The 49612-nt window shown below is 44.3% G+C and carries 45 protein-coding genes; 28 read left to right on the top strand and 17 right to left on the bottom strand.

The window, feature by feature from the left end:
- Positions 1-150: 150 nt before the first annotated feature.
- Complete coding sequence (locus tag B2866_RS07135; RefSeq protein ID WP_296192119.1) at positions 151-1632, bottom strand: phosphomannomutase CpsG; 1482 nt, start codon at positions 1630-1632, stop codon at positions 151-153.
- A 177-nt stretch (positions 1633-1809) separates the two neighbouring features.
- Here B2866_RS07135 and mazG point away from each other — a divergent pair, with 177 nt between their 5' ends.
- From mazG to yjgA, 8 genes are all read left to right on the top strand, one after another.
- Complete coding sequence (gene mazG, locus B2866_RS07130; RefSeq protein WP_296192116.1) at positions 1810-2700, top strand: nucleoside triphosphate pyrophosphohydrolase; 891 nt, start codon at positions 1810-1812, stop codon at positions 2698-2700.
- Positions 2687-3118 (top strand): ComEA family DNA-binding protein, encoded by a 432-nt coding sequence (locus tag B2866_RS07125; protein WP_296192113.1) that lies wholly within the window; start codon positions 2687-2689, stop codon positions 3116-3118. The genes mazG and B2866_RS07125 overlap by 14 nt, the downstream gene beginning before the upstream one ends.
- Positions 3119-3282: 164 nt before the next feature.
- Complete coding sequence (gene pcnB, locus B2866_RS07120; RefSeq protein ID WP_296192110.1) at positions 3283-5634, top strand: polynucleotide adenylyltransferase PcnB; 2352 nt, start codon at positions 3283-3285, stop codon at positions 5632-5634.
- 104 nt (positions 5635-5738) lie between these two features.
- Positions 5739-6239, top strand: coding sequence for a 2-amino-4-hydroxy-6-hydroxymethyldihydropteridine diphosphokinase (gene folK, locus B2866_RS07115; RefSeq protein WP_409520872.1), 501 nt, complete (start codon positions 5739-5741; stop codon positions 6237-6239).
- Positions 6240-6350: 111 nt separating this feature from the next.
- Entirely contained in the window at positions 6351-7151 is an 801-nt protein-coding gene (panB, locus tag B2866_RS07110) for a 3-methyl-2-oxobutanoate hydroxymethyltransferase (RefSeq protein ID WP_296192106.1), read from the top strand.
- An 80-nt stretch (positions 7152-7231) separates the two neighbouring features.
- Positions 7232-8134, top strand: coding sequence for a pantoate--beta-alanine ligase (panC, locus tag B2866_RS07105; RefSeq protein WP_296192101.1), 903 nt, complete (start codon positions 7232-7234; stop codon positions 8132-8134).
- A 40-nt stretch (positions 8135-8174) separates the two neighbouring features.
- The gene (gene rapZ, locus B2866_RS07100; RefSeq protein ID WP_296192098.1) at positions 8175-9134 is read left to right on the top strand and encodes an RNase adapter RapZ; all 960 of its coding nucleotides are present in this window, start codon (positions 8175-8177) and stop codon (positions 9132-9134) included.
- Positions 9135-9252: 118 nt separating this feature from the next.
- Positions 9253-9765 (top strand): ribosome biogenesis factor YjgA, encoded by a 513-nt coding sequence (gene yjgA, locus B2866_RS07095; protein ID WP_296192095.1) that lies wholly within the window; start codon positions 9253-9255, stop codon positions 9763-9765.
- 120 nt (positions 9766-9885) lie between these two features.
- Here yjgA and B2866_RS07090 read toward each other — a convergent pair whose 3' ends face one another.
- Positions 9886-10506: a thiol:disulfide interchange protein DsbA/DsbL gene (locus tag B2866_RS07090; protein WP_296192093.1), complete on the bottom strand. Its 621-nt coding sequence runs from the start codon at positions 10504-10506 to the stop codon at positions 9886-9888.
- Positions 10507-11053: 547 nt separating this feature from the next.
- Between B2866_RS07090 and ubiG the strand changes: the two genes are divergently transcribed.
- The 4 genes from ubiG (at position 11054) to B2866_RS07070 (ending at position 13981) form a co-directional block, all read left to right on the top strand.
- On the top strand, positions 11054-11836 hold the full coding sequence (gene ubiG, locus B2866_RS07085) for a bifunctional 2-polyprenyl-6-hydroxyphenol methylase/3-demethylubiquinol 3-O-methyltransferase UbiG (protein WP_409520871.1): 783 nt from the start codon (positions 11054-11056) through the stop codon (positions 11834-11836).
- Positions 11837-11910: 74 nt separating this feature from the next.
- Complete coding sequence (locus B2866_RS07080) at positions 11911-12621, top strand: HAD family hydrolase (protein ID WP_296192088.1); 711 nt, start codon at positions 11911-11913, stop codon at positions 12619-12621.
- A gap of 94 nt (positions 12622-12715) precedes the next feature.
- Positions 12716-13552: a YciK family oxidoreductase gene (locus tag B2866_RS07075; RefSeq protein ID WP_296192086.1), complete on the top strand. Its 837-nt coding sequence runs from the start codon at positions 12716-12718 to the stop codon at positions 13550-13552.
- Between the two features lie 162 nt (positions 13553-13714).
- Positions 13715-13981, top strand: a complete 267-nt coding sequence (locus B2866_RS07070) for a DksA/TraR family C4-type zinc finger protein (protein ID WP_102077773.1) — start codon at positions 13715-13717, stop codon at positions 13979-13981.
- 115 nt (positions 13982-14096) lie between these two features.
- Here B2866_RS07070 and ompR read toward each other — a convergent pair whose 3' ends face one another.
- Positions 14097-14855: a two-component system response regulator OmpR gene (gene ompR, locus B2866_RS07065; protein WP_068407795.1), complete on the bottom strand. Its 759-nt coding sequence runs from the start codon at positions 14853-14855 to the stop codon at positions 14097-14099.
- A 425-nt stretch (positions 14856-15280) separates the two neighbouring features.
- Between ompR and B2866_RS07060 the strand changes: the two genes are divergently transcribed.
- Complete coding sequence (locus tag B2866_RS07060) at positions 15281-17830, top strand: Tex family protein (protein WP_296192077.1); 2550 nt, start codon at positions 15281-15283, stop codon at positions 17828-17830.
- A 103-nt stretch (positions 17831-17933) separates the two neighbouring features.
- Here B2866_RS07060 and B2866_RS07055 read toward each other — a convergent pair whose 3' ends face one another.
- From B2866_RS07055 to B2866_RS07045, 3 genes are all read right to left on the bottom strand, one after another.
- The gene (locus B2866_RS07055) at positions 17934-18380 is read right to left on the bottom strand and encodes a hypothetical protein (RefSeq protein ID WP_296192075.1); all 447 of its coding nucleotides are present in this window, start codon (positions 18378-18380) and stop codon (positions 17934-17936) included.
- Between the two features lie 442 nt (positions 18381-18822).
- Positions 18823-19668 carry a hypothetical protein gene (locus tag B2866_RS07050; RefSeq protein ID WP_296192073.1) on the bottom strand — a complete coding sequence of 282 codons (846 nt, stop codon included), beginning with the start codon at positions 19666-19668 and terminating at the stop codon, positions 18823-18825.
- A gap of 353 nt (positions 19669-20021) precedes the next feature.
- Positions 20022-21344, bottom strand: coding sequence for a saccharopine dehydrogenase family protein (locus B2866_RS07045; protein ID WP_409520870.1), 1323 nt, complete (start codon positions 21342-21344; stop codon positions 20022-20024).
- A 488-nt stretch (positions 21345-21832) separates the two neighbouring features.
- Between B2866_RS07045 and B2866_RS07040 the strand changes: the two genes are divergently transcribed.
- Complete coding sequence (locus B2866_RS07040; RefSeq protein WP_068407724.1) at positions 21833-21988, top strand: DUF1328 domain-containing protein; 156 nt, start codon at positions 21833-21835, stop codon at positions 21986-21988.
- Positions 21989-22135: 147 nt separating this feature from the next.
- On the opposite strand, the gene B2866_RS07035 is transcribed toward B2866_RS07040, so the two are convergent.
- Together B2866_RS07035 and B2866_RS07030 are read right to left on the bottom strand one after the other, a co-directional pair.
- Entirely contained in the window at positions 22136-22429 is a 294-nt protein-coding gene (locus tag B2866_RS07035) for a 4a-hydroxytetrahydrobiopterin dehydratase (protein WP_296192066.1), read from the bottom strand.
- A 313-nt stretch (positions 22430-22742) separates the two neighbouring features.
- Entirely contained in the window at positions 22743-23033 is a 291-nt protein-coding gene (locus tag B2866_RS07030; RefSeq protein ID WP_296192064.1) for a GNAT family N-acetyltransferase, read from the bottom strand.
- A gap of 500 nt (positions 23034-23533) precedes the next feature.
- Here B2866_RS07030 and ettA point away from each other — a divergent pair, with 500 nt between their 5' ends.
- Positions 23534-25195 (top strand): energy-dependent translational throttle protein EttA, encoded by a 1662-nt coding sequence (ettA, locus tag B2866_RS07025; RefSeq protein WP_296192061.1) that lies wholly within the window; start codon positions 23534-23536, stop codon positions 25193-25195.
- A gap of 103 nt (positions 25196-25298) precedes the next feature.
- Here ettA and plsB read toward each other — a convergent pair whose 3' ends face one another.
- Positions 25299-28115, bottom strand: a complete 2817-nt coding sequence (plsB, locus tag B2866_RS07020; RefSeq protein WP_296192058.1) for a glycerol-3-phosphate 1-O-acyltransferase PlsB — start codon at positions 28113-28115, stop codon at positions 25299-25301.
- A 293-nt stretch (positions 28116-28408) separates the two neighbouring features.
- Here plsB and ybaK point away from each other — a divergent pair, with 293 nt between their 5' ends.
- Positions 28409-28897, top strand: a complete 489-nt coding sequence (gene ybaK, locus B2866_RS07015) for a Cys-tRNA(Pro) deacylase (RefSeq protein WP_296192056.1) — start codon at positions 28409-28411, stop codon at positions 28895-28897.
- Between the two features lie 111 nt (positions 28898-29008).
- The gene (locus tag B2866_RS07010) at positions 29009-29380 is read left to right on the top strand and encodes a 5-carboxymethyl-2-hydroxymuconate Delta-isomerase (RefSeq protein ID WP_296192053.1); all 372 of its coding nucleotides are present in this window, start codon (positions 29009-29011) and stop codon (positions 29378-29380) included.
- Between the two features lie 85 nt (positions 29381-29465).
- On the opposite strand, the gene B2866_RS07005 is transcribed toward B2866_RS07010, so the two are convergent.
- Positions 29466-29942 (bottom strand): hypothetical protein, encoded by a 477-nt coding sequence (locus B2866_RS07005; RefSeq protein ID WP_296192050.1) that lies wholly within the window; start codon positions 29940-29942, stop codon positions 29466-29468.
- 150 nt (positions 29943-30092) lie between these two features.
- Complete coding sequence (locus B2866_RS07000; protein WP_296192045.1) at positions 30093-31913, bottom strand: acyl-CoA dehydrogenase C-terminal domain-containing protein; 1821 nt, start codon at positions 31911-31913, stop codon at positions 30093-30095.
- 444 nt (positions 31914-32357) lie between these two features.
- Here B2866_RS07000 and B2866_RS06995 point away from each other — a divergent pair, with 444 nt between their 5' ends.
- A complete protein-coding gene (locus B2866_RS06995) occupies positions 32358-33509 on the top strand; it encodes an FUSC family protein (RefSeq protein ID WP_296192042.1) in 1152 nt (383 codons plus the stop codon).
- A gap of 70 nt (positions 33510-33579) precedes the next feature.
- Here the strand turns inward: B2866_RS06995 and aroE are convergent, their stop codons facing one another.
- Complete coding sequence (gene aroE / locus B2866_RS06990) at positions 33580-34431, bottom strand: shikimate dehydrogenase (protein WP_296192040.1); 852 nt, start codon at positions 34429-34431, stop codon at positions 33580-33582.
- Positions 34432-34978: 547 nt separating this feature from the next.
- Between aroE and B2866_RS06985 the strand changes: the two genes are divergently transcribed.
- On the top strand, positions 34979-35668 hold the full coding sequence (locus B2866_RS06985; protein ID WP_349678873.1) for a hypothetical protein: 690 nt from the start codon (positions 34979-34981) through the stop codon (positions 35666-35668).
- Positions 35669-35683: 15 nt separating this feature from the next.
- Positions 35684-36655, top strand: a complete 972-nt coding sequence (locus tag B2866_RS06980) for an aminotransferase class IV (RefSeq protein ID WP_296192037.1) — start codon at positions 35684-35686, stop codon at positions 36653-36655.
- 6 nt (positions 36656-36661) lie between these two features.
- On the opposite strand, the gene B2866_RS06975 is transcribed toward B2866_RS06980, so the two are convergent.
- On the bottom strand, positions 36662-36853 hold the full coding sequence (locus B2866_RS06975; protein WP_296192035.1) for a DpnD/PcfM family protein: 192 nt from the start codon (positions 36851-36853) through the stop codon (positions 36662-36664).
- A 116-nt stretch (positions 36854-36969) separates the two neighbouring features.
- Positions 36970-37734: a DpnI domain-containing protein gene (locus tag B2866_RS06970; protein WP_296192031.1), complete on the bottom strand. Its 765-nt coding sequence runs from the start codon at positions 37732-37734 to the stop codon at positions 36970-36972.
- 172 nt (positions 37735-37906) lie between these two features.
- On the opposite strand from B2866_RS06970, the gene mltG reads away from it, so the two are divergent.
- Together mltG and tmk are read left to right on the top strand one after the other, a co-directional pair.
- Complete coding sequence (mltG, locus tag B2866_RS06965) at positions 37907-39193, top strand: endolytic transglycosylase MltG (RefSeq protein ID WP_296192027.1); 1287 nt, start codon at positions 37907-37909, stop codon at positions 39191-39193.
- Between the two features lie 104 nt (positions 39194-39297).
- Positions 39298-40029: a dTMP kinase gene (gene tmk, locus B2866_RS06960; RefSeq protein WP_296192025.1), complete on the top strand. Its 732-nt coding sequence runs from the start codon at positions 39298-39300 to the stop codon at positions 40027-40029.
- Between the two features lie 103 nt (positions 40030-40132).
- Here the strand turns inward: tmk and B2866_RS06955 are convergent, their stop codons facing one another.
- On the bottom strand, positions 40133-42436 hold the full coding sequence (locus B2866_RS06955) for a cation:proton antiporter (protein WP_296192023.1): 2304 nt from the start codon (positions 42434-42436) through the stop codon (positions 40133-40135).
- Between the two features lie 708 nt (positions 42437-43144).
- On the opposite strand from B2866_RS06955, the gene B2866_RS06950 reads away from it, so the two are divergent.
- From B2866_RS06950 to purC, 4 genes are all read left to right on the top strand, one after another.
- Complete coding sequence (locus B2866_RS06950; RefSeq protein WP_296192123.1) at positions 43145-44509, top strand: Do family serine endopeptidase; 1365 nt, start codon at positions 43145-43147, stop codon at positions 44507-44509.
- 489 nt (positions 44510-44998) lie between these two features.
- On the top strand, positions 44999-45904 hold the full coding sequence (dapA, locus tag B2866_RS06945) for a 4-hydroxy-tetrahydrodipicolinate synthase (protein ID WP_296192018.1): 906 nt from the start codon (positions 44999-45001) through the stop codon (positions 45902-45904).
- Between the two features lie 119 nt (positions 45905-46023).
- Positions 46024-46365 carry a hypothetical protein gene (locus B2866_RS06940; protein ID WP_409520869.1) on the top strand — a complete coding sequence of 114 codons (342 nt, stop codon included), beginning with the start codon at positions 46024-46026 and terminating at the stop codon, positions 46363-46365.
- 135 nt (positions 46366-46500) lie between these two features.
- The gene (gene purC / locus B2866_RS06935; protein ID WP_296192013.1) at positions 46501-47214 is read left to right on the top strand and encodes a phosphoribosylaminoimidazolesuccinocarboxamide synthase; all 714 of its coding nucleotides are present in this window, start codon (positions 46501-46503) and stop codon (positions 47212-47214) included.
- A gap of 95 nt (positions 47215-47309) precedes the next feature.
- Here purC and B2866_RS06930 read toward each other — a convergent pair whose 3' ends face one another.
- Positions 47310-47915 (bottom strand): hypothetical protein, encoded by a 606-nt coding sequence (locus B2866_RS06930; RefSeq protein ID WP_296192010.1) that lies wholly within the window; start codon positions 47913-47915, stop codon positions 47310-47312.
- A gap of 245 nt (positions 47916-48160) precedes the next feature.
- Between B2866_RS06930 and B2866_RS06925 the strand changes: the two genes are divergently transcribed.
- Both B2866_RS06925 and B2866_RS06920 read left to right on the top strand, forming a co-directional pair.
- Complete coding sequence (locus tag B2866_RS06925; RefSeq protein ID WP_296192007.1) at positions 48161-48808, top strand: DNA-3-methyladenine glycosylase; 648 nt, start codon at positions 48161-48163, stop codon at positions 48806-48808.
- A gap of 51 nt (positions 48809-48859) precedes the next feature.
- Entirely contained in the window at positions 48860-49171 is a 312-nt protein-coding gene (locus B2866_RS06920) for an NGG1p interacting factor NIF3 (protein ID WP_296192005.1), read from the top strand.
- A gap of 26 nt (positions 49172-49197) precedes the next feature.
- Here B2866_RS06920 and B2866_RS06915 read toward each other — a convergent pair whose 3' ends face one another.
- A complete protein-coding gene (locus B2866_RS06915) occupies positions 49198-49569 on the bottom strand; it encodes a hypothetical protein (protein ID WP_296192002.1) in 372 nt (123 codons plus the stop codon).
- Positions 49570-49612 lie beyond the last annotated feature (43 nt).

Here is a 49612-nt window from a genome sequence, read left to right as displayed (position 1 = left end):
TTTAATTATTGGGATTGGTATAAGCGTGGCAGATAAACAGTTATTAGACTAAAACCAAATAAAAAGCGCCGATTAATATAAAAATCAATCGGCGCTTTTATTGTTTTTATGAATTCATAATATCTTTATTCAGCATGGCAGTTATTCGAGTTAAGCAGCTACCGCTCCTTTACTAGCAAGCCATTGCTGAATCTCTTGGGTTTTGGTTTGTAATAAGTTCTCATCACCGCGACTTTCAATATTTAAGCGAATTAATGGTTCAGTATTTGAGGCGCGTAAGTTAAAACGCCATTCGCCAAAGTTTAAACTCAAACCATCGAGCATCGATTTGGTTGGATTTTCGGCGCTGAACTTCTCTTCGATGGCGCTAATAATGGCTGGCGCATCATGAGTGGTCAGGTGAAAATTTAGCTCGCCTGAGCTTGGATAGGCTGCAATATAACCGCTGACCAATTCTGACAAGGTTTTACCGGTAATTGATAATAACTCAATGGTTAAGAGCCAAGGAATCATGCCGCTATCGCAGTAGAAAAAGTCGCGAAAATAGTGATGCGCTGACATCTCACCGCCATACACTGCACCAGAATCCCGCATCACTTGTTTGATAAATGAGTGCCCAGACTTACTAATAACTGCCTTACCGTTATGCTCATCAATGACGGCTTCGGTGTTATAAATCACTCGCGGATCATAGACAATTGACTCGCCCGCATACTTGTTTAAAAACGCTTGCGCAAGCATGCCAACGACATAGCTGCCATCGATAAATTCGCCGTATTCATCGAATAAAAAGCAGCGGTCAAAATCACCATCAAAGGCAATGCCAAGGTCGGCTTTATTTTTTAGCACTGCTTGCTGAGTGGCGGTTCGATTGGCCTCAATCATTGGATTGGGAATGCCATTTGGAAAGCTACCATCAGGCGTATGGTGCAACTTAAGCACTTCAATTGGCGCGCCAGCTTGTGCTAACTTGTCAATTAATAAATCAACGACAGGACCTGCGCTACCGTTACCGGAGTTGATAACCAGTTTTAGCGGTTTTAATTTATCAACATCAATAAACGTCATGACATGATTGATATAAGCGCTTTTATCCGTTAGTAATTGTAATGTACCTTGTTGATTATCCGTACTAAATTGCCCAGATTCTGCTAATGCTTGAATCTCTGCCAAGCCATCATCGGCGCTAATCGGTTTTGAGTGTTCTTTGACCAATTTTAGGCCATTATAATTAATTGGATTGTGGCTAGCCGTTACTTCGATACCGCCCAACGCCTGATAATAACTGGTCGCAAAGTAAACCTCTTCTGTGCCTGTCATACCCAAATCAATCACATCGACACCCGCATCGAGCATACCTTTGATGGTTGCTTGTTTTAACTGCTCACTGGAGTGGCGGATATCGTTACCGATGACGATAGCTGGCTTTAATTTTTTCAGTTCATCTGCGACATCTGCAGCGCTATAATGCTCGAATAAAATTTGCCCAAAGGCGCGGCCGATACGGTAGGCGATGTCTTCGTCAAGGTTGACGCCAAGCTCGCCGCGGATATCATACGCCTTAAATGACTGAATGCTGATAGGGTGAAATTCTGTTGCTGGCTGATAGCCAGTAGTCGCAGAAGTGGACATAATAGTAAGCTTCCTTGTGCGTGCGCGGTAAAAAATGAGGGAGTGATAACAGGATTATAAGTCAATAAGCGTTCAATGATACACTAACTACCAAATGAGTCATAAAGCCGTAGTGGTGCTTTATGTGAGCGTTTTTATACTTATCCGTTTCTATGATAAAACATATAAGAGTATTTTATGAGTGACTTAGACAACCAAACGTTAACTTCTGTTACGCCGCCCAGCCCTGTACAGGGCGTGCCAGTAGCCACTGGCGAGTTAGACGATTTATTGGGATTGATGGCACGGCTGCGCGCAGATTGTCCGTGGGATAAAAAACAAAGCAATCATAGCCTCATTCCGTATGCGATTGAAGAAGCCTATGAGCTTGGCGAAGCGGTTCAAAGCGATGATGACGAAGATATCAAGGGCGAGCTTGGCGATGTGCTTTTGCAAGTGGTTTTTCATTGTCAGATGTACGCTGAACAAGGACGCTTTGATATCAGCGATGTGATTACCACCTTGCAAGAAAAGCTGATTCGCCGCCATCCGCATGTCTTTGAAGCAGAAACGCTAAAAGACGACGCTGCGGTAAAAGCACGCTGGGATGAGATTAAAGCAGAGGAAGACCAAGCTCGCGCCGCACGTGGCAAGCCGAAACGTCGTTTGGATAATACCAAGGCAGGTAGTGCGCTGATGCAAGCGCAGGAAGTGCAAAAACAAGCATCAAAATTGGGGTTTGATTGGGAAGGGGTCAGCGGCGCTTTTGATAAGCTTGATGAAGAAATCGCTGAGTTAAAAAGCGAGCTGACCGATAAATCGAAAACCGCTGCTCAATATACCATAAGCAAAGCCAATATCAGAGACATTGAAAAAGAGCTTGGCGATTGCATGTTTGCGCTGGTCAATGTCGCCCGTAAACTCAATCTCGATGCTGAAACGGCAACGTTGACCTGTGTGCATAAATTTAAGTCGCGCTTTGGTTATATTGAAGAGCAGTTAGCGGCAGCTGGCAAGCGTTTAGAAGATAGCGATATCAATGAGATGGATGCGTTATGGGAAGCGGCGAAACAGCATGAACGCGACTAATAAAAGCTTGCTTATTAAATGGTTAGCCATCAAATACTCATTTATTAAATGGCAGCATGCTAATTTATTTAAAAACTTAGTCATTTTTTTAGTAGGCATATTTTCTATCATGGCGGAGCTGTCTCATCCCGTCTTTGCCGCGCCATGTTTTGATAATGCTAAAAGTGCTTATAAATATCTATTGACGCAAGAAGCAGCCCACAGCCAAGCGCGCACGCAGACTAGAATTAATATCAATCGCGCGACAGAAGCCGAGCTGGTGGCATTAAACGGTATTGGCAGCAGTAAAGCGCAGGCAATTATTTTATATCGCGAGATGTTTGGCGGTTTTAAAACGGTTGATGAATTAACGAAAGTAAAAGGCATCGGGGCAAAAACCGTCGAGAAGAATCGCCAACGTTTAAGCGTACAAGATTAAGCGCTTTATTTTGTATAATTTAACCCCCATATTGACAAAATAGCATGTAAGTAAATGTCATAACACACCCACCATGGTCAAAATTTGTTAAACTAGCGGGTACATCCGCCTGATAGACGCTGTGTTCGTCGGGGTGGTTAAGAATAAAGGCGAGGAGTAGATGCATGGCCGAGCGTGCCGCCAAGCAGTTAGAACTGAATAAATCTGAATTACCCAATTCCATTACCGAAGTGATAGCCACCCTAACCCGAGCTGGGTTTGATGCCTATATCGTCGGTGGCGGCGTGCGCGATACTTTGCTAGGCCTGCGTCCAAAAGACTTTGACGCGGTCACTGATGCCAAACCTCATGAGATTAAAGACGTCTTTGGCAAGCGTTGCCGTATTATCGGTCGCCGCTTTCAATTGGCGCATGTCTACTCTGGGCGCGAACTTATCGAAGTGGCGACGTTTCGTGGTCCACCGCTCAATAATGCCAATACCAATCAAGACGGAATGATTTTGCGCGACAATGTCTGGGGCGATATCAAACAAGACTTTGCCCGTCGTGACTTTTCTATCAATGCTTTATATTATCAACCGCTTAAAGGTGTGGTACATGATTTTTGCGGTGCCCTTGAAGATATTGATAATAAAATTATTCGCCTGTTAGGCAATGCACCGACGCGTATCGAAGAAGATCCGGTCAGGTTGCTGCGTGCCCTGCGTTTTAAGGCAAAATTGGGTTTTGACTTTGATAGCGAACTCGCCGCCCAGTTCCATGATGACAATTGGGCTCTGCTTGAGCAAATCTCTCCGCATCGTCTGTATGATGAAACGCAAAAGATGTTCACCGGTGGCTATTTAGTGCCGTTATTACCGTTATTGTTTGAATCGGGCGCGATTGACAGCTTATTTATTTATCCGCCTGCCGAACCAAGTGCGTTGGTCAAACAAGTGGCTGTCAATACCGATAAACGTATCGCCGCTGGCAAAAGTATCAATCCTGCTTTCTTTTATGCCGCCTTGCTGTGGGAAAACTATCTCCATCAATTAGAAAAAGCAAAAAAACGCAATATGCCTTTTGCTGATGCGCAACTGCATGCAGCTGGCAAAGTCATCGACCGTCAGCGTATCAAGACCGCTATTCCAAAATTTGCCGAACAATTTATCCGTGATATTTGGATATTGCAGCCAAAATTGGCCGCGCCCCGCAGCAAACAAATTATCCAGTTATCTGAGCATCCTCGTTTCCGTGCCGGTTTTGATTTCTTGCTATTGCGTGAGCAGTGCGGTGATGCCGAACATCCGCTTTCAGAATCGACCAATGGCATGGGCGAGTGGTGGCAAAACTATCAAACCCTGACCGAGCAGCAGCAAGATCAAGCGATTGAGGATTTTGATGAAAATATCCGTCGCGGTGCGTATAAACAAGGGCAGCGTGGTCGCGGGCGTAATCGTCAAAAACCGCAAGCTTTGAGCACACCAAACAATGATAAGGTAAATCACATAGAAAACAATCAACCAGATACCATCAACGGCAATGCTCATAGCAAGCAAGCTAATGATGCCTCAAACGTGCCGTCACGCCGCCGCCGCGCTGCCAGTCAGTCGGCTCAGCATGCTAATAACAGTGTCAGTAATAGTAGCAGCAATGTCGGTCGTAATGAGAATGGTCGTAATAATAGCTATGATAAGCAGCAAGCAGCACAAGATAATAATGAGCTGGCGCAATTGCAGCAGTTATCACTGGCGAATACTGGCAACCAATCGGCACATAAGCGTCAAGATATAAAACCAGCGCCGTTGTTTGTCATAGAGCATGAAAAAGTGGTTCCGCCACTACGTAAGCAGTTGCCAGCGGACGATCAGCCAAAATCTAACGCTAAATCAAAGCAAGCCCCTGTGCAGCAAAGCCCAAAAGCTGAAAATACGTCATCTAAGAAAGCGCTGGTTGCAAGCCAATCTGATAACTTTGTTAACGCTGATAAGCAAGCGCAGCAGGATGCAAAAACAAAACCAGTCGATACCAAGCCTGCTGCTAGCAAAGCCGATTTTGAGCAGTCAGCTTTATCTACAACGGCCAATGCTAATATTCATACTAAGCGTACTGTCGCCCAAACGCCAGCGCTCGTCAGCATAAACAACGAGCCGATACCGTATAAACGTCGCCGTCGTCAACCTACTACGATAGCGAATAATAGTAATATTGACGTTAAAAATAACGCTGATAACTTGCATAACGTAGCGGCAAAACCAGTTAGCGATAAAGAGCAAGTAGGAAATACGGCTAAGTATGGGAAAAAAGCCCCCAAAACTGCGGCAGAATTTGCTGAGGATACACCCTCTGTTGCTAAAAAAGCTGTTGCTAAAAAAGCTGCTTCTAACAAACCTGCTACAACCAAACAGAATACTAAGAAACAGACTACTCAAACTCAGTCAGCTGATAATCAAACAGCTGCTAGTAAAATGAATGAGCAAAAAGGGCCGGTACCATCAAAACGCCGCCGTCGTCAGCCAAGCGTTAACAACGGTTAGGCTTACAAGCCGATTTTAAAGCACTAAAGCACTAAAGCACAGTGAAAACTATGAACAGCCACTTTGAAACTAGCAATGCCAATGCCAATAAAAGTAGTGACGGTATGAACTGGGTTATCTGCTATGTCGGGTTAGGCAGTAATTTAGAAAACGAGCTAGGTTCGCCGGTAGAGCATTTACAGCAAGCCATCGTAGCCATGCAAGAAAATAAGCAGATACGAGCAGTTCGTGTGTCTTCTTTCTATGCTTCGGCGCCGATGGGACCGCAAGATCAGCCTGACTTTGTCAATGCGGTTGTAGGTTTTGAGACTACCTTAACTGCGTTTGAGCTGCTTGCATTTTGCCAAGCGCTAGAACAACAAGCCAAACGCACCCGTTTGCGCCGCTGGGGTGAGCGCAGCCTCGATGTCGATATTTTATTGTATGGTGATATCGAAATCTCAGAGCCACAATTAACGATACCGCATGCGGGGTTGCATGAACGCAATTTTGTCTTGCTACCGCTGCGAGAGTTGGCGCCAGCGTTAATCATTTCAAACAAACCCATCACCGCTTATCCGCCGAGTGACGATTGGACGGGGCTAAAGCTATTAAAACTGAATTAGTGCCTCTTTGGTGCCTCTGTCGAATGATGAATAAGTTGGATGCTAGGATAGTGGCTGTGCATTTTATTAAAACGTCAAAGGCTATAAATAGTTAACCGCATTGAGGGTCATATGACAACCTTATCTACCTTAAATAAATTTAAAAAAGACGGTGTTAAATTCACTTGTCTGACCTGCTATGACGCCATGTTTGCGCGTATGATGGACAACGCGCAAATCGATACGATTTTGATCGGTGATAGTTTGGGCATGGTGGTACAAGGGCATGATTCAACCTTGCCTGTCAGCGTTGATGATATGGCTTATCATACGGCCAATATAGCCCGTAGTAATAAGCATGCACTGATTTTAGCGGATTTGCCATTTATGAGTTATGTGACGCTCCCAGATGCGGTGGCCAATAGCCGTAAGCTGATGCAGGCGGGCGCGCATGTGATTAAGATTGAAGGCGGTAGTGAGCTTTGCGATTTGGTCAAAACCTTGGCGCAAGCAGGTACGCCGACTTGTGTGCATTTAGGACTGACGCCGCAGTCTGTCAATGTCTTTGGTGGTTATAAAATCCAAGGTCGCGGTGATGCTGCGGCCGAAAAACTGCTGACTGATGCTAAAGCGGTGGTCGAGGCAGGTGCGGCGCTTTTGGTATTAGAGTGTGTACCGGCTGAGCTTGCGAAGGCAGTTACAGAAGCCGTAGCTGTGCCGGTTATTGGGATTGGCGCTGGTGCTGATACTGATGGTCAAGTCCTTGTCATGCATGACATGCTTGGTATGGTGCACGGCCGCGTACCACGCTTTGTCCATGACTTTTTAACCGATGAGCGTAATAGCGCGGGTAGTATTGAAGGGGCTTTTGCGCTGTATCAGCAGTCGGTACGTGACGGCAGTTTCCCCACTGAACAGCACCAATTTAGCTAGCCGTATTAAAGTAAGTCGTATTTGATTTAATGATTTGACGATTACCGATAAAAAAGCTATTAGGATAAGACATATTAACCATGCCCATTATTTATCATCACATCTCAGCGCTGCGTAACGCCCTAAACCCTTATCGTGGTCAGCAAGAGGGCAAGTCGCGTATTGCGTTAGTACCAACAATGGGCAATCTGCATGATGGCCATCTTGAGCTGGTCAAGCTTGCCAAGCAGCATGCCGATATTGTCGTGGTGAGTATCTTTGTCAATCCTACCCAATTCGGCGTCGGTGAAGATTTTGACAGCTATCCACGTACCTTAGATGCAGATGTCGCCAAGCTTGCTACCGTGGGCGCCGATTATGTATTTGCCCCAAGCATTGATGAGATGTATCCGGTATTGCCGCCACCAACGTCCGTTCGCGCAGGCGCAATCACCGGCCAGTTATGTGGCCAATCGCGCCCTAGTCATTTTGATGGCGTGGGCATCGTCGTCTCAAAACTTTTTAATATCGTTCAGCCCAATGTAGCAATATTTGGGCAAAAAGACTATCAACAATTATCCATTATTCAGCAGTTGGTGCGTGATTTAAGTTATCCGATTGAAATCGTTGGCGCGCCTATCGTACGAGCAGCTGATGGTTTAGCGCTATCGTCGCGCAATCAGTATTTAACTGAAACTGAGCGCAATATCGCTCCCATGCTTCATCAGGAATTACAGCGCTTAGCCGACCAACTGACGAATGGCGCGCATATCAAACAAGGGCCTGAGCATTTATTAGCAGCGGCTAAAGCGCGTATCACTGCAGCGGGTTTTATCATTGATTATTTAGAAGTTAAAACGGCTCAACTTGAGGCTTTAAAGGCAGACAATTTGCAGGCAAGTTTAGAAGAAAATCAGCAAGATTTGGTGATTTTGGTTGCCGCATGGTTGGGCCGTGCACGCTTGTTAGACAATCAGCTAGTGACGGTAACACTGTCGTCATGAGCGCGGGAGTGGCTAGAGCAATGTATAAGGATGACGGATCATGAGTACAACTAAGGACAATGAGCACGCCAAATCAAATAACGAGCAGACACAGTCCCATAAAGATAGTTTAAGTATCTTAGTGGTTTCAGGGCGCTCAGGCTCGGGCAAGACCTCCGTACTCAATATCCTAGAGGACTTTGGTTATTATTGTATTGATAATATGCCTTTGTCATTGGTTCCTGAGGCGGCACAAAAGCTGGTTTGTGATAGCGGCATCAAACGCGTCGCCCTTGGGGTCGATATTCGCACCCCGCGCGCCGATTTGTCCAATTTTTCTGAAATACATGATACGTTAAAGCAGACGTATGGCGAAGAGGCTCTCACCGTCATTTATGTGACAGCGCAAGAGGATATCTTAGTGGCGCGCTTTAATGCCACGCGCCGCATTCATCCTTTGATGGTGCAAGATAGCAAAGGCATCGAAAATACCGCTGACAATTTACCAGCGGCGATTGAAAAAGAAAACCAGCTTTTGCAGCCGATATTTAGGCGTGCTGATCTTAAAATTGATACCAGTATGCTAAATATCCACCAGCTAAAAGAGCGCCTGCGCGATTATGTTGGGGCTGACAATCAAATCGCCATTAACCTCTTATCCTTTGGTTTTAAATATGGCAGCCCAATTGATGCCGACTTTGTCTTTGATGTGCGCATTTTGCCCAACCCACATTGGAATCCAAAGCTGCGCGCCGCGACGGGTCTTGATGCGGAAGTTGCTGAGTTTTTTGCTGATTACCCAGAAGTGGCAGAGATGACGGACGATATCGCCGCCTTCCTTACGCGCTGGTTGCCAGACTTTTTACACAACAACCGCCATACGGTGACGGTTGCGATTGGCTGCACAGGGGGCAAGCATCGCTCGGTATTTATTACCAAGCACTTGCAAGATAAATTGAGCGCGAGCTTGCCCGAAGGTTTGAGCGTTACCGCTAAGCACCGCGAAAAACATCGTTGGTAAAGCAAGGTTAGTAATGCTAATTATTAATGGTTATTAGCTACAATGAATGCTTAAGCAATATAATCAGCAAGACGCAATAAACTCTATTATTTACTATCTCGAAAAATGGAAAGCTTTTATGATTGACTGGTCAGAACAAGATATGCGCGTCTCGCGCACAGAGCTCAAAAAAGCTCATGAGCGCTTACAAGCATTGTCGATACCGCTTGCCAGCTTATCAAAGAAGCAGCTTAAAAAACTGCCCGCAAGTGATTATTTTATGGCAGAGCTGATGGCGCTTGCTGACATTACCAGTGCCAATGCGCGCAATCGTCAAACCAAACGGGTCGGCAAACTCATCAGTGAAGAAAACCGCCACGAACTGGTTAAAGCCTTGTTCGACGCTTTTTTCCCAAAAGAGCAGATTTCCAAAATTGAAAGCTGGATTGAGCGCTTAAACATCAATGATGAGGGCACGCTAAAGCAGTTTGTAAAACAATACAAAGCCTCTGAGCGTAATAGTTTATATCAGCTGCTGCTATGGATTGAATATGCCAAGCACACACAGGATGATGAATTGATGGCGGAATCCAAAGAAGATTTGGCCAGTTATATTCGTGAAGTGACGATATTGTCGCAGCTGAAAAGCTAGCGATTTATATTAGCGTTAATAACAGCTCATAGCCCATAACGCAGGCAAAAAGCCAATCGTTTGATTGGCTTTTTGCCTGCTAATAAACGTGTATTTCTTTAAGCACTCATTCATCTTAAATTATTTTTTCTCGGCGCGTACTTTATCAACCAGATAATCAACTACTTTAGGAACAGTGGCGCTTTCACCCGTGACCACATACTTACCATGGACAACCACCGCTGGTACGCCTGAAAGCTGATAACGCTTAGCACCTGCCTGTGAGCGACCAATTTTTGTGCCAACGGCAAACGAGTTATAAAGGCTATTGAATTTCTTTTCATTGACGCCTTGTGACGCATACCATTTGCTTAGTGACGCTTGATCAAATAACTGTTTGCCGTCTTTATGCACCGCATCAAATAGCGCATCATGGGTTTTGTCTTCATAACCCAAAAGCTGAGCGGCGTAGAAACCACGAGCGCTGGCCTCCCAAACAGGGTTTAGCGCCGCTGGAGTTTTGAAAAATACCACATCTTTATCTTTGGTTTTTGCCCATTTTTCCATATGCGGATTCAGGACGTTACAATGCGGGCAGCCATACCAAAAAAATTCACGCACAATGATGGCATCACCGCTGATTTTTTCTGGATTGTCTAGCACGCGGTAGTCTTTTCCTGCGACATAATTGGCAGCTTGTGCGCCCATATTGGCAAGCCCAATAGCACAAGCCAAACCAGTCAATGCGATGATACGTTTCATACTTTTTCCTTGAGGTGTCGAGATTCAGAATGGTTGTTTCAGAAGGTTCGATTCAGCAGTCATTTAGCGCATTTGTATATAGGTTTTACGTGGTTAAGCAGCAATGCGTCGCCCAAATCAACCTTTTATAGACTACTGCCTATAATAGCGTAAAATGCCCATAGTTGTGAACCCGATTCTTAACTAACGGTTGTAAAGCTGTGAGCTATTATTTAAGGTATCTTACTGATGGTTTTGCGCTTATTTTATGCCTTAAATTCCTGCCTAGTGTTAAGCCAAAGTCATTAAGCAAAATGTTTTACAGTTAAAAATAACCGACTCATGGCGCTATAATTTGCGCGTTTCACAAACGGTGACGATGTACTCACGACAAAGTTGCTGCTCTCATGCTAATATTGAGCGTAGCATCATACTTCATACTCCCCGATAATAACTATAATGCCGATAAAGGAAAAATCCTATGAGCCAAGTTTTACCTTCTGCGCAGCCTATGAAACATCAACAAAACCATCCTACTGACCGTATTAGCGATTCTAGCAATGCTATTATGGCTGCTAGCGAATTTAACCAAAATACGGCGATCAACGTTGATGCCAGCGAAGTAGAAAAATTCAACAATTTGGCGAGCGAGTGGTGGAATAAAACCGGCGCATTTGCCACCTTACACGAAATCAATCCGCTACGTCTTAATTGGATAGAAGACAACGTCAAGCGCGGCTTTATGAGTGCCGATAGCAGTAAATCCGCAGAGATGGGCTTGGCCGGTAAAAAAGTCTTAGATGTCGGTTGCGGCGGCGGTATCTTGTCAGAATCAATGGCGCGACGCGGCGCTGATGTCACCGGTATTGACCTTGGTACAGAAAATCTCAAAGCAGCGGCCTTACATGCTGAGCAAAGCAATTTAAATGATACCTTGCGTTATCAGCACATTCCGATTGAGCAATTGGCTGAAAGCCATGCCGGTCAGTTCGATGTGGTCACTTGTATGGAGATGCTCGAGCACGTACCAGACCCAACTGCCATCGTCGAGGCATGTTTTAAGCTACTAGCGCCAGGCGGCGTTTGCGTGCTCTCGACCATTAATCGCAACCCTAAATCCTACCTATTTGCTATCGTTGGCGCCGAGTATGTATTGCGTCTGCTTGATCGCGGCACCCATGATTACGCCAAATTTATTACCCCAGCTGAATTGGATAAAATGGCGATTAATGCAGGCTTTAGCCGTCAAGATATCATTGGTTTGCATTATAATCCGTTGACCAAACGCTACTGGTTGGCGCAAAACGTCGATGTCAATTATATGATGGCGGTACAAAAACCACTGTCGTAAATTTTTTTTATAAGTATTCCTTTTTTAACTATCTTTTAAATCCATGTTTTAAATTAATATTAAGAGCGCCTGTTATGAGTCAATTTGTAAAAGCTGTCTTGTTCGACCTTGATGGGACGTTAATCGACACTGCCGCCGATTTCGTCCGGATTATTGGTAAAATGAGCGGCGAGAATGATTGGCAAGCGCCACCTGAAGCTGAGATTCGTGAGCAAGTTTCCGCAGGCGCTTCGTCGATGGTACGCTTGATGCTGCGTCATAACGGCCAACTTGAGGTTAGTGAAGAGGCGTTGCAGGAGTTTCGTCAGCAGTTTTTAGACGATTATGAAGCTGATATATGCGTCGATAGCTGTGTCTTTAGCGAGCTTGAAGAGGTGCTGCATACCTTAGAGGATAAAGGCGTACCATGGGGAATTGTCACCAATAAACCGCGCTATTTAGCAGAGCTTTTGTTAGAAAAAATGCAGTTAGACGAGCGCTGCTCGGTTTTGGTTTGTCCTGACGATGTATCACGCTCTAAGCCAGATCCAGAGCCGATGTATATGGCGTTGGAAAAACTCGCTATCCCGCGCGGTGCTGCTGAAAGCGTGCTTTATATTGGTGACCATATACGCGATATCGAAGCGGGCAACGCCGCTGGTATGACAACCATTTTAGCCGCCTATGGTTATATCCCGCCTGAAGATCAAAAAAACTTAAAGAAATGGGGCGCTGACTATATTACTGATACCCCTAAAGAGTTGAGTAAGCTTTTACTTTCTTCAGGTAAGTTTGACTATTTATAAAATAAATGCTTATAAAGCAAATAAGCCATTTATCAAGATAGCTAATAAGCATCCTACCTATTAAATCATCAAATAATAAGCAGTGAGTAATGCCATGAGTGACAATACTAATCCGCCAACGCCGCAGCAAACCAATCAAGCAGCTGCGCAAAATTCTGTACCATCTGTATCGCACGATGATATTCGTAATTTTATACCGCCTGATAACTGCTTAGATGGTAAAACAATTTTGGTCACGGGTGCTGGTGATGGTATCGGCCGTGTTGCCGCCTTGACCTATGCCCGTTATGGTGCGACGGTGTTATTGTTGGGGCGTACCAGTAGCAAACTTGAATACGTTTATGATGAAATCGAAAGCTTTGGCGGCAAGCAGCCTGCCATGCTACCGATGAATCTTGAAGGCGCAACTTATGCTGAGATGCAAACGCTAGAGAATTTGATAGCAAAAGAAGTCGGCCAGCTCGATGGGGTATTGCACAATGCTGGCATGCTAGGTTCTTTGACACCGCTTGAGATGTACGATGTCGATATGTTTGCTCAGGTGATGAAGGTCAACTTTACCTCTACCTTTATGCTCACCCAAGCCCTGCTGCCGCTGCTTAAAGATGCCGCCCATGGTTCTATCGTCTTTACCTCTAGTAGCGTTGGCACTCATCCGCGCGCGTTTTGGGGTGCCTATGCACTGTCCAAGCAAGCGGTAGAAGGCATGAGTGATATCTTTACCCAAGAAACGCAAAATACCACCAATTTACGCTTTAATTGCATCAACCCCGGCGGCACCCGTACCAATATGCGCGCTCATGCTTTTCCCGGTGAAAATCCGATGAGCCTAAAAACACCAGAAGATATTATGGGCGGCTATGTGTTTTTGATGAGTGATGAAAGCATCGGCGTGCGCGGTCAAGTGGTTGAGCTACAACCAAAAGACTAATCGTCACTTGTTATCTTACTGCCCGCTATTTTTATGGCCATTGATTGCACTTATAAAAGCACTTATTTGTTGAAATAAGCGTTATGAAGCCCCATCTATTTGTTATTAAAGACTTTTATCAATTAAAACCTAAATAGCATTAATAAAAAATAGGATAAGATTATGGCAGGTGGCTGGTCAAGAGATGGGGCAGAGCATGAACAAATGGATGCGACTGTCAATGATGCCCTAGAGCGCGCACGGCGTGCGCTGCCAACGGGTGAAAGCGCTGAGTTTTGCGATGAGTGTGGCAACCCGATTCCAGAAGCGCGGCGTATTGCCGTGCCGGGTGTGCAGCACTGCGTTAGCTGTCAGTCTGAGCTTGAAAAAGAAGCAAAGGCAACTGAGCTATTTAATCGCCGCGGTAGTAAGGACAGTCAATTACGTTAGTTTTATGCACTAAGTATTTAGCATTAAACCAATAGTTAGAAAAATAAAAAAGCCCTGCATATTAATTGCAGGGCTTTTTTATGGCATTAAATAGTATCAACATTGAATGCTAAAGCTATTCACTTTTAGCCGCTTCAACTTCTGCTTCATCGGGTACGAATACATAACCGACACCCCAAACAGTTTGGATATAACGCGCTTGTGAAGGATTGTCTTCAATCAGGCGGCGCAAACGTGATACTTGTACATCGATAGAACGCTCCATCGCGCCCCATTCACGACCACGGGCTAGGTTCATCAGTTTATCACGTGTTAATGGCTCACGTGGATGCTGTACCAAGGCTTTTAATACTGAAAACTCACCGGTCGTCAAAGTGACCACATTGCCATCGCGTTTAAGGGTACGGGTCGATAAATCAAGCGTCCATGGTCCAAACTCAACCACTTCTAGCTGATGACTTGGCGCACCCGGTAGCTCACGATTTTGACGACGCAGCACCGCTTTGATACGGGCCAATAGCTCTTTTGGGTTAAATGGCTTTGGCAGATAGTCATCAGCGCCGGCTTCAAGGCCAGCGATACGATCGGCATCGCCACCTTTAGCAGTAAGCATGATAATCGGAATATCACCATTGTCTTCGCGCAAGCGCTTACAGATACTAATACCATCTTCGCCTGGTAGCATCAAATCCAATACCACCAATGAAAACAGCTCACGTTGCATCAATTTGTCCATCTGATTGCCATCATGAGCGGTACGAACGACAAAACCATCGTCTTCTAGAAAACGTTGTAATAAAGAGCGCAAGCGGGCATCGTCATCAACGACCAAAATGCGCTGGTTTAAGGTGTCAGGGCTGTTGTTATCTGTCATACAGTCATCCTCTTATAAAAATTATTATTGGTAGAAATTATGATTGAAAATACAAGGGTGAATATCTTTGTTAATAAAAATAGAATTCAGGAAAGCATCCATAAAGGTAACAATATTAGTGCTGCTAGCTAAAAACCATTCCATCGATTGCTAAAAATAAATAAATATAACAAACTAGTGTTCAGTACAGTAGTAAACTGCAATATTTGTGCGGTTAAGACTTTAGTGTATAAGATTGCTGTAATAATTGCATCAATGATAATGCTAAATGCTGTATGCGTTTGTTTAACAAGGCGTGAGAACGGACGATATCAGACGATTTTTACCATAAAACAGGCGATAAATAACGAAAAGATAAAAAGGATTTTTATTCATGCAGCTTTTGCTATAATGCAAAACTACATTTCTCAACGATTGATACGTCTATGAGTAGCACTGATACCTTAACGCCATCTCAAACCTCGACAAATGCACAGGTTTTGGATGCAACCACACACGCGAATATTCACGACAAGCTTGCTCGCGCGCTTGGCATTAAGACTGCTCAAGTCAATGCGTTTGTCAAACTTTACGATGAAGGCGCGACCGTTCCCTTTATTGCCCGTTACCGTAAAGAAAAAACGCAGAATCTTGACGATGCGCAGCTGCGAGCTTTAGAGAAGTCGCTTAATTATGAGCGGGATATGGCAACCCGTCGCCTCAAAATTACCGAGCTGCTGAGTACGCAGGGTAATTTGACTGACGAGCTGCAGACGCGTATTGATAATGCGACGTCGAAACTTGAGCTTGAAGACATCTACTTGCCATACCGTCCACGTCGCCGTTCACCAGCGGCCAAAGCACGTTCTGCCGGCCTCGACGTTGCTGCTCAGGCGATACTGACGCAAGAGATTACACCGACAGAGGCGCTGGCCGACTATCAAGTACAATCTACTATCTCTGATGATAACGGTAATGAGATTGAAGTTGATTTTAGCGATATCGACAAGCAATTGGCAGGCGTACAAGCCATCATCGTTGATGAATGGACGCAGGCGTTAGACTTACTCGATAATCTACGCAGTGGTTTTGCGAAAACGGCGAGTATCGTATCGAGCGTTGCTAGTGAAGAAAAACGCGAAGTTGGTGAGAAGTTCAAAGATTACTTTGAACATAGTGAAAGCTTGGCGCGTCTGCCAAATCATCGCCTATTAGCCATGCTGCGCGGTCGCCAAGAAAACGTTTTAGGTCTTAAAATCGAAGGCGAAGACGCGCCATTTATCGAAAAAATCGTCAAGCATTTTGAGATTGATGCCAAAGCGCCAGCAGAACGTCAAAAGTTTTTAACTGAAGCCGCGACCAGTTTATGGAAAGAAAAATGGCGTCCGCATATCGAGCATCGTTTATTGACCGAAAAGCGTCTGACCGCTGAAGCCGATGCGATTGATGTATTTGCCAATAATTTACAGCATTTACTTATGGCAGCGCCTGCTGGCCGTAAAGTGATTTTAGGTGTTGATCCGGGTATCCGTCATGGCGTTAAAATGGCGATTGTCGATGCTCAAGGTCATGTCATGCTGGATGGCGAAGACAAGCCTGTCGTCGCAACCGTTTATCCGTTTGCCCCCGATAATAAGATGGATGAGGCCAAAAAAGTCATCGATGAATTATTAAGCACTTATAATGTTGATTTGGTCGCTATCGGTAATGGTACGGCGAGCCGCGAAACAGATGCGATGATTAAAGAGATTTTGGCCGCCAACGCTGAATTGAAAGCCAAAGCCGTTATCGTTAATGAATCAGGCGCATCCGTTTATTCAGCGAGTGAGCTTGCCAGTGATGAGCTTGCTACTTTAGATGTCTCTGTACGCGGTGCGGTTTCTATTGCCCGTCGCTTGCAAGATCCGCTATCAGAATTGGTTAAAGTTGACCCAAAAGCGATTGGCGTTGGTCAATATCAGCATGACGTCAATCAAACCCAGCTGGCAGACAGTCTAGATAAAGTCACCCAAGACAGCGTGAACGCCGTTGGTGTTGATGTAAATACCGCAAGTCCTGCTATCTTGGCGCATATTGCGGGTTTGAATAAAAACGTCGCCCAGCAAATCGTCACTTATCGTAAAGAGCATGGTGCCTTTGATAGCCGTGAAGCACTGAAAAACGTCCCACGCTTAGGGGTAAAAACCTTTGAGCAAGCGGCGGGTTTCTTACGCGTCCATGGCGGTAGCAATCCTCTTGATGCAACAGGCGTGCATCCAGAAAGCTATGCGCTGGTTGACAGTTTACTTGAGCAAACCGGTAAAGCATTGCCAGAAGTTATCGGTAACGATGGCGTGCTAAACAGCATCGATACCACGGCGCTTGCTGCTAACGATGACAATATCAGTGTCAAAGCCATCATTGAAGAGCTTGCCAAGCCTGCACGCGACCCACGTCCTGAGTTTAAAACGGCTAACTTCCGTGAAGACGTCAATAGTATTAAAGACTTGAGCGAAGGCATGCTGCTTGAAGGCGTCGTTACCAACGTCACAGCCTTTGGTTGCTTCGTTGATGTCGGTGTCCATCAAGATGGTCTGGTGCATATCTCACAGATGGCCAATGACTTCGTTGCTGACCCGATGAACCGCGTTAAGCCCGGTGATATCGTCTCGGTACGTGTGATTTCTATCGATGAAAAACGCGGCCGTATCGGCTTTAGTATGAAGCCTGAGTCTGAAAAACCAGTACGCCCAGCTGCGAAGTCGACTGCAGAAGGTACAGGTAATGACGATAAGGCTAGCCGTCCACGCAGCAATCGTCCAGCTAGTAACCGTCCAGCGGCTGATAAGCGTGCAACAAAACCGCGTGGCAATCGTCAAGATAAAGACAGCGCCAATAACCGCAGTAAAGCGCCTAGAGCGGAGAAAGCAGCAGCATCTAGTAAGGAAGCACCTAATAAAATAGGCACGCTTGGCGCGCTGTTGCAAGAAGCTGGCGTCACTAAAGCGAAAAAATAATATTTACCATAACGATTAACCAAAAAAGGCAGCCAGATGGCTGCCTTTTTTATTGAGAATATATTGGAGGATTCTCTACAAGATTGATTTCGCTAATTATAATTTATAGCGCTTGCGCTGGCTCAGTATCTTCTTCGTTTTCTGATAACGCTTCTTCTTGTAATGCCGCTTCTTCATCTAACATGGCTTGTTGTAAATCTTGTTGTTGTATTGCTGCTTCTGGGTTTTGCATGGCTGCTTGTTGCGCCTGCATGTCCTCTTGCATGGTATTCTGAATTGTCGCTTGCTCAGCTTGTAGCTCAGTGGTCACTGGCTGTTGGCTAGCAAGATTATTAACCTGGGCTCTTTTGATCGTTTGGGTTTCGCTTAACTGAAATGGATTTGCTTGGCTGGCTGCGGTTTCATTGACAGGAGTGCCTTCAGCCTCAAGAGTGGTTGCTGTTGCTGCATCTTCTACTGCTTCGCTATCAGTAGGGGCTGCCATAGCCAAACTTGGGATAGTGAGCGCTGCGCCCATAAGTAGCGATAAAGATAGAGTACTTTTTTTCATTAATCCATTCCTTAATTTACAATCTTATAATGTCAGTTTAAGGGGTTTTAAACTTGACGATTATGTTGAGTATTGTTGTATAAAATAAAATTGCTATACCAATTCATTTAGTATTTTGCATTTATATATTTAATATATCTAACATTAAACCTATAGACAAAATAAAATCATGATAACCATTGAGCGATTATCATGATTGATTGGTTAAAGAGTTTTATAAGCTGAACTGGTCAGTGATAAAAATCTAAAAGGAGAATAGCAACTAAATAAGCATGGGTTCAGTAGTACATCGATTAAAACTCTCACAGAGCGATGTTTGTAGGTGAGTTTGTGCAACTATTGTAGCGTTATTGTCAGGCACGACAAAAGGAAAGCAAAAAATGTTTTCTGCTTCCCTGTCTCGTTTCTAGCATAGGATTGTTAAAAATTAACTAGTAAAAATTTATTCAACAATCACATATTTACCGGTTCTTGGATCGACTACGCGCTGCTGGGTATTATTATTGGGCACGCGAATCACAGGAAAGGTTTGGCTGATTTCAGTATCTTCAAGGACGCTACTATCTGCTTCTTCACCCACGATGACCGCGCGATTGGCACCATCTTCTACCGCAATTGCTGTACCACTTGCGGTATTAACGCGTTTAATTTGGTCTTCTGGCGCAATAATGACTTCTTTTACACGGTACTTAGCAGGACGGATAACACGATTAGTTTCGACAATGACTGGCTCCATACTACGCTCTTCAGTGATGGCAACTTGAGGCTCTGGTGCTGGCGCTTCGGTTTCTTTAGCGTCGCTGACAACAGGGGTGGGGAATTTAGCGCCAAAGTGATTATCGCACTGCTGCATGCTTAAACGTACCGGATTACCAGCTTTATCCATATAGACGTTAACGGGCATATCAGCAGCAATAGGCACGTATTTACCCACTAATGCGCCTGAGACACCATAGCGACCATTTGACTGTCCAACGCCTAAATCACAAGCACCGGCTGAATAATCGCTGGTTTGTAAGTTATTACTGTTTACCACGGTTTGCGGAATCATGACTTCAGACAAACGCATTTTTTTAATTGACGCTTCGCCTGCTTGCAATTTGGGTTTTTGATAAGTATAAGGGGTATAAAACTTTGCCGAACCGTCTTTGACTGCCATCACACATTCATCGTAGCTGTCATAACCAACGTTACCATGGCTATCAGTCGTCATACCTGCATTGGCGGTAGTGGCAAACATGGCGACACCTGAGGTCAAAATAGCGGCTGTTAATACATTTAATTTCATAGTCATTCCCTCTCTGTTATTGTTAATTTGTTATTGTTAATATTTCTCTTTGGGCTTGTTGAACTTAGGCTCGGCTGATAAAACCTATGCCATAACCTGTTTTATCCTACGTCAGTTCCAGTAATATGGCTGTGACATTAGTCTGAGAATGTGTAGCTTAATGTATTGAAAAAGGGCAAAGGGGCAACATCGTTTACCAAAGAAATACGTTTTTATCGTTCGTTAACATTTGTCTAAAATGTAATGAGCAAAAAGGTAAATAATATAGGTAATAAAAAACCGCCTCTTGTTGCCAAGAAACGGTCATTACTATCTTAGTTAGAATTAACTCGTTTTAATCTTAACCATGGTTGCTATGAATCTTTTACTACTTCAAAGCTAAGACCAGAGTGGGCTTCTAAACGTTCAATTAAGCGAGCACCCATCGCCGAAGCCGGGGTCCAAAAACCACCGCCGACATCCTCTTTATTGATATCTTGCGCAAGACACAATGCTGCTTGTGACAACATACGCGAGGTGCTGCCATAACCTGGGTCTTTATCGCCGGTTACCTTGGTATTGATGGTATCGTTGTTGGCAGTTTTACCAAATAGGCGGATATCAAAATAGCCATTTTCTTGCTCTTCTTTAGAAGGACCCGAGCCTGATTTAGGCAGCACATGTTTAGATAATAGCTCACGACTTGGTTTAATCATCATGGCGGTGGCAAAACCCATTAAGCCTGCGCTCATTGCGTAACTCGATAATTTGCCTTTTACGCCATCTTTCATCCACATCGCTTCGTCATACTTAAAGTCGCGACCGTATTCATAACCGAGCAGTTGGTTACTGCGATGCACAATGCGGGTATTGATGCTGGCCATAACAAAGGGTGCAAGCCAACGTTTGTGCTCATCATCGTACTCTGGTTTACTGACATTATCTTGGCGCACGTTTGGCGCATCTTTGTCGTCGTTGAGCAAATAAGGGTTTGCCACTTGCTTACGGCGTGATTTATCTTGACCGACTTCTTCGAAAATCGTTGCCATCGACGCAATCGTGCCGCCAGATAGACCACCTTTTGCCGCTTTGACGCGCATATGAATCACATCACAAGCGCTACCAAATTTCTCTTGTGCTTGCTGCTGAGTAAAATACACGCCCAAATCCGACGGAATAGAGTCAAAGCCACATGAATTGACGATACGCGCGCCGCTTTGCTTGGCGGCGTCCTGATATTTATCCATCATATCTTTGATGAATATCGCTTCGCCAGTCAGATCGACATAATCGGTACCGTGATTGGCGCAAGATTTAATCAATGGCTCGCCGTATTTTAGGTAAGGGCCAACGGTTGAGATAATAACTTGGGCTTGCTTGGTCATCTTATCGAGGCTAGCCGCATCGTTACTATCGGCAATGATTATATCGACTTTGCTGGCAAGCTTAGACTGTAGCTCATTGAGCTTTTCTTCATCACGACCGGCTATCGCCCACGTGACATTCTCGCCATTTTTATCTTTAGCGTTCGATAAAAATTCCGTTAAATAATGGGCAGTAATTTGGCCAACAAAACTGGTCGCACCATACAAAACCACCGCGTAGGGACGTTTGTCATCAGCGTTTGCTGAATCTTGATTTGTTGATGCTGGTTTTGATGCAGCTGAATCGTTTGAGGTTTCCGTATTCATATTTATTTTCCTTGTTAAATAGCCGTTATCGTTAACTTGTATTGTTACATTGATAAGTTAGCTGGCTAAATAGCCGTCTTTATTATTTATGCAGCTGATGTTAACCCTTTAAAGTACTAAACCTTTAATCCGCATAAAATAAACCATTTAGGTTTATAGCAAATTTTGTCATAAAAATAAGGGAGTTTAAGCGTTCATTCACTATCTCTACACATAAGTCTTGAAAAGCCAAGTAAAAACTTAAGAATGGTAAGATTTGCTACAAAGTTTACATAACCTATCGACATTATTACCAAAATGAACGTCTTTTAGAGGAAATCATTGCTAATCTATATTCGTACGCAGTAATAAGTAGTATCAAAACAACAAGAAAATTTTCAGGAAGATAGAAGATAAGAGTGCAGTGGTAAAACGGTCGATCGATAAACAGTTTATTAATGGCCAAAACTGCTAGCTGTATATCTCATTCTTAACCATAATTTGAGGAGAATATTATGTTTCGTTGGGCCATTATTTTTGCGGTAATCGCATTGATTGCAAGTTTCCTAGGTTTTGGCGGTGTCGCTGGCCTATCGGCAAACTTTGCTTATATCCTACTAGCCATTGCTGTGATTCTATTCATTGTCGCATTTGTTAGTCGCCGTATGTAATAGAGAACAGTGACTGCTTAGGTCTTAAGTATTCATACTGATTAATAAGAAAAAGTCCTCGATTGAGGACTTTTTTTTATGACTCAAATTTGTCTGTTTTAATTTGACTATTTTGATTATCTTTAATGCCAACTGTCTTATGCAGTACTAGAAAGTTTTCGGCTGGATAATATGTTCCATACGTTTGGCAAGGCGAATATCTAGGCTTGTGATACCACCCGTATCGTGAGTGGTCAGGCGGACATCGACAACGTTATAAGTATTGCTCCATTCAGGATGATGTTCGAGTGCCTCAGCATAAAAAGCGGCTTGGTTCATAAAGCTTATGGCTTCGATGAAATCGCTAAAATGATAGCTTTTGACGATGCTATTACCGTCGCGTTGCCAGCCAGCCAAGTCTTCTAATTGTAAGTCGATTTGTTGGTTAGATAAACTACTCATGGTGGTATCCTTTGTTATTATTAGGAAGTGGAGATTTTAGAGTGATTGATTTGCTGGTCTCTATTTTATCTTATATCAGTTCTATTGCCTAAAGTTATGACATAAAGAGCAAAATTATGACATAAAGAACTTAGGACAAAAAACCCACCTATTTCTGCTTATCCTCACTATATCGTTGCAAGCAAAAATATAATAAAGGTAAACAAATAAATAGGAGGGCAATGGTATATGTTGACGCATAAGCCGGACGAGAGTTTTTACAGCATAATTACGGCTGTAAAGCTTTATCTATCATTGGCTTGTTTTCTTAAGCCTATAGCAGCTCTTTATATTCAGGATGTTTATCGATATATGAGGCGACAAACGAGCACTGTGGCACCACTTTTTTATTATTATCCTGAGCGTACTTTAAAGCATGCTTAACCAGCGCTGAACCGACACCGCGCCCGCCCAATTCTTGTGGCACGATGGTATGGTCATATACCAGTTGATCGCCACGCTCTTGATAGCTGATATAACCCGTATGACTGTCGATTGACGTCTCAAAACGCTTGGCTTGCTCATTGTGAACGATGTCTAGATTCTGTTTGTTGTCATTACTCATAGAAACTCTCCATTAATGATATTTATAATTATTCCTAGCGGTTGATAAAGTGAGGATTATTAAGTTGTTGTTATTAAGCGACTGTTAAATGACTGTCAAATAACTGTTATTTGCGTAATCTACATATTTTCTATCCTATCACTTTATTGATTGTGAACTTTTCTGGGTCAAATTTCTAGTCATTTCCCGTAAGGCTAGATAGGACGAATGTTAATAGCCTTGCTTTAACCCAAACATTGCGACAAGAATTGGTAAGGAATGATTTTGCATAAAGGTTTTGGCACAGAAGGCGGATAAAACAGGCAGCTCGGCATAAAAAGCGGCAAAAAAATCTAAAAGGCATATAAAGACAGGTAAAACAGTCCGTTAGCTTGCAGGGGTTGCGCCACAATGCGATAATGGTAAACAATTTATAACCCTGATTTTTGAGGCGCAGCCCGTTTGGCATGATTGCTAAGTCTGGTTTGCAAGTCTCGTCTATGCAGTCTATCGGAGTGTTAATGGCTCAATATATCTACACGATGAACAACGTGTCAAAACTTGTTCCACCTAAGCGCGAGATTTTAAAAAACATCAACCTATCGTTTTTCCCTGGTGCCAAAATCGGTGTCCTAGGTATTAACGGTTCAGGTAAATCAACCTTGCTACGCATCATGGCAGGCGTGGATAAAGACTTTAGTGGTGAAGCGCGCGCGCAAACTGGCACCAAAATTGGCTACCTACCGCAAGAGCCACAGCTTGATGACAGTAAAGACGTGCGCGGCAACGTCGAAGATGGTATGCGCGAAGCATTAGATGCGCTGTCACGTCTTGACGCCATTTATGCCGAATATGCTGAGCCTGATGCTGACTTTGATAAGCTTGCTGAAGAACAGGGCAAGATGGAAGACATCATCCAAGCGTGGGATGCGCATAACTTAAATACCCAACTAGAAAAAGCAGCTGATGCTTTGCGTCTACCGCCATGGGATGCTGACGTTAGCAAACTATCAGGTGGTGAAAAACGCCGTGTGGCACTATGTCGTCTGCTGTTATCACGCCCTGATATGCTGTTACTAGACGAACCGACCAACCATTTGGACGCCGAATCGGTTGCTTGGCTTGAGCAGTTCTTGCAAAACTACAGCGGTACTATCGTCGCCATTACGCATGACCGTTATTTCTTGGATAACGTCGCTCAGTGGATTTTGGAGCTTGACCGTGGCCATGGCTATCCGTACGAAGGCAACTATACTGAGTGGCTTGAGCAAAAGAATACCCGTTTAGAGCAGCAAAATAAACAAGAAGAATCGTTTGCGAAAGCGCTGAAAAAAGAGCTTGAGTGGATTCGTAAAAACCAAAAAGGTCAGCAAGCCAAGTCTAAATCACGCGTGCAGCGTTTTGAGGAATTGAACTCAAAAGAGTTCCAGCAGCGTAATGAGACGTCTGAGATTTATATTCCACCGGGTCCTCGTTTAGGTAATAAAGTCATCGAAGTCAACGATATCTCTAAATCGTTTGGCGATCGTCTGCTTTATGAAAACTTAAGCTTTAACGTCCCAGCAGGCGCTATCGTTGGTATTATCGGTCCAAATGGGGCGGGTAAAACCACACTATTTAACATGATTACCGAGCGTGATACGCCAGATACCGGCTCAGTCGATTTGGGTGAAAGTGTCAAGGTCGCTTATGTCGGACAGGTACGTGATAACTTGGACGACAAAAAAACCGTTTGGGAAGAAGTCTCTGACGGCCTAGATATCATCAAAGTTGGCGACTATGAAACCCCAAGCCGCGCTTATATCGGCCGCTTCAACTTTAAAGGTTCAGACCAACAAAAGCACGTCGGTCAATTATCAGGTGGTGAGCGTAACCGCTTGCAATTGGCAAAAACGCTAAAACAGGGCGCTAACGTCTTGCTCCTTGATGAGCCATCAAACGATTTGGATATCGAAACCTTACGTGCGCTAGAGGATGCTATTCAAGTATTCCCAGGTACGGTGATGGTGGTGTCGCATGATCGCTGGTTCCTTGACCGTATCGCGACCCATATCTTGGCATTCGAAGATGAAGGCCCAGTTTGGTTCGATGGTAACTATTCTGAGTTTGAAACCTATCGCAAAAAGACCATGGGTGATGATGCCAGTCCGAAGCGTATGAAGTATAAAAAGATTTCTACCTAGGATAATTATTTATAATAAGTATTTTTAGACAATAATTTAGATATAAAAAAAGACCTCTAATCCGTTAGAGGTCTTTTTTATGTTTAGCTTTTACGTTGTTTTATTAACGCTTACGGCCAAATTTACGCTGCTTTTTATTACTAATTTCAGTAATGGCGTGGGCAATTTCTTCTTCATTGAGGCTCGCCACTTGCTGCAAAATTTGCATCATATCAGGACTGAGTACATATTTTGCATGGTGAGCGATATCATCGATGCGCTGATCGAAAGTTAAGATACCATTTTCTTCATCTTTTTGCAGATAATCAAGACGAATCAAGGCACCGATAAAACTGGTAAATAGCGCACGGTCAAAGAAGTCAGGAATGTCGTCGGCATACAGCACAGACAAACGCTGCCCAAGCAGGTGACACAAGTCAACGACTTCGTTTTCGGTTAGATTGCCTGAGCCTTGCTGAGCCAGTAGAGCAAGGGTCATAAAGTAACGCTCAAGGCTTTGTTCAACTGGCGTCGCCAGTACTTGTAGCTGCTGATAGCATTTGCTATTGGTCTCAGGCACGCTCAGCATACCATTATCCATTTCGACAATCAGTCCATTAGTAAGCAGGCTATCGATTTTCTTATTCAGTGTCTCTTGAAGACCATGCGCTGAATAATAGAGGAACAACTCGCTTTGTAAGAATGGATATAACTGCTCGGCGATACTATTGAGACGGCTGCGCTCAATGCGTCCGTTACGTGCTACTAGAGCTGATAAGAAAGACAATAAAATAAAGACATGCAGGATATTATTGCGGAAATAGCTTAGTAGCGCCGCCTGTTTGCCAGCAACTTGGATAATATCACCCAAGATATGCGGTATGCGTTCGATAAGTTTTAGCTTAATACCGTAATCGATGATTTGCTGCGGCGTCATATCGGTGATAATCGTATCATCAGAGTAAGGCAAGTGCTGAGCCAGACCTTGGTAAAGGGCGATTTGCTCACGGCAAATATCTTCATCAAGCGCCGCCTTTGGTGCCGATAATAATACCAATGACAATAGCGACACTGGAGTGATGACCGCTGCCTTATTGATATGCTGCATGACTTTGACGCCGATATTATCCACCATGGCGCTGGTTTTATCATCGAGTGGCGTGTCGGTACGATCGGCAGGTAAGCTATTGGCTGGCACGTCAAACTTGGTCATAAAGTCGCTAAGATGCAGCGGCGTGCCAAAGCTTAAATGTACATTACCAAAGATACGTTCAATCTTGCGCCCAACTTTTAGGAGACCGATTAGCGATTCTGACTCTTTTGGCTTGCCTTTTAGCTCGCCCACATAGGTGCCGCCTTCCATGATACGCTCGTAACCGATATAGGTCGGTATAAACACCACAGGTTTATTGGTCCGGCGTAATTGGCTATGTACCGTCATCGCCAGCATACCCATTTTCGGTGGCAGCAGTCGCCCTGAACGCGAGCGTCCGCCTTCGATAAAGTACTCAATCGGGGTATTACGGGTAATCAGCGTGTGCATATATTCACGCAGTACCGCAGTATATAGCGCGTTGCCACGGAAGCTACGACGAATGTAAAAGGCAACCGCGCCGCGCAATAACGGCCCCAATACTGGTACATCTAAGTTATCACCCGCTGCGACATAAGGAATGCTTAAGCCGCGCATATAAATGACGTAGGACAGCAGCAAGTAGTCGACATGACTGCGGTGACAAGGTACATAAATAAGCTCATAATCAGCGGCCAGCTCACGTACCCGCTCAAAGTGATGCACTTCTACGCCATCATAAAGCTGCGTCCATAACCACGTCAGGAACTTATAAAAACCGCGCACGATAGAGTGTGAGTAATCATTGACCATTTCGTTGGCGTAGCCCTTGGCTAACATACGCGCTTCACGCACACTGGTGCCTGACGCCGCCGCTTCTGCTTCTATTGCATGTTTGATAGCAGGCGAATAAACCAATTTGTCGACCAAGTTACGTCTGTCCGACAAGTCGGGGCCGAGCATGCTGGCGCGCTGTTTATCCAAATAAATATTAAGCTGCTGTTGTAATGAGCGCACCAGCTCGCGATTGCCATCGGCTGACGCAACCATGGCAAAGCTTGGCGCTATATCATTTACCTTATTAGCATCATTTACTTTATTAGCACCATTTGCCGTATCAGCGTTATCAGCTTGCGCGGCGTTTTGCGCGGCTTTGTGAGTGGACTCGGTCGCTACTGAATCAAAGACAGCAAATCCTTCGCCATCGCCTTGTAAGCTGTCATGAATAAGGGTGCGTAAATCTTGTGGCGGATGGAACTGGACAAAGGTATCACGCCCCATCACCCCGATATTAAATAGCTGCTTGGTGATGCTAGGATCTTCCCAGTTATCGGCGGTCAACAATTTAAATAACGAGTCTTCTTTTTCTGGCGCGCGTCCCCACAGGATCGACACTGGCACCAAACGCACTTGTAATTCTGGATGTTGTAAGACCGCGGCAACCAGACGCGATAGGCGAGGTGATAGCTGGCTGTCTTTGGCATGCGGGTGATGTAAAAAGATAATGGCGGCATTTTCTTTAACATCATGAGTAATATCTTGCACACCGACTAAGGCGGGCGGCAGATTGTGCTCTTGCGTCTGTAGGTCAATCAAAATACTGTTGGAGCGCGAATAATCTTGCAGCACATAAAATCTAAGGATATTGTCGTCATCGTCGAATTCTGGCAACTCGCCCAAAAGCTTTGGCTTCACAGCGACATCAAGCAGCTGTCCCGACAGCTTGCGATAGAGCTGGTTAATCGGCGCATTGGCATAAAGAGTTGAGGCAACCGGCAGCATCTCAGCCTCGAATTCTGGGGTTGAGGTTGTATGGTCAGTTGCGACTGGCGCTTTAAAAATCCGTTTTTTTAAGAACTTCGGTATCATAATCAGTATCAAAATTAGTCAAATATGGTGAGCTTATGATGCCATAAAAGCCATCAAAGCGATATATAGTGTCTGTATATACTGCCAATATTAGTCTCATAACGGCATAGAATGCTGGTTTAAATGCCAAAGAATATTTGACGAGCCAAGCGTTAAAAGGTGAAATTATTTAAAGTCAGAGGTAGAAAAATCTGCGATTTCGCGCAATACTGTAAGGGACTAAAGTAAAATATTTACATTCAAATCTATCTGGAATTTTATCTTTTAACTTCATTATTCTAAGCCAAAATATTATGACCCCTGCTATCAAACTTGCCAAACAGCGCAACCTGGATTATAAGTTGCATGAATATACTCACGACAGCACCGCCGCCTCTTTCGGACTAGAAGCAGTAGAAAAACTGAGTATTACTGCCGAGCGAGTGTTTAAAACCTTGGTGGTGACAACCGACGCAGGCGCGCTGGCCGTAGCGATTTTGCCGGTCGATAAAACCCTAAATTTTAAAAAAATGGCAAAGGCTCTATCGAGCACTAAAATGCTGGCTTGCAAAAAAGTACAAATGGCTGAACCTAAATTGGTCGAACGGTCGACGGGTTATGTGCTCGGCGGCGTTAGCCCATTGGGGCAAAAAAAGCGCTTACCGACGCTTATCCATGCCGCAGCGCAGGAGCAGGCAACTATCTATGTGAGTGGCGGTCGCCGAGGTCTAGAGATTGAGTTGCCACCTGAGCAATTAGCGACCAGCCTTGACGCGCGCTTTGCAGATATCATCGATGATTAGTATTTAAGAAGAATTTTACACGCCGTTTATTCTGCGCCTTTGTCATTTGCTCTCAATAGTGTTTGCGCTGCTTATTAGCAGATTTGCTATTTTTAAATAAGGATATTACCCATGCCGCATTTAACCATTCAAGTGACGCCGAACGTCATGATTGCTCATGAAGAATCATTTCTAAAAGCATTAAATCAAGCGCTATGGGACAGTGGACATTTTGGTAAACCTACCGATATCAAAGCGCGCATCGTACCGATTGAAACGTTTTTGGTTGGGGTGACAGACGATGAGCAGCGCAACGGCTTTGTTTATGCGCATCTAAAAATTATGAGCGGCCGTGACGAGGTCATTCGGCATCAACTTGCTGAATTATTGACGGCTGCTATAGAGGAGCGCTTGAACACACAGCAATCAGGACGCGCCGACATCCAAATCTGTGTTGAGGTCGAAGAGCTCAGCGCGATTTATCATAAAAAAATGCTGAGCTAAACGCGAGCCTCAACTACTTATAAGGGTCACTTATTATAAGAGTTACTTATTATAAGAGTTACTTATTATAAGAATCACTTACAAGCTATTTAGTTTCGCATAACGACTTACTGGCAAATGTAGGCAATACCATCACCTCCGCCTTATAACCAGCGGTTTTACCCTGAGTCGCCATCAAATTGCGGGCGATACGTAAGCGATATTCGCCAGTTGCCGGTAAGCAGCCTTGATAAATAATCCCGCCTTTGGTGCCATCTTGCGTGCCATTTGGCATATGCAAGACGCCGACATTGGCGGTCTCAGGCGTGCCAGCAAGTGGCGCAATATTAATGATGGTATATTGCGCAGCGGCAGCATTAAAACGATACCAACGCTCCTGTTCTTTAGGATTTAATTTACCAGTAACAACACTACTAATAGCGCCTTTGGCAAAATGAATGGGGGTGTCGCTAGTTTTAGCCAACGCACTATTGGCGCCAACGCTGATTAATGCGGCACTCAATAATAGCGTTTTTAGCGCTCGGGCACCTGATAAAGTGGTTTGTCTATTAATCGACAACATCATTGCTTCCTTATTAAATTATGGTTTATCAGCTGTCTATTACTTGATAACTATGGTTCTATTATCTTCTCCGACTTTTCATTAAACATAAAAAAGCGCCTAATGAATAGGCGCTTTTCTTGTTAATTATTGCTCAATTGTGAGGCAGTCTTAGTCTAGGAAAGCAAAGTTATCGATTTCCATTGCCGTCATGCTTTCGCTTGGGGCGACCATACTTTCGGCATGGCCTGAGGTACGTGGTAAAATTTTATCAAAGTAAAATTCAGCCGTTTGAATCTTAGCTTTGTAGAATTCTGGTGATTCAGTACCGCCATTTTTAAGCTTGTCATAAGCGACCGCTGCCATACGTGCCCAGTGATAACCCATCATCACGTAGCCTGAGTACATCAAGAAATCTTCTGATGCCGCAGAGATGATTTCACGGTCTTTACGTGCCATCAGCATCAAGCGCACAGTCAAGGTGTTCCACTCGGCACATAGCTTGGTTAGCGCCCAAACGAATTTACGCATGTCTTTATCAAGCGCATACTCGCCGCACCATTTCATGATGCTTGAGGTGTAATCACGGATGATTTTACCTTTAGATTGCAAGATAACTTTACGACCGAGTAAATCAAGCGCCTGTACGCCCGTAGTACCTTCGTACATCGTCGCAATACGAGCATCACGAGCGATAAGCTCCATGCCCCATTCTTTGATGTAGCCGTGACCACCGTAAACTTGCTGACCGTGTTTGGCCGCTTCAATACCAAGCTCAGTTAAAAAGCCTTTTAGGATAGGCGTATAAAAGCCCAATTTATCATCCCATTTTTCAAACTCAGCGTCATCACCATTGGCAACGCCTTGCGACATTTTATCAGCATAGCGCGCTGAGTGATAAATCATCGAGCGACCGCCTTCAGCAAAGGCTTTTTGAGTTAAGAGCATACGGCGTACGTCGGCATGATGAATAATCGCATCAGCCACTTTTTCAGGGTCTTTGGTACCTGATAAAGTGCGCATAGAGCGACGGTCTTTCGCATATGGTAGGGCGTTTTGGAAAGACAGCTCAGTGTGCGCCAAACCTTGGATACCGGTACCGATACGTGCAGTGTTCATAAAGGTGAACATCGCTTTCAAGCCTTTGTTTGGCTCACCGATTAAGTAACCAACTGCGTCATCGAAGTTTAAAACACAAGTCGACGATGAGCTGATGCCCATTTTGTGCTCGATAGAACCACAAACCACGCCATTACGCTCACCCGCTTCACCTTCAGCATTTGGCAAGAATTTTGGTACGATAAATAGTGAGATACCGCGGGTGCCTTCTGGCGCATTTGGTAGACGGGCTAAAACGATATGCACGATGTTATCGGTTAAGTCATGCTCGCCACTTGAGATAAAAATCTTAGTACCACTGATTTTATAAGTACCATCATCTTGCGGGATGGCTTTTGATTTCACCTGACCCAAGTCAGTACCACACTGCGGCTCAGTCAAACACATGGTGCCAGACCACGTACCTTCAACCAATTTAGGTAAATAAATCGCTTTTTGCTCGTCGGTACCGTACTGTAGTAAGGTGTTGATACAACCGGTTGATAGACCAGGATACATCGCCCAAGGCCAGTTCGCTGTACCAATAATTTCAGCCTTGATAAGGTTGATTGACATCGGTAAATTCATACCGCCGTACTCTTCAGGGTACGAGATACCTTGCCAGCCGCCTTCAACGAACTGATCATAAGCTTCTTTAAAGCCTTTTGGCGTTGTTACCACACCATTTTCAAAATGACAGCCTTCTGCGTCCGCTGGCTGATAGATAGGAGATAGGACGTTCTCGGCAAAATCCGCCATGCCCTGCAAAATCATATCGACCGTTTCAGGATCGGCGTTCTCGCCATTGTCCAAATCTTTATAATGCGTTTGGAAATCAAAAACATCATTGATCAAAAACTTGATATCACGCAAAGGTGCTTTGTAAGTTAACATAGTCGCTCTCTTTGATTGTTTCGTTAGCATAGACTGTCGGCTCAGTAATTGAACCACGGTTCATGTAAACGGGTGTTTAATTATTTGGGATAAAGGCAGACAATATCACAGGTCGTCATTTGGGTTTATTAAGAACAGCTTGTCCATTTTGATAACCGTTAAGGCGTCCTTGATAAAAAACAGCTGTTGTAGCATTGAGGTCAGTATAAATCTTCTATAGCCACAAATATACAACTTATAACTAATATTCATAATATATTAAAAAAAGTAAAAATATAAGTTATCAATAAGAATGAGAAATCGATAACCGGGGATTGTTAAGTCCAGTTTTATTATAAAGCATCATAGTTTTGGCGTCAGTTTCAGTATAGATAGCAGGATAGGCGCAAAACAACCACTAAGTGTATAAGTTACGTGCCCAAACAGGATAAAGGAACACCAATTATGAGCGCACCAAAGCGCAATCTCGCCTACCAAACACAGCACAAAACGACGCCCATATTTTGGCTAATGGCAGTATTGACACGGATAAAAAAACTCATTGATGGTGAGCTCAATCATTTGTTGACCGTTAACCGTAGTAAGCGACCGTGGCACATGCCAATTATCGCCGCGATTACCATTAGCTTTCCGGTATTTGTCGGTGCCTACTTTGATGCTCTGCCATCTGGTATTAAAGCGTCACTAGGGGCGATGGTCATTTTAAATACCCCGTTAGCAGGTAAGCTGCCGTTTCGTTTGGTGACAGTGATGGCGTGGGGTTTTGCCATGTCACTATGTTTTGCGCTCGGCCTGATAGCGCAGCAAATCCCGCCATTAAAATTGCCGATATTTACTTTAATGGCGTTTGGTATTGTAATTTTCGGGCGCTATTATCGTCAGCCGCCGCCCGCAGGTTTGTTTGTGATGATGGCGGGAGCGATTGCGCTATTTATCCCCCTGCCTTTAGAAGACGTCATGCCGGCCACAGGCTTGGTGATGCTTGGTAGTGGTTTTGCTTTGGTGATGGCGCTGCTATATTCGCTGTTTTTATTGGCGACGCGTCCAGCGACACCGACGCCGACCTACAGTTATGAGCCCGATACCATAACAGAGAGTGTGATTGTCGCCGGTTTTGTCAGTCTATCCTTAGTCATCGCGCTGAGCTTAAATTTATCAAATCCCTATTGGGCAGCGGTCAGCTGTTTTTTGATTATCCAAGGTATTCATTTGCGTACCATGTGGATTAAGCAAATACATCGTTTACTTGGCACTATGGTTGGCGTTGGGCTGGCAGGTTGGATGCTGGCGTGGGGTTTGCCGATATGGGGCGTGGCGCTGGCGATATTAGGCTTAATGCTGTGTATCGAAACCTTGGTCGACCGCCATTATGGCTTGGCGGTGATATTTATCACGCCGCTGACGATATTCATCGCTGAATACGGCAGTGGGTTACCGTTTACTGAGCAAGCTTATCAAGAAGTCATTTTGGCACGTTTGTTTGATACCATGATTGGTTGTGTGGTAGGGCTAAGCGGCGGAGTGGTGATGCATTCGACCAATTTACGCGTGCCGCTGCGCCGGCTAGAGAATTGGTTATTGGCGCGTTTTAGCTAAATTTTTTAGCTGATAAAAAGCCGTATGAAGCTGACTCATACGGCTTATTTAATATATTCCTTCAATACTCTTATAAACTATCAGTGACTTTTACCACATCAATCGCGTGTCCCGTCCAACGCTTAAAACTTAACGCCGCCTGCCCGATAAGCATGCCATAACCGTCTGACGTTTGTGCGCCGCGTTTGGCAAAATGCTGCAAAAACGGCAGCTCACGTCCATACATCATATCGTAAGCATAATGACTGTGTAACTCGTCGCTAAGTGGCAGCGTATCACCTGATAAACCAATCGAGGTGGCATTGATGATGATATCAAACTCACCGCTTAGCGTTTCAGTGCTACAGATGTTAATCTGCTGCTTAGCAATCGTCTCACTTGCAGCGCTTAGCTCATTAACCAAATTTGTCGCCTTGTTCAATGTACGATTGGCAAGGGTAAGCTCGCTGATACCTGCTTCAATCAGTGGCAATATCACCCCGCGCGCCGCGCCGCCTGCGCCGATTATTGCCACGCGTGCGCCCTTTAGCGGCCAATCTAAACTTGTCATGTGATTGACCAACCCTTGGCCGTCGGTATTATCACCATATATCGCCTCAGCTATCGGCGTGCCATTTTTTAACAGCGCGTTATTCAGCAGTAAGGTATTGACAGCGCCTGCGACCTTGGCGTGCTCAGACAAGCCGCCACGCGCCGCGCAGCACTCATAAGCCACTTGCTTAAAGGGCACAGTCACATTGGCACCAACGCCGCCGCCCTGAAAAAATGCCTCAATCACCGCGGTAAAACTGGCTGCATCATCAGGGCAATACTGGCGCTGATAGCTAATCTCTAAGCCTGCCTGCGCTGCAAACTGCGTATGGATTTCAGGGGATTTGCTGTGGGCAATAGGATTGCCAATAACGATAAAATGCTTGGTCATAAAGGGTCCGCTGCTTATAAAGGGTAAAATAGAGGCAGAATTAAATGAACAGGTGAAAAGTTATCAATAAAAAAGTGGCTGTTTAATTATCTTATGCAACGCCACTTATCCAGTCCTACTTATCATAGGGGATAACGTTAGCTTTCACAAACCTCTGCTAAGACAATTATGCTAAGACAATTATGCTAAGACAATTATGCTAAGACAATTATGCTAAGACAATAAAAAAGGCTAAAACCGGAGCGAATATTTGGCCAGATAAATCATGCCTTTATCTCGTGAGGTCTTTAACAAATCTGTACTCTGTCGGAGCGGTATGTGTAAGGTAAAAGCTAGTCAAGTGTTAAGCAGTTGGGTAAACTAGGGAGCATAAAGATTTCAGTTGGCCTTGTGTTTTACGATGATCAAAAGTCAACATTTAACAATCTGAGTGATAACAAAGCCTATAACCACTAAAGTAATAACTATAAAGTCTTAATAGATATTTTTCATTATCAGCGGTAGCAAAAACCGCTCGTTAATACCGTTTTTGGATCCCTTTAAAAGTGTGAGTAAATTGTCCATGTGGAATAAAAGCCTACAGACTCTGATGGTCAGTACGATGATGGCAGTTGGCGTGTCTTTGAGTGCCTGTAATAGCAATACAGAGAGCGATACCGCCGCTAAAGAGGCGAGCGCTGATAATAGCGAGCAGATTGCCACTGCAACCTCCAAAGCAGAAAACGCCAATGCCAATGCTGACCTCGATGGCGCAACTACCGCGCAAGGAACACCGGTAAAATACGATGTCGCCTCGTGGGGCACTGCCAAAGTGACCTCCTTAAGCATTGATGAGCTTAAAAAGATACAATCAGCCTTTGGTAAAGTGGTCAGCACCGATGAAAACAGCTTGGACTATGCCAGTAATCCGGCATCCAAATATCGCTTTATGCAGGACGATGCGCCGTATTTGGACCTGATTGATTCTGAAAAATACCTTGAGCTTGGCTGGTATTTTGCCAATCCAACCGACTCTGATAAAGAAAAAGGGCTAAGTCAAAACCATGCCAAAAAAGCTTATCAGCTGGCGCGTCAATTGATGGGCGATGAAGGCGGTAAGCTGGTCGCTGATATGCTCGGCGGTCAAATCATCAAAAATAAAACCATCGGCGGTCAAAAAGTAGAGTTGGCAAAATGCGAGTTTTATAGCTGTATGCTGGTGATTAATAAATCCGCTGCTCAAACCGCTGATAAATAAGCGGGGCTAGCCTTGATGTCGCCTAATAGTTGGATATGTTTGCATCCATCAAATGCTACGCAGACCACGTTGTCGTTAGACAATCGCGGGTTGGCATACGGTGATGGTTTTTTTACCACTATGGGTGTCATTGACGGGCAGATACTGTGGTTGGACTATCATCAGCAGCGCCTTGTCTCGCATGCGGCAGCCTTGCAACTACAGTTGGACAGCCAGTCGCTATTAACGTTGTTAAAAATGCATGCCCAGCAATTACAGCAAGGGGTGCTAAAACTTATCGTCACGCGCGCCGACCAAGAAGTCCGCGGCTATGGCTATACACCAAATATTGGCGGCAGTGAGTGCGAGGTTTGGCTTAAATCCTCACCAATAAGTATTACCACTGCGCAATCGCTGCCACTCGCCGATGGTCAATTCATCCCGCTACAACCTGCCGCTAGTGCCATTTGCTTGTCTTCTCAGATTGCTTGCCTACCACCACCGCTTGTTGGACTAAAAAGCTTAAACCGCCTCGATAATGTGCTAGCAAGTGGCGAGCTACAAGCTATCAAAGTCCAAGCTATTAAAGCTGAGACATTGACAGGCACTATCAAGCCAAGCATAGCCGAAGGTCTGCTACGTGATATGAGCGGGCAGTGGGTTGAGGGCACGATGAGTAATGTGTTTTATCAATTAGTAGAAGCGCCAGTCGCAAAATCGTCCAATCGTCCACACTCTCAAAATTATAGAAATAGTAGCAGCAACTATCTGAGTACTGGTCAATGGTATGCGCCATCCATGGCGAAATCGGGCGTCGTTGGCGTGATGCGGCAAGTGATTATCGATACATTATCGACTAGTGAAAATCCCGTCATTATCCGGTCATTACAAGATGATGATTTGCCCCATTTAAGTCAGCTATTCTTTTGTAATGCGCTGCGCGGTATTATGCCTATGAGCAGTCTGAGGTTATTGGCGGGTGAAGTGGTAAGTTTTAAAGCGATTTAACCGTATTTAAAGAATATTAAATTTGGTGTCAATTAAGTTATTAGGGTATAAAACAACCTCTTCATTGCGATACAGTTCTTGCGCTTTTAATAGTGCTCCTTGTTCGTTCTCTGCATTAATTCTCACAATGCTACTTAGCGTTTCAACAATCTCTATCTGAAAAACTTTTTCCACTTTCTTATCGCTTTTTATCATCATTATTCTCAATACACTCGTATCAAAATTTCTTTAGGATTTATATCCGCTAGCTTAGCAAAGGCGCTGAAAAAGAAGTGATCGTCTTTTGTTAAGTGGGTAAAAGATAATAAAAGCGCTTAATATAATTTGCGATACTGACCACGACCGGTAAATTCAATAATGCCTTTATCGCGTAATACTTGTAATTGCTGACGGATTTTATCTTTAATATGGTTGTTTTCAGGATGTTTGAGTTTTAATAAGTCAGCAAACGCATAAACCTGATTGAGAGAGAAATTAGCATCGAGTTTATCGATACACTGCCAAATATCTAACGTCCAACCGCGTGTCTGCTGTGATTGCTGACGCAGAAACAAAGTTTTTTGAAATTGCTCGGTGACATTATCGCGTGGTATGACTTGCTGGTCTTTGACCAAAAACACTTTTCCTGATTCAGGCACTTTACGCAAATCAATATTGCAGCCGACCCAACCAGCGCGTTTGGCAGTGATGGATAAAGGCTTGCGTTTTATAATCATGTCCGGCTTAAAGAACTGTTTGGGAATGATTAAAAAGTTATTCACGCTCAATGCTTGAGAATACGTTAAAAAGAAGAAGTTTGGATTGTTGTCGCTGTTGATACGTTCAATCATGGTGTCATAAGCGCCATCATTAATAATCTGACTTAATCTTGCCTTTTTACTTTTTAACTCATATTCCTCACTGCAATGTCTGCAATAAAAATCAGCAACAGGCTTGCCGTTCGTAAATTCAGCCAATGGTTCGGCATTACAATTAGGGCAATAACTTTGCTTAGCGACCCAATCTTCACTGAGCACTCTAATGATTTGGCTTGGTGACTCATAGTTTTTGGCAAGACTTTGATTGAAATTTAGGTTCATAATAAGTTTTCGTGACCAATGGGCAGGCGGGGAAATAACAATAAAAGAGGATGAATATTAAGCCATCACTCTCAAGCCAAATAGTAAGTTAATCGATAAGCTAAGCAAATACCATTGAAAATCGCCCAGTTCAATGCTAAATTCCTAGCAAACTTCTGCCTCGCGAGTTGCCATGAGCAAGCCAACCCCTGAAATACCGCCTGAACGTTCAAATGAGTCGCCAAAAAACGACCATGACGGCGCGCCGCAGCAGCCTGTCGAGACGACAGCGCTGGACAAAAAACCTATCATCGACGACGTTAGCGTAGAGGAAGTACCGGCGACGGATATCTCGCTCATTAGCGGTGGTACTAAACCGCGCCACTATAAAGCCGATAATCCATCGTTTTTTATGCAGCGTGGTTATCAGGTATTATTGGTGCTTGGACTGATTGCCGCGTTTTTTTTGGTGATGGTGTATCAGACGCTGTTTGGCCGTATTGAGCAGCCACAGCAGATGGTGACGATTGAGTCGGGTCAGACGTATTATGGGCTATTGCCGCAGTGGCAGCAGCAGATTCCACTGTTTTCTGCCACGATTGCCAAGCTTTATATGAAAACGCAAATTGATGGCCCATTGCATGCCGGTATTTATCAATTACCAGAAAACCCTACCTTTGCTGAAGCCTTAGAAGTACTGGGGCAAGGGGTAAAAGCGGCGATGGTCAAGGTACAGATTATCGAAGGCAAAACCTCAAAAGATTTATATCAGGCGCTACGAGATAATAAAGGCATCAAAAAAGAAGTACTGACGGCGGATAGCACGAATACCAGCATCGCGCAGGCATTGGATTTGGTTGGCATTTTGCCAGATTCGGTGGTCAATAGTAATGATGCTATCGTCAATCACAATCTTGAAGGCTGGTTTGCGCCTGATACGTATTATTATGGCGAAGGCAGCACCGATAAGCAGGTATTGACCGATTTGTATAAGCGTCAGCAGCAAGCATTGACCAAAGCGTGGGAAAATCGCGACCCTGATCTGCCTTATGACAGTCCGTATGAAGCACTGGTAATGGCATCGATTATCGAAAAAGAAACCAGCGTGGCAGAAGAGCGTCCTTTGGTCTCGGCGGTATTTAGCAATCGTTTGAATAAAAATATGCGCTTGCAAACCGATCCGACCATTATCTATGGGATGGGTAGCCGTTATGAAGGCAATATTCGCCGTAAAGACATCGATGAAAAGACGGCTTATAACACCTATCAAATCGATGGTTTGCCGCCAACGCCAATCGCGCTGCCATCTGCGGCCTCGATTGAAGCGACCTTGCATCCTGCCGATAGCGAAGCGCTATATTTTGTGGCGACCGGTAACGGCGGTCACAAATTTACCAATAGCTTAAATGAGCATAACCAAGCGGTCAAAGACTATCTCAGCGTCATGCGTCAGAAAAAAGCACAAACACCGCCACCATAATTTAACCCTCTATATTTCTAAAAACCTATCGTGTACGGGCGTTATGTCTTTATATAGCTATCTATATAAAGACATAATGTTCATCAATGACATAAGGTCATATCATGTCAGCATCACTACCAGAAAAATCATCGCAAGAAAAATTAGCGCAAATAAACTCGCCTAAGCATTCTACTAATACCGCATCTTTTAGTACAGCGTCCAATCAAGGGCGCTTTATCAGTTTTGAAGGTACCGAAGGCGTTGGTAAGACCACCGCTATTGAGCAGCTTTGCGACCATTTGCAAGCAAAAGGCATCGATTATCTGCGTACCCGTGAGCCGGGCGGCAGTCCGTTTGCCGAGCAGCTGCGTGCTATTTTGTTAGACCCTGATACCAAAATTAATGACGATACCGAGCTGCTACTGATGTTTGCCGCGCGCTGTGACCATTTGCAGCAAGTAATTTTGCCTGCACTGCAACGCGGAACGTGGGTGATATGTGACCGCTTTACCGATTCAACCGTTGCCTATCAAGGTTTTGGACGCGCGCATGGCGATAGTACGGTACGCGCTAAAATTGCTATGCTGATTGAGCAATTTGTCGAACAGTTACCAGAGCTGACCTTGTGGCTAGATTTGCCAGTATTAGAAGGCATGGCGCGCGCCAATAAACGCAGCGCTGCTGACCGTTTTGAGCAGCAAGCGACCGACTTTTTTACTAGAGTGCATCAAGGTTTTAGCGTCCTTGCCAGCGAACAACCTGAGCGTATTCAGCGTATTGATGCTCAAGGTAGCGCCGAAGAAGTTAGTGAACGTATTTGGCATGCGGTGCAGGAAAAATTTGCATTAGTGTAATGTTGTTTTAACGCTGTCATTTCTACTTTATATTATCCAAAAAAAAGCCCCAACTGCGCAGTTGGGGCTTTTATCGTTTATGGAAAATTTTAAAAAGATAACTCTAGTCTTTATCTATATCCATGCTGTCAACGTTATCAAGGCTATCACCGCTAGAGTCCGGTAAACGATTGGGGTCAAGCGTGCCTTTTTTAGTTTTTGGTGCGCTACCATTACCGTTGGTATTACTAGAGGTTTTGGTTTTTGAAGTTGCGGTCGAATTATCCGACATCACCCCTTTAGTTTTATGAGCATCGGCAACCTTAGTGGAATTGTCTGCGCCAGTGGAGTCAGACTCTGTCGTTTGCACGTTATCTTTTTTAACAGTCGTGCTTGATACCTGAGTTTTATTAGCCGTATCAGTAATAGCATCTGACTGATTTTCTAGCGCCGTTTTTGTATCAGTCACCGCTGCTGCATTAGTTTCTTTAGCAGTGGTTACAGCTGCCTCTGGCATAGCAGTGTCATTACTATCATCGGTAAGCTCTATTTCTTTACGCTTTTCAGGCGCTTTTGAGCTGGATTCAAAGCTGGCATCTGCTACCGCGCGTGCCTGCTCTTGTTTTGCCGTTACATCGACCGGTTTTGGTTGCACTTCATCATCGACGACCAATGAAATCAGCTTACGATCACGCGGTACGGTGCCATCGAAATTATCGGTAATCACGTGCAGCTTACCTTCTTTATCGACCGTATAAAGCGGCACAAATTGCTTATTATCGGCTTTGTATTGCTCAAAGCTATAGCTGTCGGTGATGTTAGTAATTTTGATACGCGCTTTTTTTGATAGCATACTGGCAAGCTTGGCATAAGTCACATCTTTACCAAATAACCACTGCGAATGGAAGTTGCCTTGTTTGTCATCGCGCTCGCTTTTGACTTTTTCATCACTGAATTTAAGGCGATAGATTTTACGCTCGCCAAACTCATGACGGTAATGAATCTCAGACAAGGTATTCATTTCTCTATCGGTACTCATGGCAAACAGACGCCCAATACCGATAAGGTCTAAGTGATGGTCGGCATGGTCAGAGATAGGATTACCAAAGTAAGTACGCAGACCACTCATACGCGCGCGGGCAATATTGGTATAGTTATTGTGCGCGACGATGACATCAAAACCTTGGTCTTTTAAAGACGTTGCCACCAATAACGCGATAGGGTTGGAGCCAACGACCAAGATACCGTTGGTTTCAGGCTCACGGACGCCCAAGAAATTACCAACCATTTTTGCGCCCAAGCCCTGAATCATTACTGTACCGATAATGACGAGGAAAACCAAAGGTACGAGCAGCTCAACGCCTTGAATATCATATTCTTGCAAGCGAATGGCAAAAAGCGACGAGATAGCAGCGGCAACGATACCGCGTGGGCCAATCCAGCTAATCATCAGCTTTTCATTGGTTTTTAGATTGGAGCCAATAGACGATGCCCATACTGATAAAGGACGCGCGACAAACATCACAATCGCGAGTAGCACCAAACCTGCAAAGCCAACACTCAGCAAACTGGCAAGCTCAACGCGAGCGGCAAGAATGATAAATAATACCGATACCAATAAGATGGTCAGCGATTCATTAAACTCTAAAATCGTCTCACGCGGGAATTTTGGCCAGTTAGCCAGCGCCACGCCAAGGACGGTGACGGTTAATAAGCCAGACTCATGCTCTAAATGGTTAGAGATAGAAAACAGCAGCAGTACAAAAGCTAAGGTAAAGACATTGCGTAAAAACTCAGGAATCATATGGCGGCGCATTAAAAACGCCAATAACCACGCCCCTGCCAAGCCCATCGCCACTGCCAATACCACAATTTTGGCAAACAGTAAGATACTACTGGCTTCACCGCCTGAGATGATATATTCATAAACCAAAACCACCGCAATCGCGCCAATTGGGTCAATGATGATACCTTCCCATTTCAAAATGTTGGAAATGGTCTTGTTCGGGCGCACGCTGCGCAGTAACGGCATAATGACCGTAGGGCCAGTCACACAAACCAGCGCACCAAATAGCAAAGCAATCAAAGGGTCGACATCGAACAACAGATAAGTCGATAGCGCCACAATGACAATGGTAATAAGCACGCCGACCGACACCAGCATCTGTACCACAGAGCCGTGCTGCTTAATCTCATCGAACTCTAAAGTCAGCGAGCCTTCAAATAAAATAATTGCCACACCAAGCGAGATAAAGGGGAACATCAGCTCGCCGAGCACCAAGTCTGGGTCAAAAGCGCCCAATATCGGGCCAACAATAATACCAATCAGTAATAAAAACAAAATGGACGGTTGCTTTAAATACCAAGCCAACCATTGGGCGGCAATACCAAGCCCAACCACGCCGGATAATAATAGGGCGGTATCCATAAATTAATCCTTTTAAAATCTTGTTATATTTTATATCTAGTTAGGCGCACTACAGAGGCTGCTAGCGTGAGCCGCAGCAAAAGATGAAAAATAAGCTGATGATTGCCAATTTGTTAAAATAACGATCTACAAAAATTAACTTTTGTTTGTCATATAAATTATTTGGCTTGTTATCATAACATGGTTTTATTTTATGTATTTTAGGGCAATCTTTACGCCACTTGATTATCGGCTTAGAAAACTTATTAAAGGTAGTATGTCTAGCATGTTAGCAATAAGACTATCTTTATGATAGAAAAGATAAAGTTTTATACCATAAGTCGAAAATGGACGGTAAACTAACAAGCATTCTTCTTTGCAAGTTTGCATTTTCCAAAGTTTATGATGAACGCAGATAACAAAAGCAAGCGGTAAAATCTCTAAGCCAACAATCTAAAGAGCCGTTTTTTAAATGTTGGCTTTAGAGGTTAGCGAATGAGCAAACTGAGCGATTATCAACATAATATATAATGAATGACGCCAAAATTATTATTTATGACGGTCCTATTTAAACCGTTTATAACAATTATAAAGACCCATTATATGGAGGGTAACATGCCTAAAAATATACCTATCAATACGTTTAGCAATATTTCTAAAACGTCGATTACAGTCAATTTGAGCCGTTGGTTACAGCAGAGCACTTTGGCCATAGCGGTTGCCACCACCATGGCGGCGGGTATCAACATCGCGACCGTGCCAACTGCCCAAGCGGCCGTTACCACCGCAGATTTTTCAGGTTTGGTACAGCAAGTCACGCCAGCGGTCGCGCGGGTAAACGTCACCAAAACCGTCAGTGAGGCGGAGCTTGCTAAAGCCCAAACTGCTGAGCTATTGCGGAAGTTCTTTGGTGATCGCTTACATATTCCCGACCAAGCAGCGACGCCTGCGATTGAACATGCCTATGGCACCGCATTTTTCGTCACCCACGATGGTTATATGCTGACCAATCATCATGTGGTGGCAGGTGCGGACAAAATTACTGTCACCCTTAATGACAGAACCGAGCTTGATGCCAAATTGGTTGGCAGTGATGAGCGCTCAGATGTGGCGGTGCTCAAGGTGACGGGGCGTCAATTCCCAGCCCTGCCAATCGGTGATTCTAATGCGTTAAAAGTAGGGGAGCCGGTATTAGCGATTGGCTCGCCCTTTGGTTTTGATTATTCGGCTTCGGCGGGCATTGTCAGCGCCAAATCGCGTAATTTTTCCCGTGAGACCAGTGTGCCCTTTATACAAACTGACGTGGCATTAAACCCTGGCAACTCTGGCGGCCCACTATTTAATCAGCGCGGTGAAGTGATTGGTATAAACTCGCGTATTTTTAGTGGTACGGGCGGCTATATGGGTCTGTCATTCTCTATTCCGATTGATGCGGCGATGGATATTTATGAGCAGCTAAAAAATAACGGTGAGGTTGCGCGTGCCTATCTGGGTATTTTTCCGCAGGATATCGACCGTAATTTAGCCGAAGCTTATAACTTAGCGCGTCCGCAAGGGGCGCTATTAACACGCGTCTCACCAGACTCGCCTGCGCAAAAAGCTGGGCTAAAGCCAGGCGATATTATTTTAAAATACAATGACGTCCAAATTATGGAAGCCTCCGACTTATTAAATCTGATTAATCGAGCGCGGCCTAACGATATCTTTCGCGTTCAAATTCAGCGCGACGGTAAACAAGCTATCGTAACCGGCAAGCTTAGTAATGCCTCCAATGATATGCAGTCGCAAACAGGCGCACAGCAGGCCAACGGCATCAGCTTGGGACTGGCGCTGCGCAATTTAAGGCCGGAGGAGCAAATAGAGCTAGCTGCTGATAATAAGACCGGCGTCTTAGTGACCGCCATTGAGCCGACGGGACTCGCAGCGCGATCGGGCATACTAGCAGGCGACGTCATCACCAATTTGCACCAAAAACCGATTAAAACGGTCAATGATTTTTCTAGCGCCGTGGCATCATTACCTGAAAAAGGGGTGGTGACGATTGAGATAGTGCGTCAGGGCATCCCAGGTATCATTGGTTTACGCATTGAATAGCAAAGGATAGCGTGATTAGCAGCGCTATGAATCGGCTTTCTTTATGTACAGCAATGCATATCGTCCGACCATTGCTATGTTGACGATTCGTTAAAATATCTAAAAAGGTTTTATCGCTGCTAACCACTTACGCTACACTAACTGTTTAGCTTTCTCGTACATTTTTTAGGTCAAATAAAGTCACGCTGAACATTATGATAGATTGCCGATTTTTCCCTTTATAGAAGTGTTAAGCATGAATTGTTTGATAGCGATGAAGGCAAAATATGCTACACTAGCAGGCGTTTTTATGGCTCTTGGTCAATCGAGTGGCTGCGGCTAAATAGCATTAATCACGTTAGCATCATAAATACACAGTATGAACATCACGCAAGGTCTTGCCCTGACGTTATTTTACCAAACGTTAAGCTCCATAGAGCTAAGAGGGACACTTGCAAACGACTTATCATGTGATAGCTTTAATAAAAGCTAGGATATACAGGCACGGTTATGAGCACAGCATACGACGATATTAAAACCCGACTACAAGGCTCAATGGTAGCCTTGGTAACGCCCATGCATCCTGACGGCACGGTCGATTATAAACGTCTGGCAGACCTCATAGATTGGCAAATTGAGCAAGGTACGCATTGCTTAGTCGCTGTCGGTACTACTGGTGAATCCGCCACTTTGTCAATGCAAGAGCACAGCGATGTGATTCGCTACTTTGTGCAGCATGTCAAAGGTCGCGTGCCTGTGATTGCAGGCACTGGTGCCAACAATACGATGGAAGCCATTAAGCTAACCCAAGATGCCGCCGAAGCAGGTGCTGATTGTGCGTTATTGGTCGCCCCTTATTATAATAAACCGCCACAAGAAGGTTTGTTTCAGCATTATAAGGCCATCGCTGAAGCGGTAAAAATCCCGCAAATGCTTTATAACGTACCGGGACGTACCGTTGTAGATATCGCCCAAGAAACCGTTGAACGCCTCGCTGATATTGAAAATATCGTTGCTATTAAAGACGCCACAGGTTCGGCTGTCCGCGGTGAGCAACTGATTAGAGCCGTTGGCGACAGAATGGTGGTGCTATCTGGTGACGATAGCACTGCTCTTGAGCTGATGCAGTTTGGCGGTAAAGGCAATATTTCGGTGACGGCTAACGTTGCGCCAAAAGCCATGAGTGAGACTTTTAGCGCCGGCCTGCGTGGAGATTTCGATGCCGCTCATAAAGTTCATGACGTGGTCAAGCACTTACACCGTGACTTATTTATCGAATCAAGTCCTATTCCCGTCAAGTATGCGCTGCATAAAATGGGCATGATAGACACCGGTATTCGTTTGCCGTTGGTATGGTTGGCTGAAAAGCACCATGCGACCATTGATGAAGCTTTAATCCGTGCAAACTTATTATAGTAATATATAAATATAGCGGCGTACTTTTTAATCGCTTCATGCTTATTTAATAGAGAAGCGCTGTTTATTTGCTATCAAAAATAAATGTTTTGCTTAACTCAGTGCTAAATCAGCAATCATTGCTAACTCAGAGAGATAATATGATGACAGTATCATCAAACCCTGCAAAAATATTCCCGATGCTAGTGACCGTGGTTTTGGGTAGTACGTTAGTGTTGAGCGGTTGCCAAGCGACTAAAGGTCTGTTTGGTAAGCGTGATAATGGTAGTCTTGAGTATCAGCAAAGCAAAAAACTGGCGCCATTAGAGTTGCCAGCGGCGCAAGAAACAGCGCCATTTGTGCCGTTATATCCAACCCCAAATGCAGGTGCCAATACCTTAAAGCTAGAGAACGAGTCGGGTAAACAATATCAGCTGCCAAAACCTCAGCGTACAGTTGCCGTGACCCAAGCATCAGAATAAACCCCTTTTTTATCCCTATCTATACCGCTGGTCTTTTATTATGGTTAAGCAGGTTTGTTTTATACCTTAATATAAATGGCTTAGCGGTCACTGCGCGTTTTTACCACATAAGCTTGAACGAACAGGAACTCCCTCATGCAAAAGCAACAACTGCTCTATAAAGGCAAAGCCAAGTCTGTTTATGAAACAGAAGATCATGATCTGCTGATTTTACACTTCCGCGACGATACCTCAGCGCTTGATGGCAAGCGTATCGAACAGCTCGCTCGTAAAGGCGTGGTGAATAACCGCTTTAACGCCTTTATTATGCAAAAACTGGCTGACGCTGGTATCGAAACCCATTTTGAAAAGCAGTTGTCAGACGATGAAGTGTTGGTCAAGCGTTTAGACATGATTCCGGTTGAATGCGTCGTGCGTAATTTTGCCGCGGGCAGTTTGGTACGTCGCTTAGGTTTAGAAGAAGGTCAAGCTTTGACACCGCCTACCTATGAGCTGTTTTATAAAGACGATGCGCTTGGTGATCCGATGGTCAATGAGTCAATCTCTATCTCGCTTGATTGGGCAACCGAGACTCAATTGGCGAAAATGAAAGAGTTAAGTCACCAAGTTAATGAAGTGCTAAAACAACTGTTTGATGCTGGCGATTTAATACTAGTAGATTTTAAACTTGAGTTCGGCGTATTCCACGATCGTATCGTTCTAGGCGATGAGTTCTCGCCTGATGGCTGCCGTATCTGGGATAAAGCGACCAAGAAAAAGCTCGATAAAGACCGTTTCCGTCAATCATTGGGTGATGTGATTGAAGGCTATGAAGAAGTAGCAAAACGTATCGGCGTGCCGTTAAACTAGAAATTTAAAATATTTAAAAAATAAAAAACTGAGCCTTGCGCTCAGTTTTTTTATGGGGATAGGCATTTTAAAAACAGTCATATTAGATCGCTATGTTATTTATCTTTACGCGCTTCTTTGATTTTCTTCGCAGCCATCTCCATCGCATCGGCTGCTTTGTCCGCCAATGTGCCGACCACTTCTTTAGCTTTAGTGGTAGCAGTGTCCTTTAAAGAGGATTCTTTGTCGTCTTTAGATTTAGAATCACCCTCTTTACTGTCTTTGTCTTTCTTGTCAGAATCCTCATCATTTTTACTGTCATTTTTGGCGTCTGATTGATTGTCTTTTTGGGTATCAGAGTTGTCTTTATCAGACGATTTATCAGTCTGGCTATCTTTACTATTATTTTTGTCCGACGTTTTGTCATCTTTTTTGTCATTAGCATGGTCTTGGTTAGATGATTTGTCGTCTTTGCTGTCTTTATTTGATGACTGATTATTTTGCTTGTCGTTTTTGCTGTTATCGTCTGTCTTAGACTGACTATCTTTTGAGGCGTTATCTTTTGAGGCGTTGTCCTTTGAATCGTGATTTACGTTGTTTTGAGAAGCATTATTGTCGCTATTATCTTTCATCGCTGCGTTTTTATCGTTGTCCTTCTGGTTGTTCTTATCATTGGCATTATTATTGTGTTGCTTGTTGTTATCCGCATTAGAGTTACTCATTGTTATATCCTTTTGATTGTATTTTTTAGTGTTGGATGTTTTTAATTTTTTAACTTTACAATTGATTAGCGAGTTCTAAGCTTACTATTAGAATGAGTTAACTGTCTGTATAGCAATAGTTGCAATAGGTAATAAGGTCTAACGCTTAGCCGCTTTGAGTGGTTTTTTATGCTAAATTTATATCGTCAATATAAATGCCGTTATAAATCCGGTTATAAAAGCTGCTATAAAAAAGGTTGCCTTTGATGTCATTGTCCAAATTACCCAATACCCAATCCTCCGTTTTGGAATCTAGCTGGTTTGCTCGCCCGACTTGCGTGGTAGCGGCAGATTTAATTGGCAAGGTTTTATGCCGTCAGCTAATCGATAGCGATGGTAAGCAAAAAACCCTACGGATGCGCATCTCAGAAACCGAAGCCTACATTGGTGAAGGTGATGCTGCTTGTCATGCGCATGCTGGCACGCGCACGCCGCGTACTGAGATTATGTATAGCGAGGGTGGGGTATTTTATGTCTATCTGACCTATGGTATCCATCATATGCTCAATTTGGTCAGTGGGCCGGCAGAGTCGCCAGAAGCGGTATTGATACGGGCAGGATTCTTAACAGACGATAGCGCGCGCTTAATTGATGAGCAATTACTGAGCGCTGATAAGCAGCTTACCCATTCCAAGCAATTTGCAGGCCCTGGCAAGCTGACCAAACGGCTGCAAATCGACCGCGACTTATATGGTGCGCCTATCACGCCCGCGTCAGGGCTTTGGGTTGAGGACGATGGTTGTCAGCCGCCAGTATCTCTGCGTCCGCGTATTGGTATTGATTATGCGGGCGTGGCCAAAGACTGGTTACTGCGCTATGTCTGGACCGACCATGCTTCGCTGTCCAAAAAATAGCCAATCTATCGCTCATAGTCATTTTTTCAATAGTATTAAAGGGGGTAAGCGATGTATAAACTGACAGTTTTTATTCCGGAGAAGGCGCTAGAGCCAGTAAAAGTCGCCTTATTTGCGGCGGGTGCTGGCAAGATTGGTGATTATGAGCAATGCTGTTGGCAAGTAAAAGGGGCGGGGCAGTTCATGCCACTATCAGGCAGTCAGCCGCATATCGGCACGCAGGATACAATCGAAACCGTTATAGAGTGGCGGGTAGAGATGGTGGTGGCTGACGCGCATATTAAACCGGTGATTGAAGCACTAAAGCAGGCACATCCTTATGAAACGCCTGCCTATGATGTGATTGAAGTATTGGACTTTTAATATCTTAAATTTGTTATCAGAAATGATCAGTCTTCTTTGATTTTAATGACGTTGTAGCTTGGATAATCAAGCTCGATTTTATAGTCTTTACTGCCGCGGCGCGCCTTCACTTTTATTTTATTATCGCCTTTTTTATATTTGACGTCTTTGACCCGATAACCCATATTGCTGACCTGATTGGCCGCGCGTTGCTCGATAGCGGGCTGATAAAGCTCTTTATCAAGAGATTTGATGGTTTTCTTGTGTTTTTTATAGATTTTAGTGTCTTTATAAATGTCTTCATAAAGGTCGCCATACGCATTGTAGCCAGGCGCAGTGACACAGCCAGTCGTTATGGACAGTAACGCGGCAATCATACTGCTTGCAGTGGTGGTTTTTAATAACGTATATTTTTTCATAATATCCTCTTATATTATTAAACCCCACTCTCAACTTGAAATA

Origin of the sequence: Psychrobacter sp. UBA3483, from assembly GCF_002377905.1 — a bacterium.
In the GTDB taxonomy this organism is placed as follows: domain Bacteria; phylum Pseudomonadota; class Gammaproteobacteria; order Pseudomonadales; family Moraxellaceae; genus Psychrobacter.
This window is presented reverse-complemented; position numbering and strand designations above follow the sequence as displayed.

Excerpts from the sequence above, each read along its gene's own strand:
- plsB (WP_296192058.1), bottom strand. The coding sequence starts at position 28,115 with ATGATACCGAAGTTCTTAAAAAAACGGATTTTTAAAGCGCCAGTCGCA.
- B2866_RS07005 (WP_296192050.1), bottom strand. The coding sequence starts at position 29,942 with ATGTTGTCGATTAATAGACAAACCACTTTATCAGGTGCCCGAGCGCTA.
- B2866_RS07035 (WP_296192066.1), bottom strand. The coding sequence starts at position 22,429 with ATGAGTAGTTTATCTAACCAACAAATCGACTTACAATTAGAAGACTTG.
- B2866_RS07080 (WP_296192088.1), top strand. The coding sequence starts at position 11,911 with ATGAGTCAATTTGTAAAAGCTGTCTTGTTCGACCTTGATGGGACGTTA.
- rapZ (WP_296192098.1), top strand. The coding sequence starts at position 8,175 with ATGAGTACAACTAAGGACAATGAGCACGCCAAATCAAATAACGAGCAG.
- B2866_RS06920 (WP_296192005.1), top strand. The coding sequence starts at position 48,860 with ATGTATAAACTGACAGTTTTTATTCCGGAGAAGGCGCTAGAGCCAGTA.
- mazG (WP_296192116.1), top strand. The coding sequence starts at position 1,810 with ATGAGTGACTTAGACAACCAAACGTTAACTTCTGTTACGCCGCCCAGC.
- tmk (WP_296192025.1), top strand. The coding sequence starts at position 39,298 with ATGTCAGCATCACTACCAGAAAAATCATCGCAAGAAAAATTAGCGCAA.
- B2866_RS07010 (WP_296192053.1), top strand. The coding sequence starts at position 29,009 with ATGCCGCATTTAACCATTCAAGTGACGCCGAACGTCATGATTGCTCAT.
- B2866_RS07125 (WP_296192113.1), top strand. The coding sequence starts at position 2,687 with ATGAACGCGACTAATAAAAGCTTGCTTATTAAATGGTTAGCCATCAAA.
- B2866_RS06930 (WP_296192010.1), bottom strand. The coding sequence starts at position 47,915 with ATGAGTAACTCTAATGCGGATAACAACAAGCAACACAATAATAATGCC.
- B2866_RS07030 (WP_296192064.1), bottom strand. The coding sequence starts at position 23,033 with ATGAGTAATGACAACAAACAGAATCTAGACATCGTTCACAATGAGCAA.
- B2866_RS06950 (WP_296192123.1), top strand. The coding sequence starts at position 43,145 with ATGGCGGCGGGTATCAACATCGCGACCGTGCCAACTGCCCAAGCGGCC.
- B2866_RS07055 (WP_296192075.1), bottom strand. The coding sequence starts at position 18,380 with ATGAAAAAAAGTACTCTATCTTTATCGCTACTTATGGGCGCAGCGCTC.
- panB (WP_296192106.1), top strand. The coding sequence starts at position 6,351 with ATGACAACCTTATCTACCTTAAATAAATTTAAAAAAGACGGTGTTAAA.
- folK (WP_409520872.1), top strand. The coding sequence starts at position 5,739 with ATGAACTGGGTTATCTGCTATGTCGGGTTAGGCAGTAATTTAGAAAAC.
- B2866_RS06995 (WP_296192042.1), top strand. The coding sequence starts at position 32,358 with ATGAGCGCACCAAAGCGCAATCTCGCCTACCAAACACAGCACAAAACG.
- pcnB (WP_296192110.1), top strand. The coding sequence starts at position 3,283 with ATGGCCGAGCGTGCCGCCAAGCAGTTAGAACTGAATAAATCTGAATTA.
- B2866_RS07075 (WP_296192086.1), top strand. The coding sequence starts at position 12,716 with ATGAGTGACAATACTAATCCGCCAACGCCGCAGCAAACCAATCAAGCA.
- yjgA (WP_296192095.1), top strand. The coding sequence starts at position 9,253 with ATGATTGACTGGTCAGAACAAGATATGCGCGTCTCGCGCACAGAGCTC.
- B2866_RS07135 (WP_296192119.1), bottom strand. The coding sequence starts at position 1,632 with ATGTCCACTTCTGCGACTACTGGCTATCAGCCAGCAACAGAATTTCAC.
- dapA (WP_296192018.1), top strand. The coding sequence starts at position 44,999 with ATGAGCACAGCATACGACGATATTAAAACCCGACTACAAGGCTCAATG.
- B2866_RS07070 (WP_102077773.1), top strand. The coding sequence starts at position 13,715 with ATGGCAGGTGGCTGGTCAAGAGATGGGGCAGAGCATGAACAAATGGAT.
- panC (WP_296192101.1), top strand. The coding sequence starts at position 7,232 with ATGCCCATTATTTATCATCACATCTCAGCGCTGCGTAACGCCCTAAAC.
- B2866_RS06975 (WP_296192035.1), bottom strand. The coding sequence starts at position 36,853 with ATGATGATAAAAAGCGATAAGAAAGTGGAAAAAGTTTTTCAGATAGAG.
- aroE (WP_296192040.1), bottom strand. The coding sequence starts at position 34,431 with ATGACCAAGCATTTTATCGTTATTGGCAATCCTATTGCCCACAGCAAA.
- B2866_RS06955 (WP_296192023.1), bottom strand. The coding sequence starts at position 42,436 with ATGGATACCGCCCTATTATTATCCGGCGTGGTTGGGCTTGGTATTGCC.
- B2866_RS07000 (WP_296192045.1), bottom strand. The coding sequence starts at position 31,913 with ATGTTAACTTACAAAGCACCTTTGCGTGATATCAAGTTTTTGATCAAT.
- B2866_RS06980 (WP_296192037.1), top strand. The coding sequence starts at position 35,684 with ATGTCGCCTAATAGTTGGATATGTTTGCATCCATCAAATGCTACGCAG.
- B2866_RS07060 (WP_296192077.1), top strand. The coding sequence starts at position 15,281 with ATGAGTAGCACTGATACCTTAACGCCATCTCAAACCTCGACAAATGCA.
- ettA (WP_296192061.1), top strand. The coding sequence starts at position 23,534 with ATGGCTCAATATATCTACACGATGAACAACGTGTCAAAACTTGTTCCA.
- B2866_RS07050 (WP_296192073.1), bottom strand. The coding sequence starts at position 19,668 with ATGAAATTAAATGTATTAACAGCCGCTATTTTGACCTCAGGTGTCGCC.
- ybaK (WP_296192056.1), top strand. The coding sequence starts at position 28,409 with ATGACCCCTGCTATCAAACTTGCCAAACAGCGCAACCTGGATTATAAG.
- B2866_RS06915 (WP_296192002.1), bottom strand. The coding sequence starts at position 49,569 with ATGAAAAAATATACGTTATTAAAAACCACCACTGCAAGCAGTATGATT.
- ubiG (WP_409520871.1), top strand. The coding sequence starts at position 11,054 with ATGGCTGCTAGCGAATTTAACCAAAATACGGCGATCAACGTTGATGCC.
- B2866_RS06970 (WP_296192031.1), bottom strand. The coding sequence starts at position 37,734 with ATGAACCTAAATTTCAATCAAAGTCTTGCCAAAAACTATGAGTCACCA.
- B2866_RS07040 (WP_068407724.1), top strand. The coding sequence starts at position 21,833 with ATGTTTCGTTGGGCCATTATTTTTGCGGTAATCGCATTGATTGCAAGT.
- B2866_RS07090 (WP_296192093.1), bottom strand. The coding sequence starts at position 10,506 with ATGAAACGTATCATCGCATTGACTGGTTTGGCTTGTGCTATTGGGCTT.
- purC (WP_296192013.1), top strand. The coding sequence starts at position 46,501 with ATGCAAAAGCAACAACTGCTCTATAAAGGCAAAGCCAAGTCTGTTTAT.
- mltG (WP_296192027.1), top strand. The coding sequence starts at position 37,907 with ATGAGCAAGCCAACCCCTGAAATACCGCCTGAACGTTCAAATGAGTCG.
- ompR (WP_068407795.1), bottom strand. The coding sequence starts at position 14,855 with ATGACAGATAACAACAGCCCTGACACCTTAAACCAGCGCATTTTGGTC.
- B2866_RS06925 (WP_296192007.1), top strand. The coding sequence starts at position 48,161 with ATGTCATTGTCCAAATTACCCAATACCCAATCCTCCGTTTTGGAATCT.